Source organism: Candidatus Filomicrobium marinum (assembly GCF_000981545.1).
Taxonomy (GTDB): domain Bacteria; phylum Pseudomonadota; class Alphaproteobacteria; order Rhizobiales; family Hyphomicrobiaceae; genus Filomicrobium; species Filomicrobium insigne.
This window is the reverse complement of the sequence record NZ_LN829119.1, coordinates 3,489,714-3,547,384: the sequence shown is the minus strand read 5'-3', so window position 1 is coordinate 3,547,384 and position 57,671 is coordinate 3,489,714. Positions and strand designations below refer to the sequence as shown.

Here is a 57,671-nt window from a genome sequence, read left to right as displayed (position 1 = left end):
ACGCGACGACTGGGCCGTGAGGCCCGACGACGCGATCTTCAGAGTTGCGGCCAGTGCGTCCACTTGGAATTACCCTCTCGTCGTCGACAAAAGCATGCGATGGAATGACTTCATGACGGTGTTCGCGAGCCGGTGGTCACGAGAAGCTTCACCCGCTTTCAGCAGCTCCCCTTCCAGGCTGACACTGTTGCCGGAGTGAAGCACCATGCTGTCCGTCTTCTTGGTGCCCTCCGTATCGGCCACATTGCCCATGCCGATTTTGACATGGCCCTGCTGCGTCATCGTCTGCTCGAGATTCGCGCGATTTAGCACCGCCTCAAACGGAATCACGTCCTTCGACTTAAACCCCGGCGTGTTGGCGTTCGCGACATTACCAGCAACAAGCGACTGCCTAAGTGAAAGCCATTCACTGCGCTGAGAGATAAGCTCGAATAGATGTACAGGCCCCATAGCCCCCTCGTCCCTATCAACCTCCTTTTCGTCTAACGGATCAAACTTGTCCGAGGCTTGATGGGAGCGTGCTTGAGAAACAAAAGAATATATAAATCAAGTCTATTCGATGCGCCTCAGGCACACTTAGATTACATTTGCAGCGCCTGAAACGCAGAAGTTCAGCTCTTTAAGAAGAGCTCAAAAAAATAAATGCGGCATCAGGAAAAGAAAGGAAGCTCAATAAATGCTAGTTGAATATGCTGCGATGCGCGACAGGCTGCAGCTTCGCAAAGGCCAAAGCTGATCGCAGCTTATCTTCGACCTCTTCGTAAATGCTACTTCCGCCTTTATCATACACATTCATGTAATCAATGCCGAGACCCGCCTTATCGGCCTCCAATATCATATGAAAATAAACCGAGACATCATGATTGTGAAACTCCATTCCGAGCTTCACAATGGGCGGAACTCCCCAATCCAAAACGACATCGGATGTTGAACCCAATCGAATCGTTCCGCGCCGAAAAAACAGTTCTGTCGAGGAATCGACGATGCTCTCTAAATTACCCATATGGCCGTTGCGAATGTAGGCAATGAAATCCGAGACTTCGACGAGACGCAATTCGCTCGCGACCTCCGCAAGGCTTTCACCAAGAATACGCTCGTATTCGCATTTAATGGATATACTTTGCCGAAACATCATGAGCGCCCTTGCACAAACGTCGATGAAGCTGATCAACGCTTCATCAGATGAAGCACGATTTCAGCCACCGCCTTATAGAACGCTGGCGGAATAAGCTGATCTACCTGGACACTATCGTACAGCGCCCTTGCCAGAGCCTTGTCTTCAACCACAGGTATTTCATTTAATTCTGCGACCTCGCGAATTTTCAGCGCAACAAGATCTGCGCCTTTCGCCACCACAAGAGGCGCAGGCCCCTCTTCGCGCACATAGCGCAAAGCAACCGCGTAGTGAGTCGGGTTGGCAATGACGAGCGTCGCCTTCGGGACCGCAGCAATCATGCGACGGCGCGAGCGGTCACGCGCAAGAGACCGCAAGCGCGACCGAACAATCGGATCACCTTCCGACTGTTTCATTTCGTCTTTAACTTCCTGACGGGTCATCTTCAGTTCAGTGTGCCAGAAATGGCGTGACCAGAACAAATCCGCGGCCGCCAGCACCGCCATGGCGAGCATCGCCCCACCAAAAAGCCAAAGTGACGCCGATAGTAAGACAGCAGGCAAACCGCGAGGGTCTGACAGCATCGTCTGCACGACCTGGCTCTGCATCGACAGCAGAAGAAGACTGCCTCCGATACTGATTCCCAAGAGCTTTAGTGTTGCTTTCAGGAACTCCACGCGGCCCTGCGGGCCAAAAATCCGTGTGAAGCCCTTCAAGATAGAGAGACGGGAGGGGTCTGGCTTGATCCGCTTCGGAACAAGTCTTGGCACGCTCTGCACGCAGGATGCCGCCAGCCCGAAACTGACGAGTATCAAGGCTGCGGGAATAAGAAGCCCCGCCACATTAATCCCAATAAATTGAAACAATCGGGTTGCATCCGCCGCATTCTCAAGCCTCCACCCTCCGGGATCATCAATGAAGTTCTTGAGGCCGGCTGTCATGGACGCAGCGCCATCGTTCAGTACGAAGGCCGCCACAACGACCACACCAGTAAGAGAAGCAAGGGTGCCGAACTCTCTCGAGTTCGGAACATTTCCCTCGTCAAGAGCATCCCTGATTTTCTTCGGGGTCGGCTGCTCGGTTTTACTCTCTTTGTCTGGCTTTTCGACCAAATCAGAAACCCAGCTTAGATTCAGTTGGAGACAAGAGCGGCTCACACTCGTGACGTGAGCATCAAGCGAACAACACCCTCGGCAACTAGCTCATACAGCGAGCTGCGCACGCACGAGAAAAATCCCGCCAAGAAAAACTGCGGGCCTCAAAGGCATAAAAATATCGCAACAAATTACTTGGAGACGTCGACAGCATCCCACCCAACAACTTCTGTCAAAGACACCCCAAAACGCGATTCTTTATCATCGATCAAGACCACTTCGCCACGCGCCACAACTCGGTCGTTGACCATTATATCGACCGCCTCGCCGACCTTGCGATCGAGCGGAATGATAGAACCACGCCCCAGCTTGACCAAATTGGATATCGGCATTTTCGTAGAGCCGAGCACGATCCTCACCGATACCGGAATGCGCATAACGACATCGAGATTACGCCCGGCCGTCAAAGGGTTTTCCTGTGCCTTCGCCCCCGCCACGCCCTGAAACGAGCGCGCGATCTCTTCACCGGTTTCAACCAACTCGGTGGCAAATTCCTCGATCGTAGCTTCAGTCTCAGAAGCGGTCTCGTTGGTCATCTCATCCTCTCACTTTGGCCCGGCTGCGAAGGCCACGAATCGCGCAGCACCCGCGCCAACTCCATTAATCCACTAACCTCGATGACGGCTAGGCCGCTTCCGCGGTAACCGTCACACCCGCCGCCATCGTCTCCTGCTCGACTTCATCGATCGTAGGACGATCGCTAGACGAAATAGTTTTACGTCCATGTTCGATAGCCACCTGCGGAATGGCGCCATTCATAAACGCGAGCAAGGTCTGCTTGATAACAACATACAGTCGGAGTTTTTTATCACGCACGGTCTTCATCTGCGTCGCTATCGGAGAAACGATGGCATAAGAGAAGAAGATGCCGGCAAACGTACCAACGAGAGCCGCACCGATCAGGTGACCGAGAACTTCCGTTGACTGGTCCAAGGCTCCCATCGCCTTGATGACCCCCAACACGGCGGCGACGATTCCCAAGGCCGGCAACGCCTCCGACAGCGTAACAAGAGAATAATACGCTTTAAGTTTGTCGGCCCGCAGCGTCTGAATTTCTTCGTCCATCAACGCTTCAATTTCATGCGTCCGCGCATTTCCCATAATGATGAGGCGAAAATAATCGCAAATAAACGTCACGACTTCTGTATTAGCCAGGAGTTTGGGAAACGCTTGGAATATTCTCGACTCGCCAGGATTGTCGATATGTGCCTCGACTTCCGTGCGCGATTTGCTGCGCAGCTCGCGCATAAGCGAGAACAATACACTCAGAACGTCCAGATAATCGCGCTGCTTGGGTGATGCGTTGGCGAAGGCTTCCATGAGGCCCTTACCCGCATCTTTGATCGTTTTCATAGGGTTAGCGACGATGAACGTCCCCAACGCCGAACCGCAGATGATAACATATTCCCATGGCTGCCAGATGACCGCGACATGGCCTCCCATGGCCATGAAGCCACCTAGGATGCACCCTAGCGTAACGATCAAACCAATGACGATTGTCAACGACAGTGTCCCCCTTATGCAGCGCGAGAACTATGAGTAAATGTCGTTGCTTGCGCGAAGCTTTTTGCCGGATTTCCACCTAACGCTGCAAAGTGATTCGTTAATAAATTCCGAATGGACGGGTTTGAGACAAAGGTTTTACTGAAAATCAGTAAGCGTCCCATAATTCTTGCAGAGGGTAATTACCTTGCGGGGCAAGATTTCACTTCTTGGATCAACGCTCATCACGATCCGGTAGCCGCAACGGCATCAGGTCCAGGAAAGCGTGATCTGCCACCTCTAAGACTGATCGGCCTGGAAACGGGGTTAAGGATTTCGTGATGCTGACAACTATGGCGGAATATCAACGTCTGACACAGGACCTCGATAGGACCCTGAAAATGACGGCCTCAGATCCGGTCATAGCTCGTGAAACAGAATATTATCTGTCACGCATTTCCGAGATCTCCACCGTAGACGAATTCGTCGATGACACGCGCGTTTTCAACTATGCCATGAAGGCGTTCGGGCTCGAGGAAATGAGCTACGCCAAGGCTTTCATGCGCAAGGTCCTCACGGAGGGCATCGACAATCCGGACGCCTTCTCAAACAAGCTGGTCGACAAGCGCTATAGAGCCTTTGCCGAGGCCTTCAACTTCCAGAAGCTTGGCGCTGCTGCGACACAAATCGTCGCGCAGGAAACCACAACCGATTACTACACACGCCGGATGTTGGAAGAGGACTCGATGGAGTCCAACTATTATCTCGCCAGTATCCAATCCATCACGACCATCGATGAGTTTATCGGCAATACCCGCGTCTACAGCTACGCCATGAAAGCTTTCGGCCTCGAAGATATGATCGAGGACGCAGATTTCATGCGCACGGTGCTTACCGAGGGTATCCACGACCCGAACGCGTTCGCAAACCAGCTCGCTGACTCGCGTTTCAGAAAGTTCGCCGCAGTTTTCAATTTCGAGAGCAACGGAGAGGCAACCACTTCGTTTTCGGCAACCCAACAGGGCACCGTCGACAAATACATGCTCACGATGGGCAGCAAACAGGAAGCCGATACGGACTACTATTTGTCCACGATTGCCGACATCAAGTCCATCGGCGAGTTCATGGAAAACACCGAGGTCTTCAACTACGCACTGAAAGCCTTCTTCCTCGAAGACTTCGCCGATGACACGGACTTTATCCGTAAGATTCTGGAAGATGGTCTCGACAGTGTTGGAGGTATCATCGAGCAACTTGAAGCCCTCGATCAAAAGAGCTTGGCGACTTTTGCCAATGCCTTCAACTTCAGAGAACGGGGCGAGGACGCCACCACATACTCGCTGACACAGCAAGGCACTGTCGACCGCTACATACGCGAGACGCTAGAGGTCAGCGCCGGGGAAGAAAACCAAGGCGTCCGGCTGGCGCTATACTTCGAACGCAAAGCGCCGTCGATTACCAGCGCCTATACCATTCTCGCGGATAAGGCCCTTACAAAATTCGTACAGGTCGCATTGGGAATTCCGGCCAGCGCATCCTCGCAGGATATCGACAAGCAAGCGGCCATGATCGAAAAGCGGCTCGATCTTGCCGACCTGCAGGATCCTGAAAAGCTCGACAAGCTAGTTCGGCGCTTCACCATGCTTTGGGAACTCGAAAACCCGACACAATCTGCGCCCGTACCAAACGTGCTGATCGGGCAGCCTCTTCAAGCCAGTTTCAGCTCTGATCTGCTCGCTAGTCTGCAAAATCTCAAACTCGGAGGATTCTAACCTATGGAGGCAGGGCTTTACGTAGCGTTGTCCGGCCAGCTCGCCTTGCAACGGCGGCTGGAAACACTTGCTCACAATGTGGCCAACTCTTCGACGCCCGGCTTTCGCGCTGAAGAAATCAAATTTGAAGCGCTGCTTTCAAAGGTCAGTACCGGTACGGACTTTGCCTCAACAGGAGATAACTACATCTCCCGTCGTCCCGGAGCGGTCGAACGCACGGACAACGCTCTGGATGTCGCAATTGACGGTAATGCCTGGATGGCATTCCAAGTACCGGGAGGCATGGCATATACGCGCGATGGTCGCCTCACAATGACCGAAGCCGGCGACCTGCAAACCGTATCAGGCTATCCCATTCTCGATGTAGGTGGCGCGCCCATTCAGCTGGATCCCGCAGGCGGCGCTCCCAAAATCGCACATGATGGAATGATAACGCAGAACGGCGTCCAGCTTGGTGCGATTGGCCTGTTCACGATCCCTCCAGACACCAAGCTCAATCGCTACGACAATAGCGGCGTCACCGTCGAGGGACCTGTTGAACCCGCGCTCGACTTTAATTCCGTTGGCGTTCGACAGGGTTATCTTGAACGCTCCAACGTGAATCCCGTCGTCGAGATTACGCAACTGATCGCCGTCTCCCGCGCCTTCGAGTCATTGCAAAACTCAGTAGATCAAACCGACGCGACCTTCCGGAAAGCCATCGACACCTTAGGCGAGCCAAGCCGATAGTCCGAATAAATGGTCTCAGAAGGCATTCAAACATCACAGACAGCTCCGATTGAAATGACGCACGACACCTCGCCGTCCAGCGCTCAACCGAACGTCCTGCAACGTCTTGCTGACGCACTGTCTGACACCATGGACAGCCAAGCTCCCTATCGGATCGGCGGCATCATCTCCGAAGTGATGCCGACTCATTTTCGCGTCGAAGGGATGTCACGCTTTCTGAAGATCGGCGACTGCGTTGAAATCGATGCGCCATATGGTGAGGAGATCGGCGAGATCGTGCGTGTCGACGCGCGATCAGCAAGCGTAAAATCTCTCCAGCAAAAAATTTCGACCCGAATAGGTGACGCTGCGTGGAAACGCGGGCCATTGACGATACGCCCGGCCCCCTCCTGGAAAGGTCGTGTTGTCGATGCCCTCGGATGTGCCATCGACAACGGTCCCACTCTGGAGCAAGGACCGCGCAGCATCCCATTGGACCGTGCGCCTCCCCGTCCACTCCACCGTCAACGCATTGATTCGCCGTTAAAAACCGGAATCCGTGTGATTGATCTGTTCACACCGCTCTGCGCCGGCCAACGCATCGGAATTTTCTCGGGCTCAGGTGTTGGAAAATCATCTCTTCTGACAATGCTCGCCCGATCTACGGAATTCGACACAGTCGTTGTCGCATTGGTCGGAGAACGTGGCCGCGAAGTGCGCGAATTCTTGGAAACAGCAGTCGCAAAAAACCGGCAGAATACCGTTGCCGTCGTCTCGACTAGCGACGAAAGCTCGATGAAACGGCGCCTAGCTCCCAAAACGGCAATGACTATCGCCGAATACTTTCGGGATGCCGGCGACAACGTACTTTTAATTGTAGATTCAATAACACGTTTCGCCCACGCTGCACGTGACGTCGGCCTGGCGTCAGGTGAACCTCCCATCGCACGCGGCTACACGCCAAGCGTCTTCTCCGAACTTCCCAATCTGCTCGAACGCGCTGGTGCAGGAGAAGAAGGCTCAGGCTCAATCACGGGCGTATTTTCCGTTCTCGTCGATGGGGACGACCACAACGATCCGATCGCAGACTCCATCCGCGGAACCATCGATGGCCACATCGTTCTCGAACGCTCCATCGCCCAGCAAGGGCGCTTTCCCGCCGTCGATGTACTGAGTTCAGTCTCTCGACTGGCCGACAAAGCCTGGACACCCGAACAACGTACGCTCATCCCCAAGCTCCGGGGCCTAATCGCGCGCTTTGAAGAAACGCGCGAAATTCGCGCTATCGCCGGACATCGCAAAGGCGAAGACGCGGAATTGGATCAAGCTGTCGAACTGGTACCCAGGGTGCTTGAAGCACTCCAGCAAACCCCCGATGATCAAGCGAGCTCAGACGCGTTCCAAGAACTGGCAAACGCGTTGACCCCCAAGCGTCCGGAAGCCCCCCCAAAAGCCAGATAAGTTCTCGTTTAGAAAAATCGCCGAAACGTCGGCATTGTGAGCACACTCAGCTCAACTCGATACGATACTCAGTCCTCATCGGCACAGCATAACGGACGCAAACGTCGATCGGGCCTCCATCAGCGTCGAATGAAACTCTCTTGGCCAGAAGTGCGGGTGTACCAATCGGTAGACCCAGCTTAACGGCCATGTCTTCCGGAAGTGCGACGGCGGTAAGCGCTTCTTTAAGCCGCGTTACGACCAATCCATTGTCATTGCGATAAGTGGTGACCCCTTCAGGTCGAACAGCCAGTTCGTCGGCAAGCCCAGGAACAAGCCGCTCCGGGACGACAATATTGTCGTGAATCACCAAAACGCCTTCCGACCTACGCACTGCCGCAATCTCAACGACACTTTCTTCCTCATCGAGAATGAGCAGCTTCGCCTCTTCTGTTGTCGCCCCGCGCGATGATACGCATTGAACCGCGATATCTTGTGGCATCACATGCTCCCCTTCATCAAAGAAAGGATTGAGCCGTTGAGCCGATGCGGCTTCTGGGTTGGTTACAAAAGTTCCCCGACCTTGGCGCCGACAGATCCAACCGATAGCTTCGACTTGTTCGAGCGCTTTGCGCATGGTCCCGACGCTAACGCCGTACTCACGTGCAAGCTCTCCTTCATTGGGAAGGGCTTGTCCCTCGACCCATCCACGCGAACGGATTCGCTCGCGTAAAAGATCGCCGATCTGCAAATAGAGTGGCCCCGCGTACGGTCGCGACGTAGCCGGCAACCGCGGATCGTCACGCCTGATCTTCATTCAGGTTCTCCTCAAAACAAATCGAGCCGAATCGTTCAGCGCCAGCAATAACTGACGTCGGCCTATTGCATCGATTTCAGCGTGTCATTCTACGCTCGGAGTAATCCCAAAGCGCCCCGCACGTCTCGCAGTGGAATGCCCCATACACTAAACTTTTCGTTGCATTCAACCCCATTCTCAGCCGTCCATCCCGCGTCACAAGGACCCGGAAATTCGTTCGGACGAACACTGAGGTTTCGCAAACACATCAAATATCTATTGAAATTCACGCATTCATCACAAGACCCGCTCATCTAATCATATATTTCCCGAAATACAACCATAGATTGCACATTGCACATCAAAGAACCGGTCCGTACACGTACGTATAGAGCGATGCATTCATAAATTTTGATGTATTTCCAATCGGCTGGCGTGCAGCATTCATTAACGATTTAGATACGAGAATAGTCGCAGGACGTGAATGATCGCCGCCAACGGCAACGAAGGGTAACAATCCTTCGCCAAAGTGTGGATGTCGATATGAAACCACCGCCCAGACCGCCGGTGCGCGGACCCGCGAACACGGTCAGGGCCGCAAACCGTTCTGAGCAGTTGTTATGAATCGGTCTCGCTTTGAACAAATGATTGATGCCGGATTGGCGCATCGCGAACCCACGCGATCACGCAACGACACAGATTTGTCGCGCGCATTCCGTCCGGCAACGAAACAAGCCAACAAGTCCGACTTCTTGCAGATGCGTCAGGAAAATGAACCCGGCGGTTCGCTCCATAAACCACACCTGTCGGCCCACGACCTCCGCAAAGCTTACCGCGACTGGCAAATGGTTTTTGCAGATTTTGACGAAGACCTGGAACCTCACGAAGCAGATACAGAGCCGGGCACACCCGAACAACAACAGCAAATTCCGGATCTTCCCGAACTTCTGAACCAGTTGGCGAACCACAAACAAATGACCCGTTCGCAACTGCAGACGTTACGTCGACAGCTCGCGCGCCACATTCATCCCGATATCGTCTCAGAAGACCACCGCCAATCTGCGACGGCCGAAATGGCAAAGCTCAACGCGCTGCTGGACGCCGCCCTACGAGCTCACGGCCGTCAATAATCTGACACACCCACCTGCAGTGAGGCGACTGTCAGCGCCGGAAACTCATGACCAAACAGCAGGGACATTTCCAATCCGTGCCAGGCGGGCGCTCCGGATGCAGAAAGTTTCCGGGCGGCTGAAACGCATGAAAAAGTTCGCATTCTTTTTCGAACGCCTCTTTGGGTGTCCCAAAGCAAAGATGCTTGAAGTATGGCTCAGCACCAATCTTGTTGCGTAGCTGGGCCCGCAGGTCGCTATCGGAGCGCCCCACGTGTTGAACAACAAAACGGCCGAGATGATCGACATGACCTATGGCGAAAGTGCCTGCCGTTTTGGCACCAATCGCAGAGTCGATCTCATCGACAGTAAGCCTAAAGGGTCCCTCTAGCCGAGTTTCCGTCATTTCTCTCCCCCGCGAGGTCTGACCGACTGATTCAAATAGGACGACAAGGTTATGCAGCCGTCACGCAGCAAAAAGACGTCGCTTTGAAAAGCTGGGCCATTCACAGCCCGACACCTCAACCCGCGCTTTGACAACGCACCTGCTCCTTCGAAACGAAATTTAGGCTTTCGACCATGACCTCAACGACAACCTCTTGCGCCACACGCTTGTTAACGTTCTGAGCAATGGTTTTTGTCAAAGCATCGAGGTCCCGTTTCGAGTTGCTCAAAAAGTCGAAATTACTGTTCGCGTAAATCGCTTTGAAGGCCTCATCGACAAATATCACCTTCGCCGGCACCGTCATTTTGGCAAGCAAATTGGCTGGCGACGTGAAGACAAACTGCGCGATTGCGTATCCCTCAATGACACCGGCCTTGATGATAGGCACGCTGATTGAAGCCGGTTTTACATAGTCCAGCCCCCCGAAATACGTCACCTCGGATGTCGTCGGCACAGGCTGTGCAGACCAGGAATGGGCAAAGTAGCTGGCCCCCAACGTGATGGCACAAACCCAGACCCCGGCAAGAAGCAACTTGATCATGTGCGCTCCTTACCGAGCGATCCGGGTGCTATATGTGCCGTCGGACTCGGCCTGCTGCATAGCCGTTGCAATGATTTCCGTTATCTCCTGAACCGACGCAAGATGAATACCGAGCGTTGACCGGTTCTTTTCATAAGAGCGGCGCAATCGCGTGAGTTCGTCATCAAGCCCAATCACGCTTGAAGTGTTTTCATGTGCGGCTAATGCACGGCTGAGATCGAGCAGCGACCGGCTCTTCTGGTCAATAAAATATCCCAGATTGCTGACGTCATTTTTCTCAAGCTGCTGCGTTTCCTCGTCGAGGAGATCAGCCAGCCGGCTTACGACCGCTACGATAGGTGCGGAAGCCCCTTTCAGTTTATCTGCCGCAACAGCAGCAACTGTCGTTTTGGATTGAGTCGCCATGACCATTTAGACTCCGTTCGTTTCAGGTTCAGCACTGTGAGTGCCTTCAACTGGAGACATTATTTCTTGGATTGCCCTCGCCGCAGACCCGCCATGCACGAAAGTGGGAACCACCTCTTCCGCTGTAGCGGCTGAAGCTCGGCCACCGTTCAGCACAGCACCAAGCATCGCCGTTGCCATTTTCGGGTCATCGCGCATCCCGCTTAAACCTAACTGTTCGGTAAGCCCAACGCCGCCGGCCATCGTCAATTCAGCGGCAAGTTTTTCTGCGAGCATCGACCGCCAATAAGAGCCAGCGGTCCCAGAACCGAAAAGCGAATCCGCATCTTTCGGCATCATATTTTCTAGAAGCTGAGTGAGAACAAAGGACTCGAGCTGCTGCCCTGGTGCCAGTTTTTCAGCCATGCGCACACCAGGATGACTGTCTACGACCTGTACCGGCCCTTGAGGCGCCCCCCCACCCGATCGGGCCAGCGTTTCACCCTCGCCAATCGCATCTTTCACAAGCGATGCAAAATTTGCGTCTAGTCTTTCCACGCGCACCGCACGGCCAACCTCAGCCAAACGTTCGGCAGCCTCTCGGACCTTTACTGGATCCGCTTGGCGCATAACATCGACAATCAGGTCGGTAGACGGATTGATACCCATGAGAATCCCTATAATTCCACAGGGTATTCTCGCTCCCCTAACTTATGGGAGCCTTGTCGGACCAATCCCAGGCGACACTTTCGGACATCTCGATTTCATACGTGCGCCTCTTATCGAGCTCTTCGCGCTCACGCGCAGACCGCAACGATGCCTCCGCAGCTTTCCCTCTCACCGCAGCATCGTTGACCATCTCTCGTTGTGTATCAATCTGAAGTTCCAATCGATGGAGTTGCCGATCTATCCAGGACAGGCGGCTAACACCAATTTCCATCAACCGCGAATTCATAAGCTGGGCGCCGTCGATCAGTTCTGCGATCCGCTGTCTATCATGTTGTAACTGGTCCTTATGCCGTATGAGCTTCGCCAGCTTGCCCCGTTCCACACGCAAAAGGTCATCACACAACTGCACAATCTGCCGGGCCTTCTCCGTCCGCTTCGTCATTCCATCACCCCCCTGCCAGCAAACTCGCGTACCCCGCCATGAAGATCCTCAAGAGTTCCGTCACCGTGAAGAACAAAAGCACCAGACCGCCCGCAATAACGAAGGGCATCGAAACGAAATAAACTGGGATCTGCTGCACAAGCCTGTTCGCGATACCGAACATCAGGTTGACCAACAGGGAATAGACAAGGAATGGACTTGCAATCTGCAAACACAAATAGAACGAACGCGAAAGCGCATCGACAACAGGGATCAAACGTCCCTGCATCTCGCCGACGCCCTGCACAGGAATAGCCGAATAAGAATCGAGGAGCGCAGCCAGCAGCTCCCAATGACGATCCGTGAGAAACACGAGCACGGTCGCCGTAGTCGTAATCAATACAGACAACGGCGCGGCCGGCTCCACGTCGTCAATCGGCGCGCCCATCATGCCGCCGACGCCAACAAACGAAGCGATGGCCATCGCAAAAAACTGTAACGCGGCGAAAAATGCACGCGCCATCAGCCCAATCATCAATCCCACAATGGTTTCAAGCACCATTAAAGGAAGCAATATCGCCAAGGACGGGTCAGGCCCTGCCGACTTTACTACGGGCATCAGAACCGGAGACAGCGCCAACGTCACCGCAACAGCGACAAACAGCCGGATCTGCATGGGAATGCGCGGCGTCGCAAAGCCCGGCACGACCATCAAACATCCACCGATGCGGCAGAAGATGACGAGCACCGTCACAATCGCGTCGCTCGCGAGCTCCGTCACGAAATCGTACCAAGCGACTCAACTTGAACGCTGCGCGAAATCTCCACGTGCGATAGAACCGGTAGGTTCGCGAACAAACGTTCTGTAATGAGCCTCACATAAGGGCGGGCATCTGGCGACGTCACAAGAGCGAAGTTCTTGCCCTTATCCATAAACCCGCGAATGACCTTCGAAGCTTCCTTGCTGAATTCCTCAATCATCCGCGGATCGAGGTCGAACTGAACAACTTCTCCATTCGAATCCCGCTTCAAGCTTTCATGGAACGCAAGGTCCCAGCGGCTGCCCAATCGCAACACACTCAGAACACCGTTTTCAGAGAGATCGCCACAAATCTGCTGACCAATACGGACACGGACATGTTCAACAATCTGCTCTGTCCGCCGGGAGTGTGGTGCGATTTCCGCAATCGCTTCCAGGATGAGATGTAGATTTCGGATGGAAACACGTTCCGCCAAAAGCAACTTCAAGACAGCTTGGATTCCCGAATAAGAAATGTGCTGCGGTGCGATTTCATCAAGAAGGCGGCGATACTCCGCCGGCAAGCGGTCCAGCAAAGAACGCATATCCTTGTAGGACAATAACTGAGCCAGATTGTTGCGCAGAATTTCACTTAAGTGCGTCAACAGGACTGAAAGGTTGTCGACGGGTACGAAGCCTTCGTTCTTAACGTCCTTGGCAAGCGTTTGCGGAACCCACATTGCTTTCATGCCGAAAGCTGGCTCGCGTGCCGGTTCGCCAGGAACCTGAGGTGGCTTGCGATCGCCGACAATCACCAGCATATCGCCGAGCCGAAGTTCCTCGTTGGCCATAACCGTACCGTGAATTTTGATCTGATACGCTTTCGACTCGATAAGCAGGTCGTCGGACAGCTTGATTTCGGGAACGACGAAGCCGTACTGCCGCGCAAACTTGCGCCGCATCTTCGCAACACGTTGCGCCAGCTCCGAATGAGATCTTGCCAAGCCCGATGAAAGCTGGCGGCCGAAGCAAAGCTCGATCTCGACAGTATTCAGAGATTCCTTGACCGACTCGCGTGCCTTCTCCTGCGCCGCCATCTCGGTTTTGAGGGCGTCAGCCTCCTGAGCTGCCTTTTCTTCTGCCCACTTTTGCGGGATCGAATACGCGAGGAAAGCCAGGACCGCACCAATGAGTGCGAACGGAACAAAGGGTAGCGCCGGCAACAGCGCAAAGATGAACATCAGCATGGAGGCCATGAACAGCGCTCTGGGATGATTACCGAGCTGTCCAAGAACCGCCTTTTCCGCAGACCCCTTCGTGCCACCTTTAGACACGATCATACCTGCGGCAAGCGCAACGATAAGTGCAGGGATTTGGGTGACCAAGCCATCACCCACCGACAGGCGCGTGAAGACGTCAACAGCCTCGCCCACGGACATCCCGTGCCGGAGCACACCGATGATCATACCGCCAAAAATGTTAACGGCAGTGATGATCAACCCCGCGATCGCGTCACCGCGTACGAACTTCGAGGCACCGTCCATCGAACCGAAGAACGAGCTTTCCTCTTCCAGCTCACGCCGTCGCCGCTGAGCTTCCTTTTCATCGAGCAGGCCAGCCGAAAGATCAGCGTCAATCGCCATCTGCTTACCGGGGATAGCATCCAGCGTGAAGCGCGCGCCAACTTCCGCAATACGCGTTGCACCCTTGGTAATAACGATGAAATTGACCGTCAGCAGGATAACAAAGACGATAATCCCGATAACGAAATCACCGCCCATTACAAAGGTCGAAAATCCTCCGATCACATGCCCCGCGGCATCGGACCCTTTGGAGCCATCCGTCAAGATCAGCCGCGTTGTGGCAATATTCAGCGCGAGCCGCATCATTGTTGCGAGCAACAGCACCGTCGGAAACGAGGAGAATTGTAGGGGCGTCTGAATCCACAACGCCACCATGAGAATGAGAACGGAAAAAGCAATCGACAGCGCCAGCCCGAAATCCACCATGATGGGTGGTAAAGGCAGGAACAGAACCGTCAACATGAAGATGATAGCTACCGCGAAGCCAATGTCGCGGAAGCCTTCACGTGGCACGGTCAGCGCCGAGGACGCCGTGTTTTCCATGATTTGCGTCTCAACCGTTTAGAATCAAATGCGAGCATACACTCGCTCTCGCATGATTCTTGAGGGCGAAACCTTGCGCCAAGCCGCCCTCGGGCGAGCCATCAACATCAAAATCCCGTTTCTATTCGCGCGTATAGTGATGTCGAGAATGACATAATGATGCTGCCCACGAACGGAGCAGAAACAAGCGATATCAGCAGGATTGCGATAATCTTCGGGATGAACGTAAGCGTCATCTCCTGGATCTGCGTCAAAGCCTGTAAAAGCGCGATGGCGATACCGACAACCATCGCGGCAATGACGGCCGGGCTCGAAGCCATGAGCACGGCCCAAATGGCCGATTGCACAATATCTAGTGCATCAGCTTCGTTCATGCTTCGGGCTCAGGTTCCGAATCAGGCGTAGCCCCAGACTCTGACAGCATCATGCCGTTGCTCATAACCACTTCGCGACCATCTTCGAGAATTGCAATCGCACCACCGGTAACGAAGCGAACAGATTCGACAACGCCTGTCACCTCACCATCAGCGGAAGTGATCGTCTTGCCGATGATGCTACCCGCCTGCGAAATCATCGTTGCCGCAAACAGCTCATCGAGCTTGTTGTTGGTCACAATTGTTTGCTCGACGTTAGAGAAGGAAGCGAGCTGTGCCACGTACTCGCTGGAATCCATAGGCTGCAGCGGATCCTGATTTTGCATTTCAGCGATCAGGAGCTGAAGAAACGTATCGTAATCAAGAGACACGTTGCGCGCTGACGAAGATGACGACGACTCATAAGTCTGTCCGTAGTTCCTGATTGCAGATATGGGGTCTGTAGACATCAGGCGATCTCCGCTTCCTGTTCGCGCTCTAACAACCCATCGTCAGGCTGCTGCCGCAAAATTTCGTCCTCTAGAGAGATGAGGCCACGGATCGCCTTGAGCGCATCAAACGAACGTCCACTCTCCACGAGAAGTTCAACTTCGTCCAATCCGTTAAGGATCGCCGCGTCTGTCACGGTTTTACGCAACACAAGCATCGACGATACAAACAGCTTCTGCGCCAACGGCGCTGTCGCCGGATCAATGATCATCGACTGAACTACAAAATACAATTGCCGGGTTGGTGTCGTTGCATCGGCTTCCTGCATAACGTGCGTTTCCAGAAGAAACGTCACGTTATTCAGAAATTCGAGCGAAACCCGGCGATCCACCCGCACCACGGCGCCATTTATATAAATGCGCTCGTTGGGCCGCAGATGGATTTTGAAACTCGAAGTCATTCAAGCCCCTCACGGATGGCAACCGAAACCTCGATTAGTCCATCGAAGCTTGCAACCTCACCCTGGCGGATCTTTTCGGCTTCTCGGAGGATCCATATACCAACTGAAATCACCTGCGCGCGCAGTTCATCAGGCAATCCGTTTTCCGGATTGGAAAGATCTTCAAGCAGCACGGTCCATAAGCGCTGCAAGAAATAGATCGCTTCGGTCGCCTCTTTGGTATTAGGGCCGACCTCTGCAGCCTTCCGCAATAGCTCGATCGAATGATCAAGCGCCTTACCCTCTAACTCGCGCGCGCTGGCTGACGAATCTGAAAGTACATCCGTGTATGAAAATTGATACATGGCGCCGCTCTCTTGCCTTTGTCCCTATGTTCGACCGTCTCTATCGGAGGTAATTCACGAGGCTGAGACTCTGGATACGTACTGTCAGCTCATAGGATGTCTCGATGCGCGTCTTAAGCTCGTTTACGCGCACTTGAGCTTCGTAGCCGTCGACACCTTCCATTTCGCCGACACGCTCGTTCAGTAATGCGATCTGCTTGTCGATCTTGTTATTCGCGTACTCCAAGCGCTCCTGCGAGTTGCCCAACTGGGCCTGAAGCGTAGCGATCCCAGGAATCGCCTCACCGATAAGTCGCGTCGCCTCGTCGATGATCACGCCGTAGGCTTGATCATTCATGTTGTTGAGGCCCAGCTCTGCAATCATCGTGTAAGCCTTCACCAGCTTACGGATAGGCTCAGCATTCGCGGAAACCGAAGTCGGGATCCGCTCCGTAAGCGAAATCTTGTCGTAGCGTACGGCATCCGACGCATCCGACCATTCCGCAGACCAAGCAGGCTCCTCAAACTTCTGCGCAAAATCCGTATCAAGGAACGTCTGCAAGGTTGCAGCATCGATCGTTTCAACCGCAGGGTTATCTTGAGTAAGCCCGCCGAAGGCAGCAGAGAACGCCGCGTCTATCCCAACCTTATTGGTCGCGGTTGGTGAGGCGTAATAGTCAACAATCGGCTTATTCTGCGTGTTTATGCCGGCAAACATATTCGCGCCATCGAGGCCGGTATTGAGGATTTCCATCAGAGCCTGGAGCCGCGTCTTCGCCTGATCCTGCACAACGTCGGACCCAATTGTGCGATCGCGCATCGGAATAAGCTGCGTGAGGAAATCTTCCGCATCCGTAACAATCGCCGTTAATGCGGCCTGCGTTGTGTCCATACGGATCGCGATACTGTCATTCGCCTGCTTAATACTCCCGATCTGAGAGAATTGAGCGCGCAGGGACAACACCTCACTGGTCCGGTTCCCGAGATGCAACCCCATATCGGCAGCACGAAGCGTAAGCGACTCTTTATGCGCGACCAAGTACTTCGACTGAAGCTCAGCAACAGATGCCCGCAAGCTCGTCGAAATGTGTGATGTAGAAACCTGACTGATTTTCATATCGTCATCCTGTGGCTTCGAGCAGCGCGAGGAACATGTTGTCGATAGTCGAAATGAGACGCGACGACGCTTGATACGAGCGCTCAAGGTCGAGCAGCAACGACATCTCTTCATCGACATTGACGCCGGTAGCGTTCGACAACGCCTCAACCGACCGGGTCACCACTGCGCCCCTCAAATCAGCTTCGCTTTTCGCCGCAGAGCGAGCTTCACCGAGCCATCCGCCGGACGCAGACGCATAGTTGATCAACGTTGCGGAATTTCCGGCCTCAGCTGAGAGGTCAAAGCTTCGCACAGCTCCGAATTTCTCCAGAAGACCATGCAGCCGGTCCGAATAAGAGGCCGCTCCATCCACGTTGTAGACATATGCTGGGTTGAGAGGGTCGGAAATCCCACCATCGCGCAACCGCATCAAATCTCCACCAGCATCGGGATCGACGTTGGGATTGATCATGATGGATGCCGCGAGACCATCAACAACGACTCCCGATGCCGGAACACCCGTAAGTCCAGGCGCTGTAAACAAGCCCGGCAGATCCGGCAGCGTCGGCACCGCGCTTTGATCGCTCTCTGCGAAAACTTCGACAAGCCCGCGCGCAATCTCATCAAGCTGGCTTTGATAGGTCGGCGCGATGGTATCGCGCACCTCCATGAGCCCCGCGATACGCCCCGTAACCGATCCTGTCATCGGCACGCCATCGACATAGACCTGGTTGGCGGTCTGTCCAGCAAGCAGCGTTGGTGTCGGCGTGAAGGAAACAGTACGCGGCCCTTTATCGAAGAGCGTAACGCCATTGCTTAGAAAGATCGCCATGTCGTTGTTGGCACGCAAAACCGTGCGAACCTCGACTTCGCCCGAGATGTTGCGCAACAGCTCATCGCGCTTATCGAGCTGATCGGTGACATCGAGTCCAGCTTGCGTACCCTTAATGATCTGCTCATTGACCTTATCGAATTCCTTGAGCAGCTGATTAAGGTTCTCGACACTTCTATTTATGTCGGCGTCCGCACGCTCACGTACAGTTCGCACTTCTTGAGAGGCGTTATTCAGGGACTCGGCGACACGCACTGCTGAATCCAAAGCGGCCCGCGCGGCAATCGCATCGTGTGGCCGCGCCGCATATTCCTGCAGGCTATCCATGAGCTCCTGCATCATAGCGGCAGGAGACGCTCCGAGTTCGGGATCGCCGACTGTAGCATCGAGCGCATCAAGCGCATCGGCGATCGCCAATTGAGCTTCATGACTGGAAGCCGACCTCATGAGGTTTTCCAGCAGGGCCTCATCGGCAAGCCGTTGAACCGTCCCAAGCCGCGCACCTCCGGTAATGGAAGTAATAAGGTGCGCGACCTTACGCGATGCATAAGGGTCATCCGCCCGCGTAACGTTACGCGTCAGAATCGCCGTTTGCTCAGACGTTGTCCTGAGACCCTGCTTGGCGATATCCAAGCCAACAGACAGCGACATTGAATGAGACCCCTACCCTGCTTTGCTAAACTAGTGCGCGTTACCGTTTCAGGTTGACCAGAACTTCGAGGAGTTCCGAACCTGTCTGGAAGACTTTGGAGTTCGCTGTGTAGTTGCGCTGAGACTCGATCATCGTCGTCAACTCGCTCGCGAGATCTACGTTGGAGCTCTCCAGAGCACCGGAAAAGATGGTTCCGAGCGCGCCCTCTCCAGGAAAACCAATCTGCAAATCACCGGACTCGGCGGTAATTGAAAAGACGGTCCCGGATTCCGGCTTCAGTCGGTCAGGGCTCGCAACATTGGCCAGCGGAATACGGTAGATCGCGGAGCGCGCTCCATTCTCGTAGACCGCATAAATAATGCCGTCATCGGCAAACTCGACCGATTCAATTGCAGCCGGTTCGCTACCATTAACTTCCGCATCAAGAACAGTATAGCCCGTGCCCTTCTCAGTTGTTGCCGACAGATCGATAACAAGGCTGGAACCGTTCGGAACTGGAATTGTAATGTCCGTGAAGCTGCCGGCATCAAGCGCGCCCGTGGTGGGATCAAACGTAAGCGTCTGCGTGGACAATGGGCCCGCCGCATAAGGAAACCCGCCTCCAGGAGCAGCGTCATCACGATCAAAGACGGCAACTTCCCATTGGTTCGCGGCCGTCTTCGTATAGTAGACGTCGAGAATGACTTCCCGGCCGACACTGTCATATGCCTTCAACGAAGACGTATGCGTAAACGTCGAACCGGCCACGTTGTCGGACGGCAAACTGCCCGCAGCCACAATGCCTTCGTTGACATCCAGGTTGGTCGTCATGACACCTTCTGTCGAGGGCTCCGACACGAGCGTCACACTACGAATATTGACGGCCTCAAGGCCGGCCGTACCGTTGATCACCGCCCCTGTGTTGCCGTTGGTGATCGGATACCCCATGAGGCGAAAGCCGGCCGTATTCATGAGCGTACCATCTTCCAACGGGACAAAGGCACCCGCACGCGTTAAAGAGACCCTGCCCTCAGCATCGCCGACCATGAAAAAGCCCTGGCCATTGATCGCGAGGTCATAACCCGACGCCGAATACTCAAGCGTGCCTTTCTGGCTAATCGCATAGCGGGTCTTGGACTCCACACCGCCCGAAGCATAGTTGGTGCCGTGATTGTCGAGGACGAGAGCTGCGAACTCAGTTGAAGCGCGCTTGTAACCGGTGGTCCTTGCATTGGCGATGTTGTCAGCAACCGTACCAAGACGGTTGGACTGGGCCCCCATGCCGGACACACCCGTCCGCATCAAATTGTACACGCTCATTAGATCGTCCCTCGCTGGATCAATAAAAGCAGTTGGAGCGATGACATCACGCGGGACTTATGCGGGCCTTACAGCAATGCTCCAATTTCGTACAAAAACTCAAAGGTTAATAATGTGTTAACGCACTTCAGGCAGGACAAACTAACGCTCAATCCGAATGCAGCCGGTAGCCAAGATGACGCTTTGAATCGATTGGATCGTAACCGAGGCGCTGCCGCAAACGCTTGCGCAGTTTGCTGATGTGACTCTCGACGACGTTGTCATCGATTTCGCGATCGAACAGTCCGTAAACGAAGTTGAAAATCTGCGCCTTCGTCACCCGGCGCCCCTGGTTGCGCACGAGATATTCCAGAATGCGCAATTCACGCCGCGGCAATGGAAGCGGCACCCCTCCAACCTCGGGATCTCTTCCCTCGGAGAACACAACGATTGGGCCAGCCTCCAATTCATTATCAGAAGTTTTTGCGCGCCGACCAATTGCGCCAATTCGCGCCATGATTTCACGCACATGGACTGGCTTACCTACGACGTCGTCAACGCCGGCGGCGAATAAATCCAAAGTTTCGTCGAGAGTTTTCTGATCATCCATCGCAATAATGGCAGCGGACGATCTTTTCTTTATAATCCGTGCAAGCGACCTGCGCCCGTCACAGTTTCCAAGTAAAAAAGCTTCAATTGATCCAAGGTCCGGATCCGGCGCAGCCGTAAACCAACTATCGAATTCTGTTGGACAAAACCCTGTAGTCGCCACACCCTCACGATCGAACATTGACGCATAACCGTTGATGACAAGCTCGCGCTCGTCGACGATCACGATCATCTAGATATCCCCCTAAAATCGAATCATTCAATTCGACTTCCCCTATCGCGGGGTAACTTCATGGAGAATCTGCGTCAAGACTTCGGAATTGCTGAATTCGTAAATATAGCGTTTTGAGATATCCGCATCACGCAATTAGTTCACGTCAAGAGTCAAAAATGTTACAGGACGTCCCTGTCTCGGGTACTTGTTACACAGAACATCTGCTCAAGGATTTAAGTGTAGCCACACTCGAGTTTGCGCCATCAGGCCGATTTGATCTCGCAAACCGAATATCAATATGTTGCGGCCAAACTCTGGGGTTCTCACGACTTTAGGGACCTTAAGGTAGCAGCATGGCGCACGTCAGCGGGCGGACAAGTACTAAGGATCGCCAATCCACCAAAGACCGTCGCAGCGATAAACGCGACGATACCGAACAACTTATTGTCGTCCGGACGCCCAAGGGCGACCTCGTCGGCGAACTGCTCGACATCTCTGCCTCTGGGGCCAAGTTGCGTATACGTGACGGCCTATGCCCAGAGACCGGCGAGGCCGTCAGCATCGTGCTTTTGGACAAGACGGAATTGGCCGGAACTGTTTCGAGAATAGATAAAAAATCGATTGGTATAGCCTTCGATATCAAGCTTCTGCAGCCTGCCGATTACCTACACCATGACCATCTGGGGTTTGATTTCTACCGGTCCATCCAGAGCCTTCAGTCCAAGCGGCTCAAGCATAAATAAACGAAACTCTTTCCGCCAAGGCACGCTCTGATTGTCGTCGTCCTGCGCCGGCCTATCGAGGCTTTGACGAATAAATCTACTCACAAAAGGCTCGGCGCCGACGGTGAGCAAGATCGAAATGAAAATGATCGCGATGCGCCTCATTGGCCTCCGGCCCCAGCACGGTCCCAAATATACCGCACGCGCTTTCATGAATCGATTTCAGAAACCGGGCCTTGTTCGACGTTGCAGGCTTGAGGGCCGTCTCTGTCTCGCCGGTATTATTCGTCTGGCTGTTTTCAGCCTCAGGCCTTCGGCTAGGAAGCGGAATACCATCAGACTTCGATAAGCTGGCCTTCTGTGCGGTCTTGGAAGCGGGAATGGGCGGCGCCAACTTCTTAGTTGTATCTTCTTTTTGGGGGCGCCCCGCGCGCGCAGCCTTGATGTCTCGCGCGGTCGCCCCCCAATCCTGAGCGACCGAAATGACTTGTCGATCCGCCGTCTTGAACTTCCCAATGTCTATGGCATTGGCCAACGCGTGCTCACTGAGCTTGTTGACCGATGTGCCATTTCGCATCCGGCAACTGTAGGCAGACACGCTTTCAAAGGCGACAATTTCAGAGCCGAGCAGTTCTTTCGCTCGAGGCTGAAGTTGCGTTTCCACCCAGCGGTGCAGGGCAGCAACCATCGAGCAATTCATCGTTGCGGGCGGCGAGAGCACAACCGGGTTCACCAATCCAATCCGACGCAAACGCACGGGGGCCGCTGCCCCACAAGCTCCATTCTTGATGGGAACCGTGACGTCCACCTCCGCCGCAATAGGCCCGAGCATTTTGATGCAGTCCCGTAAAGCCCGGGCGACCTCCTCTTGAGACCATTCGTCAGGTTCTGGAGGCTCAGGTTCGGCCGCCGCTTTGGGCACCGGTATTGCAACATCCTTCGTGGCTGGCTTCGCAGGAGACTTACCGGGATCCATTGGCCTTTCCGGCAAGGGTATATCCCGGACCTGCCGCGCGCGACGTTCAGGTGCGCGCTTACTTTTTTGCGCTAGCACAATGGGGTGCGTTTGCTGAGATTTCGCTGCGATTGCCGTCGACGTACCAGAGACTTCCGCAAGAACGGCCAAAGTCCCGGCAATAACCGAAACAAGCGCTAGGGCCCTCATAAACGCTGCGCTTCTCTGATCACCGTACCCCTGGTGATCTGTTCCGCATCCGCAAAGCCACACCAGCGCCCCGCCAGATCAGTTTCGCCCATCCGCCGTCACAGCCCTCTATTCAAACTCCCAAACTCTTCCGTTCGCTCCATAATATTTGAACTCAAATTGTGTCGCGATCCGGATCGCGCGGAGAATAGATCGAGCGATTTCCGTCCCAGCCGTTGCAGCTGCGCTACGCTTGTCCAATGACAGGTCGCCATGCACGCGAAAGCGGCACGACAGGCCCCGACTTTTTCCTATACTCGGCCCGAGCCAGTTTCGCGGAAGGGACACGACCATGACAGAACCGAAATCAGGCACCGGCTCCGTCAAGGTCCGGTGGCTCGATTACTTGTTCGGACGCAATACGCTGATCGGCATCGCCTCGCTTATGTTGCTGGCCATCTCAGGTTACGCAACCTGGAGCGGAATGAACGATTTCATCGTTGGTGTCTCAACCTCGCCAGCGAGCCAAGGACGGGAAATTCCCGGCGGCCTCTCTGTCTCCAATGAGTTCCTCGTCATAGCCGTTGTTGTCGCTCTGACATTTCTCATGTGGCTCGCATTGCGCGAAACCTTTGGCGCTGGACGTTCGTTGCGCGATCGCCTCATCACCTTCCCGCTCTACTTATTCCTGGCGGTCTGGTCGATCGGCTTTGGCTACGGCTTCTGGTGGAGCCTCATTGCCGGCGAAGAGGCGACCCGCACCAGCATGTCGGGGCTTCAGGAAGACGCCCGGGCCGCAAGCTCCGTTGTTGCAGCTCGGCTGGACGCAGTACGCATACAATTAGACAACGTTGTCACGTGGTCCGAAAGCCAGATGGCGCGCGAAGAAACGAGTGGAGGGAGTTGCGGCCAGCCCTCAGGCGCCGGACGTGGGCCCCTTTACAATGCGCGCTTAAGCGTCCGGGACGCCGTTGCTTCCTTACGCGAAAGCATCACCACCTCATGGATCGCTCCGGTTCAAACCGACATCGAGGAATTGCGAAAATCAGCCGCAGGCCTGGAAGGCATCACGGTCGAAGAGCGGCAACGCGAATTTGAGGCAAAAGCGCGAGACATCCGGACCCATGCGCGCAACATCGCGTCGCGTAGCAATGAATTGGGCAAATCCGTCGCCACAGAAATGCGCGCGCTGGCGGAAGTGGTTTCCATCCCGCCAGGAAAAGCCGGGTTTTCCTGTTACGATCCGACGTTGGCCCAGCGCCTGCGTCAAGCGGCAGATCAAGCCGATGAACCCGCCAACCTTGATCTGCGGGTCGCCTCCTTCAATGAAGGTCCAGCCGGCGTCGCAAATGCCATCAAGAACCTCTGGTCAAACATCGGTGCCTATTCAAGCAGCCTCTTCAATTACGTAATCTCGGGAGGTGAGCAGGCTTACAGTCAGACGGAAAGTGGCCAGCCCATTACAGGTCGCGACTTGATCGCTTTACTCGCGAGCATCGGCATCGACCTCGGCTTGTTCGTCCTCATGGTCCTCAACCCACCATCAACGCCGCCGAGTCGACCGCGCACGAGCTCCATGGTCATCGCGCAAATTCGCTCGGCCATGGACATGGCGATCGCACGCGCGCCCGGCGCTGATATCGAGTGGGTCCGCCGTCATTTCATCTACCACAATCACGCGTCTTACTTCGTCATTCCAAATCTCTTCAGCACCGATTCGGACAATCAAGACGAATCCGCCAAAGCCCTCGCCATGAATCAGCTCGCTGGCGTCCTTGACGACCTTGACCTCGTGCGTTGGCCAACCCGCGCTGAACTAAAGACACTAAAGAACGAAGAAACGGGCAGCAGCGATACGGATCTAACAGAGATACGCAAAGAACGGCTCCGCGAGCTGGAGCAAAACAAGGGTATCGAACTCGACCAAGCCAAAGCCGAACAGATCCGGACCGCCGAGCCTGTACGCAATCATGGCCTGTTCTCCAAAGCCGAGCGTGTCCTCACCATCGCCGGTTGGAGCGAAAAGGCGCGTCGGGACATCGAAATCTTCAAACTCGTTGACGTAGAAGGTTTGACACCACTGCTTGAGGTGTTGAATGAAACGCCCGCAACCAAAGGGGCTAAACCCGCGGAGTCCACGACGCCGAAACAGATCGCGCCCCCGACAAGCGCATCTAGTTAAATTGAAAAATGCGAGAGGGGGCTCTCCTGGTTCGTTTTGGCGCCGGATGATATGCGTAAAAAATCAACCATGAAGATCAAAAACACGCGCTCTTGTACCGGAGCGCCCCTAGGAAAAACAATATTGGAAGATTGTTTGACCGCGGACGGGCCGAAACGATAACGCGGCACCGCTAGAGTTTTGCGTGGGGAGGGTGGGCAATGGCCGGATGGGTCAGTTCCGCAAGGGCCGTGTGCGTACTAATACTATTTTCATTGATATCTTCATTTACCGCCGCGGCAGAAGAGGTTCGGTTACGCCTCAAAGGCGGAGACTTTGAAATCGTAGGGGACTTGGTTTCCTTCGACGGACGGACATACGTCGTCCTATCCCCTCTCGTCGGTCGCATGAAGGCAGACGCATCACGCTTTGAATGCATCGGCGGAGCCTGCCCGAATCTCACGACGACAACGCAGCCGATACCGGCCAAATTAGCGCCACTACCAGCGTCGGGTAAAATGGCCATAGCCGGCTCCCACACTATCGGTCATGCGCTTATGCCTGCTCTGATTGAGGCTTACGCTGACACTTTGGGACTGTCCGTTTCCACCGCGGTTGGATCTGATCCCAAAAATACGACGGTGAAGCTGACATCATCAGACGGACGTCACGCAGGAACCATCGATCTCCGTCGGCAAGGTTCCGATACTGCGTTCACCGAACTCCGCGCGAAAACCTCCGAACTCACGATGTCATCGCGACCGATCGCCGATCTGGAGGCTACCGGCCTCGCCGCAGCCGGACTCGGCAATATGCATGCACCCACACATGAGCATGTCCTGGCACTGGATGGCTTGGTCGTTCTGGTCTCGCCGGACAATCCAGTCGTAGCAATATCAATTACCGATCTCGCCCGGGTATTTGCTGGCGAAATAACCGACTGGTCCGAACTTGGCGGCAGAGAGGGAGCAATCAACCTCTATGCCCCAGCGGACGGGTCCGGCACGTTGGACACGTTCCAAACGCTCGTGCTTGAACCGAACGGCAAACAAATGGCCGAAAGCGCCAAGCGCACCTCCGATGACGCGGAACGATCAAACTGGATAATTGCAGACCCCTCCGGCATTACATTTGCCAGCATTGCCTACCAGCGAAATGCCAAGGCTCTCAATATCGAATCCTCGTGTGGTCTTATCTCCCGGCCCTCTCGCTTCGCAATGAAGACCGAGGAATACCCGCTCACCCGCCGCCTCTACTTGTACACGCCGGGACGCCCGAAAAATCCGCTCGCAGCTCGCTTCTTGGACTTCACCTTATCTGAGCAAGCGCAGCCTGCCATTGCACGCACCGACTTTATCGATCTGGGCAGCGACTCCCTCACCTTCCGAGACCAGGGGGCTCGGATCGCCTACGCTTTGAACGCGCACGATGAAGATTTCGATCTCGACGCAATGCGCCAACTGATCAGCGAGATTGCTCAAGCCGAACGGCTCACGACGACATTCCGCTTCAAAAGTGGATCAGTCGGGCTCGACAACAAAGGTCGGCAAGACATTGAGCGCCTCGTCACGACAGTGCAATCACCCAAATTCCGCGACCGCCAGCTACTCGTCCTCGGTTTCTCCGATGCTGTTGGCGGCTACGACGAGAACCTAAGACTCTCTGAGGTACGCGCAACGGCAGTCGCAGATCTCCTAAAAAAATCCGGCGTCACCAACGCAATCGCCAAAGGATACGGCGAGTTAGCACCCGTGGCCTGCAACGACACCCCCGCCAGCCGCAACTACAATCGTCGCGTCGAAATCTGGGTGAAATAGCTTCGCTCCGGCAGCGGTGCGCTTTCGCTGCAAGGCAAATCGCCTAAGAACTTGGAGGATAGGATGCTGCGATTGCATCTTCGCCAACTCAGGATAGGCGTAGCCTTCATCCTGGCCGCTTTGCTCTCCACATGCGTAACAGCAGCGGCTCAATGGCAACCAAACAAGCCCGTAACGTTTATTGTAATGGCGGGTCGCGACGGCGGTGCGGACAAGGCCACCCGCTTCATTGTCGATCTCATCGAACGCAATCAACTGACCAAGGCAAAATTCGAGGTCGTGAACATTCCAGGCAACTCCGGCGCAGACGCACTTCAGGAGTTGCAGCGACGCGCTGGCGACGACCATATAATTCTGTTCACGCTCAATAGCTTCTACACAACACCCATTGATAAACCGGAACTCAAGATCGACATCGGCGCCTTCGCACCCATCGCGCGTTTGGCCGAAGATGTGTTTCTGCTCTGGGTGCATACAGACCGCAAAGACATCAACACGATCGAGGACTTCGTACGCGAGGCACGCACCAAGGGTAAGGATTGGGTCATGTCCGGTACGGGGACAGGAGCTGAAGATCATTTACTGACGGAGTTCTTGAATGCCACCTTCGGACTCGACATGTCCTATCGCGCCCTCAAAGGCGGCGGCGCGGTAGCCAAGGAGCTAACCGAGAAGCTGTGCGACTCGACGGTCAACAATCCGTCTGAGCAACGCAAGTACTACGAAGCCGGCATTACCAAGCCAATCGTAGCCATTACCCCGGCAAGGATCACCCAATTCCAATCTACTCCCACTCTTCGGGAAACCGGCATGGACTTCAACTACTTCATGCAGCGCTCTGTCGTCGGGCCACCCTCCATGACCAAAGCAGCTCAAGCCTACTACGCCGATCTATTCAAACGGGTTTTCACATCCGCTGACTGGCAAAACTACAGAAAGAAGAACAGCCTAAGCGGAGAATGGCTATCCGGACCGGACCTCGCGGCATATTGGCTTAAGGAGCGCGAAAAGCACGCGCGCTGGAAGATGACGATCGAAGTCTTGAGGCCCGCGCCCTGACCTCGTTCAGTGGACACGCCCACCCAGCAAACGAACAAAGTCCTCCGGCGTATCGACATCTGCGAACAAACTGGCATCGCTTTGCGGAACTTGAACGACCTGTTCACGCAGCTCATCGAGAAGCTTCTTGCCGCCCTCAGAGCCGAGAGCTTTCAACGCTTCGAAATGCGCTGCCGGCCACAAAACAGGATTGCGCTGTTCGCCGCTCGGTGTCACCGGCACAATGATCTTGCGCCCACCCTCGCTTGCAAAGCACGCGATCAATTGATCTAAAAATTCCGACGTCATGCCCGGCATATCCGCTGGCAGGACGAACGCCCCGGAGACACTTGTGTCCAATGCCGCAACCCCCGCGGCGATCGAAGTTCCCATCCCCAACGCGGCTTTCGGATTTTCAACGATGGAAACCGGAAGTCCGAGGAGCGCCGTAACCACATTCACGGCGGCGGGCTGCGTTACGACGAGGCATACTGCAACGCGGCTCGCGACAACGGCTTCGCAGACCTTGCGTACCAATGCTGTCCCATCGAGTTCCGCGGTAAGCTTGTCGGCAGCGCCAAACCGACGCGAAAAGCCAGCCGCCGGGATGACACAGCCAATTTTCATTTTCTCCGCGGTCCCCGATAAGTCAGGACAATTTCAGCTAGGATTGAAAGCGCAATCTCTTCAGGCGTCCGCGCCCCAATGTCGAGCCCAACCGGCGAGTGCACACGATCGATTTCTTCAGACGCAAGGCCGGCAGCAGCGAGCCGCTCTCGGCGTCTTACGTGATTACGTGTGGACCCCAGCGCTCCGATATAGCGACAGTCACTCTTCACCGCCAACTTGAGCGCTTCATCGTCAATGTGCTCGACATGCGAAAGCGTAACCACGGCCGAATACTCATCAAGGCCAAGTTCCGGTATCGCATCCTGTGGCCAGGCAACAATAACGTTTCGATCTCGAAAACGCGGCAAGGCTGCATACGCCTCACGGGGATCGACGATGACAACATCAAGGTCAACCAACGGTGCCATCGATGCGAGAGCCTGAGCTGTGTGCGTTCCTCCGATAACGATGATACGAGCACGGGGCACCACGGCCTGAAGGAAGACTTTACGTCCATCCACTTGGGCTAGCCCACTATGCCCGGAAGCCAATCGCTCCTTGACTTCAGCTGGCGCGTTATCGCCCGGCTTGAAAAGGTCTCGCTGACCCGTATCAAGCTGACGCAACGCGACGATCGGACGACGACCTTCGCGCGCCGTAATCACTTCATCGATGAAAGCCAAATCATCATCTGGCGTAAGCCGCTCGACAAACACCATAATGCGCCCGCCACACGGCAGCCCGGCCTGCCAAGCCGTCTCATTGGTGATGCCGAATTCCAGCAGCCGCGGCGTACCGGTCTCAATGATCTCGGTCGCCGCCACGATCACCTCGTTTTCGACACAGCCACCCGAAACCGATCCCTGGAAATTTGCACCATCGGCTATCACCATCTGACCGCCGATTGGAACAGGTGACGATCCCCAGGTGTCCGCGACAGTCGCTAGGCCGATCGTCCAGCCTTCGCGAAGCCACGTTTGGCATTGCTTCGCAATATCAAGCGCCGCTTCGGCTGGTTTTCCGCCGGCGTCAGCTTTCGAGGTTATCGTGAGGTTCACATCATCACCTATCGCATTGCACTTCATATCAGTCGGCCCTGCCTCGGAGATCGCCATAACGTCTCACTGAAGGATCTTAGGAGATAGAGCAGGTTATCCCGCGCAACACATAAGCCGCCTTCAAAATATGATGAAGACGGCGCACACTTAAGCTAATGGTCTCGGCCCGACATACCGGATAAGGCCAACGGAGTGCCATTTGCAGCTGTGGCTCACGGGCCACTCGCGTAACCACAGCCCCATTCCCCTTGGTCAAACCAAGCCCACAATAGCCCATAAGCTAACAGTCGGATCTTGACTGCGGGCCCTACAGCGGCTTTCAAAGTTGAGTATGCCATCGGCACAGGGGAGCGAGGGACCAAATTCTGTGAGAAATACCGATCATCTGAGAGACTTGGAGTCGGAAGCGATCCATATCTTTCGCGAAGTCGCAGGTCAATTCGAGCGTCCAGTGATGATGTACTCGATCGGCAAGGATTCCTCCGTCCTGCTGCATCTCGCACTCAAAGCCTTTTATCCCGCGAAACCGCCCTTCCCTTTGCTTCATGTCGATACCGGCTGGAAGTTCCGCGAAATGATCGCCTTTCGCGATAACGTCGCGCACCGGTACGGTCTCGAACTGATCGTCCACATGAATCAGGAAGGCATCGAGCAGGGCATCGGTCCAATAAGCCACGGCAGCGCTCTGCATACGGACGTCATGAAGACGCAAGGTTTGCGTCGGGCACTTGAGAAATATCGCTTCGATGCTGCAATCGGTGGCGCGCGCCGTGACGAGGAAAAGTCGCGCGCTAAAGAGCGGATATTCTCTCACCGCACAGCCGATCACCGTTGGGACCCCAAACAGCAACGCCCGGAACTCTGGCATCTCTACAATGGTCGCTTGGCGCCTGGGGAAAACATGCGCGTGTTCCCCCTATCGAATTGGACCGAACGCGACGTGTGGGACTACATCGCGCAAGAAGAGATTCCGATCGTCCCATTATACCTCGCCGCCCCGCGCCCCATCGTTGAGCGCGACGGTGCACTCATTATGGTGGACGACAACCGTTTGCCGCTGAAACCCGGCGAGATCCCGCAACAACGTATGGTGCGCTTCCGCACGCTCGGCTGCTATCCGCTCACGGGCGCCATCGTATCCGAAGCTACAACCGTCGAAGAAATCATCGCCGAACTCGAAGCGTCACGCACATCTGAACGGCAGGGCCGGGTCATCGACCGCGACCAATCCGGCTCGATGGAGAAGAAGAAGGAGGAGGGGTACTTCTAATGGCAGAGACCGCCGTAAGCCGCTTCACCCCAAATTCTTCGCCAACGATTTCAGCCACTAATGAAGCGGCTGAAGCCAACATGCCGCTCCTGCGCTTCCTGACGTGCGGCAGCGTCGACGACGGTAAGAGCACGCTCATTGGCCGCATGCTTTACGATTGCCAGCTGGTCCATGACGATACTCTGGAAGCACTGGAAAACGAAAGCCGCAGTTACGGCACAACCGGTCGTGAGATTGACCTGGCATTGCTTGTCGACGGCCTGCAAGCCGAGCGCGAACAAGGCATCACAATCGACGTTGCATATCGATACTTCGCAACATCCAAACGCAAGTTCATCGTCGCCGACACTCCGGGTCACGAACAATACACGCGCAATATGGTCACTGGAGCATCGAGCGCCGACCTTGCAATCATACTTGTCGATGCCAGAAAAGGCGTCATCACCCAAACACGACGACACAGCTGCATCGCCCACTTGCTCGGCATCAAACACATCGTCCTGGCCATCAATAAAATGGATCTTGCGGGCTTCGATCAGACGCGATTTGCCGAAATCGAAAGCAACTACAGAACTTTCGCCGCAGAACTTGGCCTCACGAACATCACTGCAATTCCGATCTCGGCACTCGATGGCGACAACATCTCATCCTTGAGCGTACGCACACCTTGGTATCGTGGCCCCGCTCTTCTCCAGCATCTGGAAAGCGTCGTTGTTGACAGCTCGATAGCCTCCGCACCGCTGCGGATGCCGGTTCAATGGGTGTGTCGTCCGGACCTCGATTTCCGCGGCTATGCTGGTACGATCCAAGCAGGATCCGTAAGCGTTGGTGACAGGATCACGGTACTTCCCGCCGGGCGATCGACCCAAGTCGCAAGCATCGTGACTTATGATGGCGATTTGGAACGCGCCACCGTTGGCGACGCGGTGGTTCTAACACTTGCAGACGAAATCGACGTAAGCCGCGGCGATGTGATTTGCGCTGCGGATGTGCGGGCCGAGGTCGCCGACCAATTCGCAGCCGACATCGTCTGGATGAGCGAACGTCCGCTCATGCGTGGACGCCCCTACATTCTCCGTTGTGGTCAGCAATCGACCGTCTGTCAGATCAGCGAGCTCAAACACAAGATCAACGTTGAAACGTTGGAGCACACCGCAGGTCGCGAAATGGAGCTCAACGCAATCGGCCTCTGTAATCTCTCGCTGTCTAAGCCCATTGTCTTCGACACTTACGCTGATAATCGCGAGGCCGGCGGTTTCATCCTTATCGACCGACTTACAAATGAAACAGTCGGCGCCGGTATGATCCGCTTCGCGCTGCGCCGCGCGCACAACATCCATTGGCAAGCCGTTGATATCGACAAACACCAGCGCGCCGCGATGAAAGGCCAGAAGGCCTGCTGCATTTGGTTTACGGGCCTTTCTGGCTCGGGAAAATCCACGGTCGCCAACTTGCTCGAAAAGCGCCTCCACGCCCTCGGCCGTCACACATACATTCTCGATGGCGACAACGTACGCCACGGACTGAACCGCGACCTTGGCTTCACCGAATCGGATCGCGTCGAGAATATCCGCCGTGTTGCAGAAGTCGCGCGTCTCATGGTTGACGCTGGGCTTCTAACCCTCGTCTCGTTCATTTCCCCGTTCCGGGCTGAACGGCGCCTGGCCCGCGAGCGTTTTGAAGACAGCGAGTTTTTTGAGCTGTTCGTCGACACCCCTTTGGAAATCTGCGAAACGCGCGATCCAAAAGGCCTATATCGCAAGGCCCGCGCGGGCGAAATCGCGAACTTCACCGGCATCTCGTCCCCTTACGAAGCGCCGGAAAATCCAGAACTTCGGCTCCAGGGCGGCACCCTCGCCCCAGAAGCCCTGGTTGATGAAATTATTCGAACCCTGGAAATGAAGGGGATTATTGATAAGCATTAGCGGCAAACGGACAGGCTCTCCCCAATCGGGCAATCAGCCGGTTCGCAAACCGCGAGCATAACGAATGAACGATCGGTCCATCTCCGGACTCTTGCCACCTTCACCTTCCGCAATTGAACAGCTGATTGCGATTGTCGGCCACGAGCACGCGTTAACCGACCCGCACGATCAAGCGCCATTCCTGCGCGAATGGCGCGGTCGTTATGTGGGCCGCACGCCGCTCGTGCTGCGCCCGGGATCTACTGCCGAGGTCTCCGCCATCATGGAGATCGCAAATCGCAAACGTTTCGCCATCGTCACACAAGGTGGAAATACGGGGCTTGTCGGCGGACAGATTCCGGCGGAAACCGGCTACGAGATCATTCTGACAACCAATCGCTTGCATCGTATCCGCGACGTCAATGCTGATGCTGGCCACATGACTGCAGAAGCTGGCGTCACGCTCGCGGAAGTCCAGGCCCGAGCGGCTGCAGTCGATCGCCTTTTTCCATTAAGCCTCGCATCTGAGGGAACATGTACAATCGGCGGAAACCTCGCAACAAACGCCGGCGGTGTCGCCGTCCTAGCCTATGGCTCCGCACGTCAGCTCGTCTTGGGCCTTGAAGTTGTACTGGCCGATGGGCGCGTTTGGGATGGCCTGCGCGCCTTGAAGAAGGACAACACGGGCTACGACCTGAAACAGCTCTTCGTCGGCTCCGAAGGCACGCTCGGTATTATCACCGCCGCTGTTTTGAAACTCTTTCCGGCGCCAGCCACGAAATCCACCGCACTCGTCGCTCTTCCCCGCCTGGATGCAGCGCTCCAGTTTTTTCGCGCCGCTGAGCGCGCCGCCGGTCACAACCTGACGGCTTTCGAGTTCATTTCCCGAGAATCTCTGGACGTCGTTTTACGTCATGTCGAAGGCGCCCGCACGCCGTTTAACGACCTGAACCAGCCATGGTACGTATTAATCGAAATCTCGAGCACCGCGCAGATCGGAGAACCCGACGATCTGATGCAGACGGTGCTTGGCGAGGCGCTTGAGAACGGGCTCATCACCGACGCGGTCCTTGCAAGGTCTATCTCGCAATCCGAAGCCCTTTGGAAACTCCGCGAGACGCTGTCCGAAGCCCAACGGTTCGAAGGCGGCAGCATCAAGCACGACATTTCCGTGCCCGTCGGACGCATTCCCGAATTCATCGCGCGTGCAGCCCCCATTGTGGAGAGCATCTGCCCCGGATGCCGCCCGATCGTGTTCGGTCATTTTGGCGACGGCAACATTCACTACAATATTTCACAGCCGTTAGAGATGGATAAGGCCGCCTATCTCAAGCTGTGGGAACCGATGAATGAAGCGGTTCACACCCTCGTCACCGAACTTGGTGGCTCGATTTCGGCAGAACACGGCATTGGCCGAATGAAACGCGAAGCGCTCACACACTTCCGCAGTCAAGTTGAACTGGACCTAATGCGTCAGCTCAAGCAGACTTTCGATCCACAAGGCATTCTCAATCCCGGCAAGCTGATTTAGTCAGCGGAGACCGGCCGCCCAATGCTGTGGTAACGCAAGCCCGCGGCTTGTGCAGCGTCCGCGCTGAAAATATTGCGAAGATCAACGAGCACATCACCGGACATGCGTGCACGTGCAGCCTTCAGGTCCAAAGCACGAAACTCGTTCCATTCCGTCAGCACCACCGCGACATCAGCCCCTAAGATCGCATCGTTGGCATCCGCACACCACGTAACGCCGGGCAACAGAGGCTCAGCTTGCTTTTGGCCTTGCGGGTCATAGACTCGCACGGTGGCTCCACGCTCCTGCAGCATGGGCACAATCACTAAGCTTGGAGCATCGCGCATATCATCCGTGTTGGGTTTGAACGTAACCCCAAGCACCGCGATCGTCTTATCGCGCACCGAACCGTTAGCCGCCTTCACGATACGGCCGGCCATTGCGATCTTGCGCTCGTCATTGACGATTTGCACTTGTTCAATGATCGACAAGGGCGACTTGCTTTCCCGTGCGGTACGGATGATCGCTGACACATCCTTCGGGAAGCACGACCCACCGTAACCGGGCCCAGGGTGCAAAAACTTATCGCCAATACGCCGATCTTTGCCGATAGCAGAGGCGACTTCCTGCACGTTTGCGCCAACCTCTTCACAAAGGTCCGCGATTTCGTTGATGAAGCTGATTTTAAGCGCCAGGAACGCATTGGCCGCGTACTTAGCCAGCTCCGCAGACTCGCGTGACACAAACATAACCGGAGCATTCCGGATAGAGAGAGGCTTATAAAGCTTCTCCATCACTTCTTGTGCTCGCGCATCATCGAGACCAACGAGCACCCGATCCGGATGGGTAAAGTCCTGAATCGCCGACCCCTCCCGCAGGAACTCGGGATTCGAGCAAACGGCGTATTCGGCATCTGGCCTTAAGGCCGCAAGTCGACGCTGGATTTCACGGCTTGTCCCGACAGGTACAGTCGATTTCGTCGTAATGACTGTGAAGCCATCCAGATACGGTGCTAGTTCTTCGACGGCCCCGTAGACGTAAGACAGATCCGCGTGCCCATCACCACGACGCATCGGCGTACCAACGGCGAGAAACACGATATCGGCAGCCTTTACTGCCGGTCCCAGATCCCCTGAGAAGCGTAGACGGCCAGCGGCAATATTGCGCGCCATCAGATCGTCGAGCCCCGGCTCATAAATGGGAGAGCGGCCTTCTTCCATCTGCTTCAGGCGCTCGGGGTTATTGTCGACGCAGGTTACGTCGAAACCAAACTCGGAAAAGCACGCCGCCGACACGAGACCCACGTAACCGGCACCAATCATGCAGATTTTCACGAACCAACCCCCATCGCTCTATGGTAGGACCGTCCAGGCACCTACCCGGTTACTGCGTTCGCTAGCCCGATATGGCTGCAAAAAGCAACCGTTAGTGCGCGTCCACAACGTCGCCGCAGTGATAAACGGTAGTGTGTGACAGTTTGTTGTCAGCTAAGTCGTGAGTAGGCCCCGACAAATTGAAGCAGGCCCCCTGCCGCGACAATCGTACAAAGCAAGGGAATGTCTGATCAATTTCAGCGCCGCGGCTTTGCACGGTGGGTCGCTTCTGCGCGCGCTGGATCATCCGGCCAGACGTGCTTGGGATACCTCCCCTTCATGTCCGCGCGGACGGCCGCCCAGGACCCCGCCCAGAATCCGGGCAGATCGCGCGTGATCTGGATAGGACGGTGGGCAGGCGAAAGAAGGTGCAGCGTCAGAGGGAGACGCCCTTTGGCGATCGCGGGATGTTCCGTCAGCCCAAACAATTCCTGCACCCGGATATGCAGTGCCGGTGCCCCCGCCGTTTCATAGTCGATAGCGTGTCGATTGCCGGTCGGGGCAAGGAAATGCGTCGGCGCTTCCTCATCGAGGTCTCGCCGTTGTTCCCACGACAGCAGCATATCCAAACCCGCCGAAAGATCCCCCGCGTTGAGGTCACTTGCCCGCAGCTTTCCAGCCAGAAACGGCGCCAGCCAAAGCTGAACCGTTTCAGCGAGCGCTGCATCGCCCAAGTCCGGCCAATCAGTCGGCGACTCCGCTCTCAAAAAGGCAACACGAGCCCTGAGTTGAATTTGCGCCTTGCTCCAAGGAAGTGCCGCGATCCCGATCTTTGCCAGCCCCTCCGCAAGCAGCTCTTGCGTCTCTTCGCTCGCCCGGACCTGCATCGGCTTAGCGGACAAAGTAATTGCCCCAAGCTTTTGCACCTCCCGTCCGCGCACACTCGATGACGGTGTATCGAAAGCGAGTTCCACCGACGATGTCATACGCGCGCCAGCAATCGCGACGATGTCATCCTCGCTCGCCTGCACTGCCAACAAAATACGGGTGGCGGCGGCACTACCCTGCAAATCAGCGACAACGAGATAAGGAGAACGCGCCAAAGCATCAGCCGTATCGAGACGCGCACCGCGGCCGTTGACCAATAAGTACTGGCCATCCGAACCACGTGATTTCGCGATGCGATCAGGATAAGCGCGCGCCAGATGACCAGCCAAACCGATGTCGCGTAGAGAGATTGGCTTCCGCAGTGAGACGAGACTGCGCGCCACACGCGCCCACTCCCCTGCTAAACGGCGCATGTCCTTTACCCGGCGTGAGGAATCTCTACGAAACTTAGCAAGCCTGACCGCCAGATCGGTGTCGTTGCCGCCGATCCCCCGCTCGACGATCACCGCCGCAATTTCGGCAGCCTCATCTTCACAGCCATCCTCTACGGCAGCAAATACCATGCGCGCCAATCGCGGAGGTAATGGGAGTGCGCGCAGAGCACGCCCCACGTCCGTGAGGCGGCCTTCAAGATCAAGCGCACCAAGCGCGACCAACTGGCTGCGTGCTGCATCAAGCGCAGCCGAAGGAGGTGCATCGAGCCAAGAGAGAGAAGTCGGATCCACGACGCCCCAATCGGCACAATCGAGCAGAAGCCCCGTGAGATCTGCCGTTCGAATTTCAGGCTCGGGAAACCGAGAAAGCGATGAAGTCTGTGCTTCATCCCACAAACGATAGCAGACGCCGGGCTCCATACGCCCCGCCCGGCCACGTCTCTGGTCCACGGACGAAAGCGGCGCGCGAACCGTAACAAGCCGCGTCACCCCAACATCAGGCTCAAACTGCGGCACCCGCGCCAAGCCGCTGTCGACCACAACGCGAATGCCTTCGATTGTGAGAGAAGTTTCAGCGATCGCGGTCGCAAGCACGACCTTTCGTTTACCCACCGGTGCTGGCGCAATAGCTTGGTCCTGGTCGCGTGGATCCATAGCGCCATAAAGGGGGGCAAGGATGACATCCCCCTTCATCGTCTCTTCTAGAGCTTCCGCGACGCGTATGATTTCCCGTTGGCCTGGTAGAAACGCAAGCACGGATCCAGGCTCCGAACGGACTGCCCGCATAATCGCGTCTTTGACCTGGTCCTCAATACGCCGCTCAACACTGCGCCCGAGATAGCGTGTTTCTACCGGATAGCTCCGCCCCTCACTGACAATGACCGGCGCACCATCCAATAAGCCCGCGACGCGATCAGCCGCCAGCGTCGCCGACATGACCAAAATACGCAGGTCCTGTCGCAGTCCCCGTCGCACATCCAGCGTGAGCGCCAATCCCAGATCGGCATCCAATGATCGCTCGTGAAACTCATCGAAAAGAACAGCCCCAATGCCTTCGAGCATCGGATCATCGAGGATCATGCGTGTGAACACGCCTTCCGTGACAACCTCGACCCGGGTCTTACGCCCCACCCGCGAGTTGAGGCGCGCCCGGAGTCCTACGGTCTCACCGAGTTCCTCTCCCAGGCTCCTGGCCATCCGCTCCGCAGCACCGCGAGCAGCAATGCGTCGAGGCTCCAGAACGATGATTTTGCGGCCATCCAGCCACGGAGCGTCAAGCAGCGCCAAAGGCACACGCGTCGTTTTACCTGCACCCGGCGGAGCCACCAGAACGGCGCTGGTCCCCTGAGACAGGGTATCCGACAGCTGTTCCAACACCTCGTCGACGGGGAGCGGCTCAGCAAACGGATTGGGATTGGAACCGGTCCCCTTCGCGCTTTTGCCACCGGTAGGTCGGCTCAAAATCAGACATCCTTTTCAGAGAACGGACGTCATGCGCGTCCACTCGCTCTCGCGGAATTTAGAAGACCCTGCGACGCCGCTCCACAAGCTGCATGATCATCGGCGTCAGAATGAGCTGCATCGCAAGGTCCATGCGGCCGCCTGGAATGACAATCGAATTCGCCCGCGACATGAAGCTGCCCTGGATCATCGCCAGCAAATACGAAAAGTCGATTCCACGCGGTGTTTTAAACCGGATGACAACCATCGACTCCTCAAGCGTCGGGATCCACCGCGCGATGAACGGATTAGAGGTATCCACCATTGGAACGCGCTGAAAATTGATATCCGTCTCCGAAAACTGCGGACAAATATATTTTACGTAATCCGGCATCCGGCGAAGGATCGTGTCCGTCACCGCCTCTGTTGAATACCCACGGGTCGACTTATCGCGATGGATTTTCTGTATCCATTCGAGGTTGATCACCGGCACCACGCCAATTTTGAGATCCGCATGGCGCGCAATGTTGATGTCCTTGGTGACGAGGGCGCCGTGAAGCCCTTCGTAGAACATGAGATCTGACCCCTCCGGCAGATCCTTCCAGGGAGTGAAACGCCCCACCGGGACACCGAAACGTGCCGCCACCTCGTCATCATGAACGTAATGACGAGTCCGGCCGGTGCCGTTCTCCCCGTAAGTTTTGAACGTACGCTCAAGCTCCTCGACCAAGTTGCCTTCAACACCGAAGTGGCTGATCACACCCTCGCCGTTTTGAGTCGATTTCTCCGTGGCCTTTTGCATCTCGAAGCGGTCGTAACGATGAAAAGCGTCTCCCTCCAGAAACACGGCGTTGACGCGCTCCCGGCGGAAGATCTGCTCGAACGTTTGCCTGACTGCCGTCGTCCCGGCCCCTGAAGACCCTGTGACCGAGATGATCGGATGCTTGGCTGACATGACCTTGGATACCTTTTTTGGAAATACGTTCTAGGGATGGAATGAGGAGCGCTTAACCTAACAATGCGAAGCATGCAGGCGCCGCTATCTTCACACCTTACGTCCCGTCAGAGGCGGAACAAACCGCGGCGCCCAAAGAGTGGGGAGCGCTCGCCGTGCGCCCGCGGATGCGTATAGAGGCGATCAACATAATCGACCTCCGCGCGCGACCCGACGAGAATAGGAACTCGTTGATGCAGGGCCTTGGGAACGATATCGAGAATGCGCTCGCGCCCTGTCGACGCTGCCCCACCCGCCTGCTCGACGAGCAATGCAATCGGATTGGCTTCATAGATGAGACGAAGCCGCCCGTGCTCATAGCCTTCACGTTGATCAGCCGGATAGATATAGATCCCGCCCCGCATAAAAATGCGATAGATTTCGGCAACAAGTGATCCGATCCAACGCATGTTGAAGTCGCAGCCACGCACTCCCTCGACGCCCTGCAAGCAGTCGTCGACGTAAATGCGGATCGCCTCGTCCCAATGTCGATAGTTCGATGCGTTGATTGCATATTCTCTGGCCATCGCCGGAATTTGCACATTGCGTAGCGTCAGGAGAAAACGTCCGCTATCGGGATCGAAAGTGAAGATATGCGTCCCTTCACGGACGGTGAGCGCCATGAGCGTACTTGAGCCATGGACGACAAAGCCCGCAGCGAGCTGACTAGTCCCGGGCTGAAAGAAACAACAGTCTTCGACCCCACCGCACTGCATTGCGTGAAAGCGCGGCAATATTGAAAAGATTGTTCCGATCGCGGCATTGGTATCGATATTTGTTGTGCCATCCAACGGATCGATCGCTGCGACAAGCGGCTGGTCCGTCCGTATCGTTATGGGCCGCGCAGCTTCCTCACTCAGCATGGCGGCGACCGGTGCGTCCCGCAACGCATCCAACAGCAACGCATTGGCTTGGCGATCAAGCCCGGTTTGCTGATCCCCTCCCGCGGGCTTCAGCCCGACAACGTCGTGCCCCCCGGCGAGCTCACCACGATCCACAAGCCCGTGAAGTGCCAAAGCCGCCCGCGCTATAACCTCAACGGCCTGCGCCACCTCCCCACGCTCGGGGTCCTGCGCAGACCATCGCTCAAGAAATTGGACGAGGTCCCCCTCAATCGGCATGCTGTGGCAGACTCCCTAGTTCATGTATCCGGTGCTTCGGCACCTTTGGGCCAGATTCAATCGCGCCCCCACGCACAACGCAAGATATCTCCAAAATTATGTGCAAGCGGCGATCCCGATTAACCGAGTAAACATACTTTGCTCTAGCCAGAGCGCAGCTAATAAGCCAAATCAGCAGCATTGAAGATATGCGGCCTAACGCGCTGCAAATACTTAACGACTTGTGAACCACGAGGCCTTCTTGACGAAGGAGATCGACGAGCTGCCTGTCCGCAAACCGGCCACCTCCATAGCGACGTCGGGCCGGAGGCAGTCGTTGTCAATCGTAATCCCGTTGCTCAATGAGGCTAACGGCCTGCCCCGGCTGCTTGCCCGGCTTCTGCCCGTTCTCGAGCGGACAACATATGACTACGAGATCGTCTTTATAGACGATGGCTCAACAGACGCGACGCTATCGCAGCTACGCCAATTCAACGAAACTGACCCGCGTCTTAAGTCCGTTTCGTTCAGCCGCAACTTCGGCAAAGAAATCGCTGTTGCCGCCGGGCTACGCTACGCTAGAGGGGATGCAGTCATCCTCATGGATGCCGACTTGCAGCATCCTCCCGAAACGTTACCGCAATTCATTTCGCTGTGGGAGCGGGGTTACGACGATGTCTACGGTCAGAGGATGGATCGGGAATCCGACAGCGCCACTTACCGAATGATGGCACGCAGCTTCTACGCAATTTTCAAAGTGCTGTCCGGCACGCAACTACACGAAAACGCGGGCGACTTCCGTCTCTTAAGTCGACGCGCCGTTGACGCCCTCAATCAGCTCGGAGAACGCGCCCGCTTCAACAAAGGCCTCTTTGCCTGGATCGGCTTCCGCTCTATTGGCGTCCCCTATAACGTCGCCCAGCGGCAAGTGGGAGACGCGTCACGTTGGAGCACACGCCGGCTATTACGCTTCGCAATCGACGGCATCGCCTCTTTTACAACGATCCCATTGCGCATTTGGTCCTACATCGGCCTGCTCGTCTCGGCGTTCGCCTTCATCTACGCTGCGATTTTCTTATTAAAGACTCTAATTTTCGGCACTGATGTCGCCGGATTTCCAACCCTGATTATTTCAATCCTTCTGCTCGCGGGCGTTCAATTGATTTCACTGGGAATTATCGGCGAGTATCTAGGCCGCATCTATGATGAGGTGAAAGCGCGCCCACTCTTCCTTGTTGCCGAAGAGATTGGTTTTACCCCCAATCAGCCAGCCAAACCCGGCGAACCTCACCCTGACGTGGCTGAGGGACTGGAGCAGCGGCCTTGACGGACGATCCCAGAGAGGATGCCAACGCTTCTCCAACCAATGGTCGAAAGATGCGCGATGCCCTAGCCCACGGTGGCCGCTTTCTTATATCTGGAACGCTCGCCCTCACCGTCGATGCCGTCATATTGGCGCTGCTCTACCGCATCATCGGGCTCGACCCTTTTGTTTCCCGTATCTTTGCGATTTCCATTGCGATGGTTGTCGGCTGGTTGACCCACAGAACGTTTACGTTCGCTGTAAAACGGCCGCCGACGGTTCGTGAATTCACCGGGTATGCAAGCATCGCCTGGACGACGGCGGCGGCGAACTACGCCATCTATTCTGGGATCCTCATTGCGCAACCGACAACACCCCCGCTTGTCTCACTCTTCATCTCAAGCTTGATCACGATGGTGGTGAGCTACATGGGCATGAGATTTGGTGTTTTCGGTCGCCCAGGATCACATCACGGAACAGGCAATCGCTAAGAATGGGTTGAGTTGAACACGCCCCAAAGATCGATCGGAAATATACCACCTAATCCTCGACAACGATCAAAATTTGGTATACCGTATGCCATCAACAGCGACCTTGTCTCCGCGGCCGAACACTATACTTTCGTTCATCATCCTATATACCAACGCAAATGCGGCCCGGCTGACTGCCAGCAAAACGGAATGGCGCAGATCCGACCGCGTATAGGGGCTTGGGTTTACGCCAGAGGAAGCGTCGATGAACTTGCTTGAGTTTCAAGCAAAACGGCTCCTGGGCCGGTTTGCCATCGCCACCCCGATTGGCCAGGTTGCGGCGAGCGAGTCAGAAGCCTTTGAAGCCGCCCGGCGGCTCGGGTGCGATCGCTACGCGGTCAAGGCACAGGTCCCTCTTCTCGCGCGTATGAAATATAACGGCATCGCCTTCGCCTCGACACCGGAACAAGTACGCGCGCAGGCCCGATCGATGATCGGAAAGGCCTTGCGCATTGGCGAGACCCACTCAATCGGCGACATCGTCCAGCAAGTGCTCGTTGAAGAGCGCATCGAAAGCCTGCGCGAAATGTATGTCGCCATCACGCTGGACAGGTCGGCCGGCAAGTTGGTGATGCTCGCATCTGCAGTAGGCGGCGAAGCGATCGAAGAGCGGGCTGCTGCAGAACCGGGGTTGATTCATCGACTCGAATTGACACTTGAGAACAATAAGGCCGTCGCGGACTTCCACAGCTTGGCGTCCATCATCGCGGACACACCCGAAGTCGTAACCGGATTAGCCAATCTCTACCGCGACCTCGCTGACGCCGCTGTCGCGTACGAAGCGACGCTTATTGAAATTAATCCGCTGGCCCTAACGAAGGACGGTCGCCTCATCGCACTCGATGTAAAAATATCTGCCGACGACAGCGCACTCTACCGCCGCCCCGAGCTCGCCGCCTTGCGTCAGGAGAACGATCGGATCGTCTGCTCTCCAACCGAACTCGAAGCTCAGCGCTTCCAGATCAATTACGTCCCGCTCGACGGAGACGTTGGGGTAGTCGTCAACGGCGCCGGTCTTGCTCTGGCGACGTACGATCTCATCGTCGACGCCGGCGGACAGCCCGCGAATTTCATGGACATCCGCACCACCGCAACCAGCCTTGATATCGCGCATGGTTTCGGAATGCTCCTGACAAACTCACAGGTCAAATCCATTTTGGTCAACGTGCACGGCGGCGGCATGCAACGGTGTGACACCATCGCCGAAGGCATCGGCATCGCGCTGCGCCGTCATCCCCGTCAGATACCTATCGTGATTTGTATGGCAGGAAACAACGCCGATTTCGCGCGCACCATCCTGGAAAACAACGGCACACGTTACGTCGCCGTCAGCGATATGGCGGACGCCGCCCAGCAGGCGGTCGCGCTATCGAGAAGGAAAGCAGCCTGATGGCAGTACTCATTGGTCCAGAAACTAAGGTCCTTTGCCAGGGCATGACAGGCCGCACCGCAACTTTCCACTGTGGCCGGATGCTCTCTTACGGCACTCAGCTTGTCGCAGGTGTCGTGCCAGGTAAAGGTGGCAACCGACATCTGGATCTTCCCGTCTACAATCACGTTCGCGAAGCAATTGACGCAACTGGCGCCAATGCCACGATAGTTTTTGTGCCACCCAACAACGCGGCCGCAGCGATCATTGAAGCAATTGAAGCTGAGTTACCTTTGATCGTTTGCGTCACCGAACGAATACCCATTTTAGATATGGTCCGCGTCCGCCAGGCACTCATCGGCACCCAGACGCGTTTGATTGGTCCAAACTCACAAGGTATTCTGGTTCCGGGCGTAACGCAGTTGGGGGTCATGTCGACGGTCGACGCAAGCCCCGGGCGCATTGGAATCGCCTCTCGGTCAGCTTCATTAACCAGCGAAATAGTCCTACAAACGACACAAGCGGGACTCGGCCAGTCGACAACCATCGGCGTAGGCGGCGATCCGGTTCATGGCGTCGATTTGAAGACCTGCGTTAAACTTTTTCTGGATGATCCTGACACCGATGGCGTCATCGTAATTGGCGAAATCGGTGGAACGGAAGAAGAAGAAGCCGCAGAGCTGATCTCCGAGCTTAAGCCGACAAAGCCGATCGTAGCGCTTGTAGCCGGTCGTCACGCCCCGCCGGAGCGGCGCATGGGGCATGCCGGCGCATTTGCCTCATCGAGTGGCGGCGGAACGGCGCTTAGCAAGATCGCGGCCCTGCAATCAGCCGGCGTTGTCGTCGCACCCAACGCAGCCACAGTCGGCGAAACAATGCGGAAAACACTTGCCGTATAGACAAAGAAAAGAAGAGACGATGGCAGGAATAGACGACGCCGATTTGACCTAAGACTGGTTTTGATAGGAAATTTCAATCGGGATGCGATCCGCTGGTTCGAGAACTGGATCGCTTGAAGCGGGTTTAGGCACGAAAACATGAACGATATGACAATAAAAGGCGGTCACGGCAATGGCGGTGGCGGCGGACGTAAGAAGCCAATTCACCCCGGCGCAGGACGTCGCAACGCACTGTTGCATCCAAAAGGCCGTGTTCTCACGCCCGAGGAACTCGCGACGGTAAAGGGGCTGATTGGCGAAGGACCGTATGAGCGGCCGCTTCTTATCGAATATCTCCACAAAATTCAGGATGCCGAGGGCTGCCTGCCTGCCGGCCTTCTCCAGGGGCTGGCAGAACTCATGCGCGTCCCCATGGCAGAGGTTTATGAGGTTGCAACGTTCTACGCGCATTTTGACGTCGTCCCGGATGATGCTGAGCGTCCCCCGGCCGTAACCGTCCGCGTCTGCGACAGCCTCTCGTGCATGATGGCCGGTGCTGAACAGCTTATCGAAGCGCTTCAGTCCAAGGACGCACCAAATGTGCGCATCCTCCGCGCCCCGTGCGTTGGCTCCTGCCATACGGCACCGGTTGCACACGTCGGCCACCACCACGTCGACCACGCTACGCCCACGAAGGTGATGGAACTCGCGACCGGAGGCCATACGCATCCTGAGGTTCCCGCCTATCAAACACTCGAACAATATGTTTCCGAAGGTGGTTATGAGGTCTTGAAGGCCTGCCTCTCCGGCAAGCACACAGTCGAGGACGTTATCGCAACACTCTCTGATGGTGGGCTGCGCGGCCTCGGCGGCGCGGGCTTCCCAACCGGACGCAAGTGGACGTTGGTTCGGGCTGAGAAGGGTCCGCGGCTCATGGCCGTCAATGGCGATGAAGGCGAACCCGGAACCTTTAAAGATCGGCACTATCTCGAGACGCGTCCGCACCAGTTCCTCGAAGGTATGCTGATCGCGGCTTGGGCAGTAGAGGCCGAGGAAGTCTTCATCTACATGCGCGATGAGTATCAAGCTGTGCTTGAAATTCTGCGGGCTGAACTTCCCAAACTGCAGGCTGCGAACCTGGCTCCGCATACCAAGATCAACCTACGCCGCGGCGCTGGCGCTTATATTTGCGGCGAAGAAAGCGCCATGATCGAATCGATCGAAGGCAAGCGAGGGCTACCTCGTCATCGCCCACCTTACGTTGCTCAGGTCGGCATCTTCAATCGTCCGACGCTCGTCAACAACGTTGAGACGCTCTACTGGATCCCCCAAATCATCGAAAAAGGTGCGGGGTGGTTCGAGAACCAGGGCACCAACGGCGCGAAGGGCTTCCGGTCCTATTCCGTTTCCGGTCACGTCGCGAACCCCGGCGTCATCCTGGCTCCAGCCGGCTCGACAGCCAACGACTTGGTGCGTTTGTGCGGCGGCATGAAAGAAGGTCACACCTTCAAGGGCTACCTGCCGGGCGGCGCATCGGGCGGCATTCTGCCCGTGTCGATGGCGGATATTCCGCTCGACTTCGGCCAGCTCGAAAAGCATGGCTGCTTCGTTGGCTCGCACGCGGTTGTTATCCTGTCGGATAAGGACGATATGAAAGCTGTGGCCTTGAACCTCATGAAATTCTTTGAGGACGAGAGCTGCGGCCAGTGTACGCCGTGTCGTAACGGCACAGAGAAGGCGGTCCAATTGATGAGCCGGCCCAGCTGGGACAAAGAACTTCTCGATGATCTCGCGCAAGTGATGCGCGATGCGTCTATCTGCGGCTTGGGGCAAGCGGCATCGAACCCGCTGACCAGCGTCATTAAATTCTTCCCGGACGACATCGTTTCAGGCAGCCCCGCGGCGCCAGAACGGGACTAACGCAAGGGATAAGCAGCCGTCGCAATACGGCGAAACCAACTCCATTACGTGCTGAGATAGATCATGACCGATAAGATCACCTTTGAGCTCGATGGTAAGACCGTCGAGGCCGCGCCTGGCGAAACGATTTGGCAAGTCGCCAAACGCCACGGCACCTCAATTCCCCACCTTTGCTGGCTGCCGGAGCCAGGCTACCGCGCTGACGGCAACTGCCGCGCCTGCATGGTAGAAGTCGAGGGCGAGCGCGTTCTCACGGCGTCCTGCCAACGCAAAGTCGCCGATGGCATGAAGGTAAAGACCGCTTCCGAACGGGCGAAGAAAAGCCGGGAAATGGTCTTCGAACTGCTCATCGCCGACCAGCCTGCGAAAGAAGAAAGCCACGACCCATCGTCCAAATTCTGGAACTGGGTCGGCCAGATGGACATCGCCACGACGAGCCGCTTCCCAGGCGCAGCCGGCCCTGTCGCGGACAACACGCACTCAGCGATCTCGGTCCATCTCGACGCATGCATCAATTGCGGTCTTTGCGTCCGCGCTTGCCGCGAAGTCCAGATGAACGACGTCATCGGCATGGCCTACCGCGGCCACCACTCGAAGGTCGTTTTCGATTTCGACTCCGGAATGGGTGAATCAACGTGCGTTGCGTGCGGAGAGTGCGTCCAGGCTTGCCCGACCGGCGCTCTGATGGAAGCCAACCTGCTCGATGATGCAGGCAAACGCGTCGCTTACGAAGACCACTCCGTCGATACGCTCTGCCCGTTCTGCGGCGTTGGCTGCCAAACCACCGCACACGTCAAGGACGACAAGATCCTCTACGTGGACGGCCGCAACGGCCCGGCGAACGAAAACCGCCTGTGCGTTAAGGGGCGGTTCGGCTTCGATTACATCAGCCACCCAGACCGTCTGATGAAGCCGCTTATCCGTCGCGAAGGCGTCGCTAAAGACCCCAACATGCAGTTGCGTCCTGAAGACTTCGCAAAGGTCTTCCGCGAAGCAACTTGGGAAGAGGCTCTTGAGAAAGCCGCCCAGGGCCTTGTCAAAATTCGCGAAGAGAAGGGTGGTAACGCCATTGCCGGCTTCGGCTCGGCCAAAGGCTCAAACGAGGAAGCCTATCTCTTCCAGAAGTTTATCCGCCAGGGCTTCGGGACCAATAACGTCGATCACTGCACGCGTCTCTGCCACGCATCATCAGTGGCAGCGCTCATGGAAAGCGTGAGCTCCGGCGCTGTTACGGCTCCGTTCACGGCAGCTGGTGACAGCGACTGCATGATCGTCATCGGCGCCCGTCCCGCCCAAAACCACCCCGTCGCCGCCACCTATTTGAAGAACGCAGCCGCGCGCGGTGCAAAGCTCATCATTATGGACCCTCGCGGTCATAATGGTACGCTCGCACGTCACGCCTCGCACATGCTGCAGTTCAAGGGCGGCTCCGACGTCGCGCTCCTGAACGCTATGCTGAACGTGATCGTCACCGAAGGCTTGGTCGACGTTCAGTACGTTCAGGCACACACGGAAGGTTACCAGGCTCTCGAAAAGAAAATTCAGGAATTCACACCTGAAAAGATGGAGTCCGTTTGCGGAATCCCCGCCGAGACAATTCGCGAAGTTGCCCGCCTTTACGCAACGTCGCAGCGCTCCATCATCTTCTGGGGCATGGGGGTTTCACAACACACCCACGGAACAGACAATGCCCGTTGCCTGATCTCGCTGGCACTTGTGACCGGTCAGATCGGCCGCCCAGGTACCGGCCTTCATCCTCTCCGTGGCCAGAACAACGTCCAAGGTGCTTCCGACGCGGGTCTCATTCCGATGGTCTTCCCGGACTACGTCTCTGTGACTGATCCGGCGACACGCTCGAAATATGAAAAGCTTTGGGGAGCAGAACTCAATCCCAAGCCCGGTCTCACTGTCGTTGAAATCATGCACGCCATCCACGATGGCAAAATCAACGGCATGTATATCATGGGCGAGAACCCCGCCATGTCGGACCCTGACGTCCAGCATGCACGCGAAGCATTGACTGAGCTCGACCATCTCGTAGTTCAGGATATCTTCCTCACTGAAACAGCGTGGCATGCCGATGTCGTACTCCCGGCTTCCGCTCACGCCGAAAAGCTCGGTACGTTCACAAACACCAACCGCCAGGTTCAGCTTGGCCGCCCCGTCGTGCCGCTCCCGGGCGAAGCACGTCAGGACTGGGAACTCCTTCAAGAACTAGCTCAGCGCGTTGGACTGAATTGGGATTACGCCGGCGTCAACGAAGTGTTCGACGAAATGGCATCTGTCATGCCGTCGTTGGACAACATCACGTGGGAACGCGTCGAGCGTGAGGGCTCAGTCACGTATCCTTGTGATTCGCCCGACAAGCCGGGCAACGAGATCATCTTCGCATCATCGTTCCCGACCAAGTCCGGTCGCGCGAAGATTACGCCTGCCGACCTTCTCCCACCCGATGAGGTGCCGGATGACGAATATCCGCTGATCCTTACCACAGGCCGCTTGCTGGAGCATTGGCACACCGGCTCGATGACGCGGCGCGCAGCCACGCTCGATAGCCTGGAGCCGGAAGCTATCGCAAGCCTCAATCCGCGCGAACTCGCACGGCAAGGCCTGCAGCCGGGTGATGAAGTCGAAGTTTCGACACGGCGCGGCACAATCACTCTCAAAGCCCGCATGGATCGCGACGTTCCCGAAGGGATGGTCTTCATTCCATTCTGCTTTGCAGAGGCAGCCGCAAACATGCTGACGAACCCGAAACTTGACCCAATGGGCAAGATTCCGGAGTTCAAATACTGCGCAGCCAAGGTTGAGAAAGTTCGCGCACGCGTTGAGGCTGCGGAATAATCAGCTAAGATTGCGAACAGGCACCGACCTGTTCGCCAATTCAATGCGGCAGCCCGGCTGGGCTGCCGCATTTTTTATTTGAGCGCTTTTTTATTCCTCATCTGGCTACGTCGCGCCCCAACCGATAAGGACACAGCAATGACGGTCGCGTTTCAGGCCAGCTCATCCCCCGCATCTTTCATCCCGGTTGAGGAAGTCGCTCGCGACGCGCTCAGCGCACTACCCGAAGCCACAACACGAGAAGCTCAGGCGAGCCACATCGCCAATGCTATCCTGGCCGTCTTCGACAACTATTACGTCCGCTCGCGTCACATCCCCTATCTTGCCAAGGAAGCGTTCGAGACGCGTAATTGGCCGGAAACGACCAACCTGAGCCGTGAGCGTCTCGACATTTACGGGCGCAATCTCGACGCGTTGATTCCACTGCTAAAGCAATCGTGGCCCCAGTTCGCTGACGAACGCGGTTTTTGGGTTGAGGTTGAAGCGCAATATCTCACTCAAATTCGCGAGCGCTATGAAGCCGATCTTGCCTTTGCCTTCTTACGTTCAACGCGCCGCCTCATGCGGCAAGGTGAATGGGCGCCAGTCTCATATTTTGCCGGCAGGCAGAAAGAGATCGTTCCTCATGACAACGGCCCCACTGCCATACGTACGTTCACCTGTATTTGGCCCGTTAAAAACGAAACGGTAATTGATCTGCTGCAGGTGCCGGGCTTCAACGCGCCTTTCCGTGACATTGTCGATGACGCTCGGCTAATCGCAATGCGCATAAACGAGACACTGGAAGCCGCCACGAACAGCGACATTTCAGGCGCATCAATCACGATCGAAATGATCGATGGCGGCTTTTTCCGAAATCGTGGTGCTTATCTCGTTGGTCGCATAAAGCAACCATCTGGGCCCGACATTCCATTAGCCCTCGCATTGCTCAATGAGAAGGACGGCATATATGTCGATGCCGTCCTGTTCGAGGCTGATCGACTGCATTACGTCTTCTCTTCTGCGCTCGCCAACTTTCACGTTACCGCGGAAGCGTACCATCAGCTTGCGCACTTCCTCCATTCCGTCATGCCGAAGCGGCCCTTGGGCCTCCATTATTCGACGATCGGCTTCAATCACGTCGGCAAGGTCGCCGTCATGCGCGAGCTTCAAGCCGAACACAACACCGCCACCGAACAGCTCGATTTTGCGTTAGGCTTTCGCGGCACCGTGGCCATCGGTTTTTCAACGCCATCCTCGCGGTACGTCTTGAAGGTAATTCGGGATCAGCCCGCCGAGGGCTATAAGTGGGATACCTTTCCCGGCGTCGATGCCATACTTCAGAAATACCGGGCGGTACACGAGACCGATCGTGCGGGCTCCATGCTGGACAACATAATCTACGATAATGTCCGCTTGGACCGCGAATGGTTCACGCCGCAGCTGTTGCAGGAATTCGCCAACGCTGCGCCGGACAGCGTCAAGATTCTCCACCGCTATGTGCTATTCCGTCATTTGATCGTTCAAATGAAACTTACGCCCGTTCCCGAGTTTCTGAAAAAGGCATCTCCCACGGAAGCCAAAGCCGCCATACGCGAACTCGGCACTTGTATCGCGAATAATGCTGCGGCCAACATCTTCAACAAGGATCTCGACGCCCGCAATTATGGCGTCAGCCGAATTGGCCGCGTTTATCTATTCGACTACGATGCGGTGGAACCCCTCACAGGCATCAAAGTCCGCACAAACCTCGATCGTATCGAAGGCGAAGAGGACATCCCCGATTGGTTTTTCGAAAAAGGTACCATCTTCCTACCTGAGGAGATGCTGGTTGGACTTCGCGTCGACGACCCTGATCTGCGTCGCGCTTTTCGCGAAATCAATGGGGAACTAATGACAACAGCCTATTGGGAGGGGATGCAGCGCGCGCTCAACGCCGGTCTCGTACCAAAAGTGCGCGCTTATCCGACGCACATGCGCTTGCGCGCTTCTCGACACTAATCGCTCACCCAGAAGGCTGTGTCAGAGAACAATCACGGGGGCATCGTCTCTCGTCAGGCGTAAATTTTCCCCGCCCCCAAATCATCGCTCGACGGCGTATAAGCTGTAGCGGAGCCAGCAAAAATCATATCAACCGGCACTGGGCGCCCCAGCAGGTAGCCCTGCACCTTACTGCAGCCGATGCTCCTCAGGAGCGTGAACTGCTCTTCCGTCTCGACCCCTTCCGCCGTAACGTCCATACCGATAGCGTGCGCTAGTTCGACAATCGCTTTGACGATTGCAAGGCCACGGCCATTGTCAGTGACGCCGCTGGTAAAGCTCTTATCGATCTTCACCGTATCAAACGGATATTCCTTCAGATAACTCAGGGATGAGTAACCCATACCGAAGTCGTCGACAGCGATCCGCACACCGGCATGCCGTAACGCCAAAAGATTATGCTGCGTAATCGCATCATCCCTGAGCACAACAGCTTCCGTAATCTCAATCTGAGCGCGATCAGGCTCCAGTCCGCCTTCCTGCAAAAGCTTCAGAATGCGCTCGACAAAATCGTTATGGCGCAACTGCACCGGCGAGATGTTAATCGAAAGAAATGCATTCTCCGGGGCGCGCCGCATAGCCTGACAGGCTTGCCGGAATAATTGTCGTCCGATTGGACCAATAAGCCCCGTCTCCTCCGCAGCATCAATGAACTCGCCAGGCATCACCAGTCCTTTCGACGGATGATGCCACCGCGCCAATGCTTCGTACCCCACGGCGCGGCCATCATGTGTGTTAACAATCGGCTGGAAATAGGGCTCAAACTGATTCTCGATGGCCGCCGTCCGTAGTTCTGTTTCCAAAAGGCGCCGCTGCTTGACTTGCAGCATCATCTGCTGCGCGAAGATCCGATAAGCGTTACGTCCTTCCGCCTTCGCGCGATAAAGCGCAACGTCCGCGTCCTGCATAAGTACTTCCGGCGCGAGATCCGTGGAATGTGCAAGCGCAATACCGATACTGACCCCAATAACCAGTTCATGGCTGGCGACAAGATAGGGCTGAGACACTTCTTGTATAAGCCGGGCCGCAAGTTTGCTCGCGTCCTTAACGGCCTGGAGATCTTTGGCGATAACAGCAAATTCATCGCCACCGAGACGCGCAACAACATCTCCCTCGCGGCAGGTTCGCTTGATACGCTCCGCAACCTCGATCAAGAGCTTATCGCCGACCGGATGCCCGAGACTATCGTTGACTGATTTGAAATGGTCGAGGTCCAGCAACAGCAGCGCGAAGTTCCGATCCTCAGACGCAACCATCGATTCCAATTCGCGGAGCAAGCGCGCACGATTGGCCAGAGACGTCAACGAATCTGAAAGTGCCAACAGTTCGATCTGCCGGTCCTTCTTACGCTTCTCAGTGATGTCATCATGCGTAAATACCCAGCCACCGGTATTCATACGCTGACGCGTCACCAAAATGGATCGGCCATCCACAAGGTCATACACGCAACGGTTTGAAGGCTCCTCATCGAGACGCCCCCAATAGGTTGGCTCGGAAACACCGCCTTCGTCCCCATTCCGCACCGCCCAGAATCCGTTATCGACGCAAAGTATCACAACTTCTTTGAAACTTGCCTCCCGATCGCGAAGCTCAAACGGGAGATCGTACATTTTCAAGAAGTTGTCATTACAGACGACAAGATTTCCGCTACCATCGAACATACAAAGACCAATGCTCAGGTGTTCTGACATAGCCTGGAATCGATCATTGTTCACGGCGAGCGTAGAGTTTATGAGCCGATTGTTTTGCTCGACCAATACAAGAGATTGAAAGGCCGCATTGGAACGCAATTGAAGCATTGCGATCAGAATCGCCGCCAATGAAAGTAGTCCCGTCGCAATCGCGCCAATGCTGATTAAGCGCCGCTCTTCAAGACGATAAGAGGCAAGGTAGTCGTTCTTGCTGAGGCCAACCACCACTCGCAAGGGATATCCCATCACTGGTGCCACATCGATCATCTTCTCGGATGACATGAGAGTACGATGCACCGTGGGTCTGTCAGGTGGCGATGCTAGCAATCTCCTCCAGACCGGCGAATCCAACTTCCGGCCTATCGCCTTGCCGTCTTCGCCCACCTTTGCTCGGACGATGCCGTCCGTGCCGACAAGCATAATAACCGCATCATCACCCAGCCTCACGGAACCATACATTTCCGATAAAATCGCGGGATCAACCGCTGCAGTCGCGATCCCTCCTAAGAACCCGCTAGGCCCATTGATCCGGCGAGTCAGGAACAAAGACCACCGATATGTGAGCTTCGAAATCACCGGAACGCCGATGTGCAATCCGGATGCTGGATTGTCTAAATGGACTCGAATATGCGGCCGGCCACTCAAATCAATGAGAGGCGTATCCGTTCCTAAAAGTGAGGTCGCAACAAGCTGCCCTCTTGGATTCACAAGGGAGAGTCGCTCAACAGGTCGAGATTGTGGTCCCAGGCCGTACTTTGATCTCTCAATCCTGAGACTATCGATACCTGATGCAAGATCCGCTTCTACGTCATTTTTTAAAGAACGGAGCATCGTGTCTGCTTGACCGAACGTGCTCGCGGCGTGTTCGGCAAAGATCATCGCCACGTTATGCAAGTGGCGGGCTTCCGCAGCAATTTGCGACTCTCTGGTATTCTTCAGAATAAGCGCAATACCAATCCAGCACAGGCCGACAAGCGCAATGCAGAGCAATGACGGTACGTACCACGCCACAGAAAGTTTATTTTCTTCTCTTACGCGCACCATTTTGTCACTCTGCAGAAACGACCAGCAGCATAAGCTACATAGAGTGATGAAAATTTCTCTTAAGTTAGGAGGCGGGCAGATTATATTTGCGCCATTTCGACGAAAGCCAGCAACCTGAGCTGCCCAATTTACATCGAACACACGATGCCTGGATTGCCCTGGGCACACGGCAAATTAAATAAAAAGCCAATGCCAGAATTAAGAATTAGGTATTTTTTGAAGTTTGCGACAGCGAGCAAGCGATGAACAAACGTCATCATATAATCGTCAAAGCAGACCGCCGTACGGGTGAATGGATCGAAGGAACGATCGAGTACACTGGCCTCGTAGACTTGCATGAGCACATGCGGAGAACGGATTCTTCCGGCTCATTTCACACAATGCATTATTTAACAAAAGACATTGCGGGAAAAATATTCACCGACACAGGAGTGGATTTAAATAATGAAATAGACGTCGCCGTAACGATACGGCGCGCCGACAAAAATTAGGTCGCAGGAAGATGGTTCGTATACAGAAATAAATTGGCCTGATTACTTTTTAGCCATACACCTGAAATCTCAAGAGCTTCTTGGTTACCAGCCTTTAACCATATCTATGTATACACGCATAATTTATAGTATATAGCTATCCTCAAAATCGGAGATATATTGATTGACCGTACGCTTTTCCAATCCCCTGCCGCTGCTTGTGTCGGGAGCGATATTTTTAGCTATTTTATGGGCGTCTCTCCTTTTGTCTCCGGGCTGGCTTCCGGTGAGTGTGAACGCCTTGACGTTTGGATTGTTATCGCCAGCGATCTGGGAGGTATCCAACAGCGTTGGTCAGACACAGACGATCCGCTATGTCGAAAGCCCGAACTCTCTTGTTTTTATCCTGAGCCTGTTCACACTTAGCGGCGCGGGACTTTACTTCGCTACAAAGCGCTACTTGGGCAACGCAGAGGAGGGAAGCCGTCAGGAGCTCTCGGCAAGCCAGCGTGAACTCGCAAAAGACATTCGCGCCGAGGGCCTGCGTCTGGATGAAGAACTCGTCCAGAATATAAAGTGGATCCAGACATTCTTGCGCGCGAACGAAGAATTCTCAAGGTCGCTGAAAGACGCGCGCACCAAGCTCGAACGCTCCAAATCTGCCAACAAGACCGACGTCGTAATCACTTTTCTGCTCGCCAAGAATTCTCTGATGCAGAAAGAGTCTGCCGACCTCAAGCAACGCCTCACCACCTCCCAGCAACAGATCGAAGAACTCCGCGCGAAGCTCGCGCATGCTTTGGATCAGGGCATGCGTGACCCCTTGACCGAGCTTGGAAATCGCCGACGCTTCGATATCACTTTGGCCCAGGAAGCTGCACAAGCGCAGGCCAAGGGCTCAAAACTTTCTCTCGTGATCTGCGATCTGGATCATTTCAAGCATATCAACGATAAATTCGGCCATCAGGTCGGAGACAGCGTGCTTCAACTATTCGCTTCGCTGCTCGTTAAAAATATTAAGGGCCGCGATACGGCAATTCGCTATGGCGGCGAAGAGTTTGCTTTAATCCTCCCCGAGACGGGTATTGAGGGGGCTAAACACGTGACCGAAAATATTCGTTCCGATTTGGAGGCAAGCAGCTGGCGGGTAACAACCACCCGGCAACCCATCGGCAAAATCACGGCATCATTCGGTCTCGCCGAACTGAAAACCGATGAAGACATCCAACAGCTCATCAAACGCGCCGACCGACATCTCTACATCGCAAAAGAAAGCGGGAGAAATCGGGTCGAGCACAACGGCGCCTGAACAAAGCATGTTTCGTAAAGGAAAAACCGGCTTCAAGAAAATCGTTAAAGCCGGTCACAATTGATAGAGCTCGGAGGAAGAGGCGCTGCTGCGCCCCTCCCCGGCTTTGGGTTAGCTCAGGTTCTCGATATGGCCCTGATTATTGAGGCGGATGGCTTCCGCTGAGGGCACGCTCGGCAGGCCGGGCATGCGCATGATGTCACCCGCGACCGCGACGATGAATTCCGCACCCGCCGCCAGGATCACTTCACGCACGGGCACTTCGTGGCCCGTTGGCGCACCGCGCAGGTTGGGATCGGTCGAGAACGAGTACTGGGTCTTGGCCACGCAGATCGGCAGATGGCCGTAACCGGCGTCCTGCAGATCCTTGAACTGCGCCTTGACCGACGCCGAGGCGGTAATGCCCGAAGCCCGGTAAATTTCCGTGGCGATGGTGTTCATCTTGTCCCACAGCGGCATGTCGTCGGGGTACAGCGGCTTGAAGTCCGCCTGGCCCGAATCCGCCAGCTCCGCGACGTAGCGGGCCAGGTCCTCGATACCGGCGCCGCCGTTTGCCCAGTGCGAGCACAGGAACGCCTTGGCGCCGACCGATTCAGCCGCTTCCCGGACCGCATCGATTTCCGCATCCGTGTCCGTGATGAACTGGTTGATGGCAACCACCGGCGGCAGACCGAACTTGCGCATGTTTTCGATGTGACGCTTGAGGTTCTCGCAACCCTTGGCCACCGCCGCGACGTTCTCGCCCTTGAGATCGTTCTTGGCGACGCCGCCATGCATCTTCATGGCGCGCACCGTCGTCACGATGACGGCGGCATCCGGCTTCAGACCGGCCATGCGGCACTTGATGTCGAGGAACTTCTCAGCGCCGAGGTCCGCGCCGAAGCCGGCTTCGGTCACGACATAGTCGGCGAGCTTCAAGGCCGTCTTGGTGGCCAGCACCGAGTTGCAGCCGTGCGCGATGTTGGCGAACGGACCGCCGTGGATGAACACGGGGTTGTTCTCTAAGGTCTGCACCAGGTTCGGCATCAGCGCGTCCTTGAGCAGCACGGTCATAGCGCCGTCCGCCTTCAGATCCCGCGCCAGCACCGCCTTCTTGTCGCGCGTATAGCCGACGACGATGTTGCCGAGGCGGCGCTGCAGATCTTTGAGGTCGCTGGCAAGGCACAGGATCGCCATCACTTCCGAGGCCACCGTGATGTCGAAGCCGTCCTGACGCGGGAAGCCGTTGGAAACGCCACCGAGCGAGTTGACGATCGAGCGCAGCGCCCGGTCGTTCATGTCGATGACGCGGCGCCAGGTGATGCGGCGCTCGTCAAGGCCGAGCTTGTTGCCCCAGTAGATGTGGTTGTCGATCATCGCGGCGAGCAGGTTGTTCGCCGACGTGATGGCGTGGAAGTCGCCGGTGAAGTGCAGGTTGATGTCTTCCATCGGCACGACCTGGGCATAACCGCCGCCGGCCGCGCCACCCTTCACGCCGAAGCAGGGCCCGAGTGAGGGTTCGCGCAGGCAGCTCATCGCCTTCTTGCCGATGCGGTTCAGACCATCGCCCAGACCGACCGTCGTCGTCGTCTTGCCTTCGCCAGCCGGCGTTGGCGAAATCGCAGTCACCAGAATGAGTTTGCCATCGGGGCGATCTTTGACGCTGTTGATGAACTCGGCCGAGATCTTCGCCTTGTAAGGTCCGTAGTTGAGCAGCGCGTCACCCGGCACCGCGATCTTCTC

51 protein-coding genes (2 of these 51 cut by a window edge) are annotated in these 57,671 nt (G+C 55.9%); 20 read left to right on the top strand and 31 right to left on the bottom strand.

All coding sequences use genetic code 11. The features are described 5' to 3' along the window. The 6 genes from flgC to motA form a co-directional block, all read right to left on the bottom strand. Nucleotides 1-63 carry the start of a flagellar basal body rod protein FlgC gene (gene flgC / locus YBN1229_RS16540; RefSeq protein ID WP_046479316.1) on the bottom strand. Its footprint begins 354 nt before the window's first position, so only the first 63 of its 417 coding nucleotides appear in the window; it begins with the start codon at nt 61-63; its stop codon lies beyond the left edge, outside the window. A gap of 6 nt (nt 64-69) precedes the next feature. Beyond that, nucleotides 70-450, bottom strand: a complete 381-nt coding sequence (locus YBN1229_RS16535) for a flagellar basal body protein (protein ID WP_046479315.1) — start codon at nt 448-450, stop codon at nt 70-72. 229 nt (nt 451-679) lie between these two features. Continuing rightward, entirely contained in the window at nt 680-1,135 is a 456-nt protein-coding gene (locus tag YBN1229_RS16530) for a hypothetical protein (RefSeq protein WP_152025029.1), read from the bottom strand. Between the two features lie 32 nt (nt 1,136-1,167). Continuing rightward, the gene (locus YBN1229_RS16525; RefSeq protein WP_046480722.1) at nt 1,168-2,226 is read right to left on the bottom strand and encodes an EscU/YscU/HrcU family type III secretion system export apparatus switch protein; all 1,059 of its coding nucleotides are present in this window, start codon (nt 2,224-2,226) and stop codon (nt 1,168-1,170) included. 173 nt (nt 2,227-2,399) lie between these two features. Then, nucleotides 2,400-2,804 (bottom strand): flagellar motor switch protein FliN, encoded by a 405-nt coding sequence (gene fliN, locus YBN1229_RS16520; protein WP_082101185.1) that lies wholly within the window; start codon nt 2,802-2,804, stop codon nt 2,400-2,402. Between the two features lie 88 nt (nt 2,805-2,892). Then, nucleotides 2,893-3,771, bottom strand: a complete 879-nt coding sequence (motA, locus tag YBN1229_RS16515; RefSeq protein WP_046479314.1) for a flagellar motor stator protein MotA — start codon at nt 3,769-3,771, stop codon at nt 2,893-2,895. Nucleotides 3,772-4,091: 320 nt separating this feature from the next. On the opposite strand from motA, the gene YBN1229_RS16510 reads away from it, so the two are divergent. The 3 genes from YBN1229_RS16510 to fliI are packed head-to-tail and all read left to right on the top strand — an operon-like array spanning nt 4,092 to nt 7,691. After that, nucleotides 4,092-5,522 (top strand): DUF1217 domain-containing protein, encoded by a 1,431-nt coding sequence (locus tag YBN1229_RS16510; protein ID WP_046479313.1) that lies wholly within the window; start codon nt 4,092-4,094, stop codon nt 5,520-5,522. 3 nt (nt 5,523-5,525) lie between these two features. Then, entirely contained in the window at nt 5,526-6,251 is a 726-nt protein-coding gene (gene flgF, locus YBN1229_RS16505; protein WP_046479312.1) for a flagellar basal-body rod protein FlgF, read from the top strand. Between the two features lie 54 nt (nt 6,252-6,305). Continuing rightward, nucleotides 6,306-7,691, top strand: coding sequence for a flagellar protein export ATPase FliI (gene fliI, locus YBN1229_RS16500; protein ID WP_046480720.1), 1,386 nt, complete (start codon nt 6,306-6,308; stop codon nt 7,689-7,691). A 46-nt stretch (nt 7,692-7,737) separates the two neighbouring features. Here the strand turns inward: fliI and YBN1229_RS16495 are convergent, their stop codons facing one another. Further along, a complete protein-coding gene (locus tag YBN1229_RS16495; protein ID WP_052744027.1) occupies nt 7,738-8,487 on the bottom strand; it encodes a GntR family transcriptional regulator in 750 nt (249 codons plus the stop codon). 599 nt (nt 8,488-9,086) lie between these two features. Here YBN1229_RS16495 and YBN1229_RS16490 point away from each other — a divergent pair. After that, nucleotides 9,087-9,596, top strand: coding sequence for a hypothetical protein (locus YBN1229_RS16490; protein ID WP_046479311.1), 510 nt, complete (start codon nt 9,087-9,089; stop codon nt 9,594-9,596). A 31-nt stretch (nt 9,597-9,627) separates the two neighbouring features. Here YBN1229_RS16490 and YBN1229_RS16485 read toward each other — a convergent pair whose 3' ends face one another. The 15 genes from YBN1229_RS16485 to YBN1229_RS16415 all read right to left on the bottom strand — a co-directional run bounded on the left by YBN1229_RS16485 (nt 9,628) and on the right by YBN1229_RS16415 (nt 21,188). Further along, nucleotides 9,628-9,981, bottom strand: coding sequence for a hypothetical protein (locus YBN1229_RS16485; RefSeq protein ID WP_046479310.1), 354 nt, complete (start codon nt 9,979-9,981; stop codon nt 9,628-9,630). A gap of 115 nt (nt 9,982-10,096) precedes the next feature. Further along, nucleotides 10,097-10,561: a hypothetical protein gene (locus YBN1229_RS16480; RefSeq protein WP_046479309.1), complete on the bottom strand. Its 465-nt coding sequence runs from the start codon at nt 10,559-10,561 to the stop codon at nt 10,097-10,099. Nucleotides 10,562-10,570: 9 nt separating this feature from the next. Next, nucleotides 10,571-10,966, bottom strand: a complete 396-nt coding sequence (locus YBN1229_RS16475; protein WP_139165327.1) for a hypothetical protein — start codon at nt 10,964-10,966, stop codon at nt 10,571-10,573. A 6-nt stretch (nt 10,967-10,972) separates the two neighbouring features. Beyond that, nucleotides 10,973-11,614: a rod-binding protein gene (locus tag YBN1229_RS16470; RefSeq protein WP_046479308.1), complete on the bottom strand. Its 642-nt coding sequence runs from the start codon at nt 11,612-11,614 to the stop codon at nt 10,973-10,975. 37 nt (nt 11,615-11,651) lie between these two features. Continuing rightward, complete coding sequence (locus YBN1229_RS16465; protein WP_046479307.1) at nt 11,652-12,056, bottom strand: hypothetical protein; 405 nt, start codon at nt 12,054-12,056, stop codon at nt 11,652-11,654. 4 nt (nt 12,057-12,060) lie between these two features. After that, complete coding sequence (locus YBN1229_RS16460) at nt 12,061-12,816, bottom strand: flagellar biosynthetic protein FliR (protein ID WP_046479306.1); 756 nt, start codon at nt 12,814-12,816, stop codon at nt 12,061-12,063. Continuing rightward, nucleotides 12,813-14,900 carry a flagellar biosynthesis protein FlhA gene (flhA, locus tag YBN1229_RS16455; RefSeq protein WP_046479305.1) on the bottom strand — a complete coding sequence of 696 codons (2,088 nt, stop codon included), beginning with the start codon at nt 14,898-14,900 and terminating at the stop codon, nt 12,813-12,815. Before flhA ends, YBN1229_RS16460 begins: the two co-directional genes overlap by 4 nt. Nucleotides 14,901-15,007: 107 nt before the next feature. Continuing rightward, the gene (fliQ, locus tag YBN1229_RS16450; RefSeq protein ID WP_046479304.1) at nt 15,008-15,274 is read right to left on the bottom strand and encodes a flagellar biosynthesis protein FliQ; all 267 of its coding nucleotides are present in this window, start codon (nt 15,272-15,274) and stop codon (nt 15,008-15,010) included. Beyond that, nucleotides 15,271-15,723 (bottom strand): flagellar hook assembly protein FlgD, encoded by a 453-nt coding sequence (flgD, locus tag YBN1229_RS16445; protein ID WP_046479303.1) that lies wholly within the window; start codon nt 15,721-15,723, stop codon nt 15,271-15,273. The genes fliQ and flgD overlap by 4 nt, the downstream gene beginning before the upstream one ends. Further along, nucleotides 15,723-16,163: a flagellar biosynthesis repressor FlbT gene (flbT, locus tag YBN1229_RS16440; protein ID WP_046479302.1), complete on the bottom strand. Its 441-nt coding sequence runs from the start codon at nt 16,161-16,163 to the stop codon at nt 15,723-15,725. The genes flgD and flbT overlap by 1 nt, the downstream gene beginning before the upstream one ends. Then, the gene (flaF, locus tag YBN1229_RS16435; protein WP_046479301.1) at nt 16,160-16,507 is read right to left on the bottom strand and encodes a flagellar biosynthesis regulator FlaF; all 348 of its coding nucleotides are present in this window, start codon (nt 16,505-16,507) and stop codon (nt 16,160-16,162) included. The genes flbT and flaF overlap by 4 nt, the downstream gene beginning before the upstream one ends. 40 nt (nt 16,508-16,547) lie before the next feature. After that, nucleotides 16,548-17,603: a flagellar hook-associated family protein gene (locus YBN1229_RS16430; protein WP_046479300.1), complete on the bottom strand. Its 1,056-nt coding sequence runs from the start codon at nt 17,601-17,603 to the stop codon at nt 16,548-16,550. A 4-nt stretch (nt 17,604-17,607) separates the two neighbouring features. Further along, complete coding sequence (flgK, locus tag YBN1229_RS16425; RefSeq protein ID WP_046479299.1) at nt 17,608-19,068, bottom strand: flagellar hook-associated protein FlgK; 1,461 nt, start codon at nt 19,066-19,068, stop codon at nt 17,608-17,610. A 40-nt stretch (nt 19,069-19,108) separates the two neighbouring features. Then, entirely contained in the window at nt 19,109-20,368 is a 1,260-nt protein-coding gene (locus tag YBN1229_RS16420; protein WP_046479298.1) for a flagellar hook protein FlgE, read from the bottom strand. Between the two features lie 148 nt (nt 20,369-20,516). After that, nucleotides 20,517-21,188: a response regulator transcription factor gene (locus YBN1229_RS16415; RefSeq protein WP_046479297.1), complete on the bottom strand. Its 672-nt coding sequence runs from the start codon at nt 21,186-21,188 to the stop codon at nt 20,517-20,519. Nucleotides 21,189-21,523: 335 nt separating this feature from the next. On the opposite strand from YBN1229_RS16415, the gene YBN1229_RS16410 reads away from it, so the two are divergent. After that, nucleotides 21,524-21,913 carry a PilZ domain-containing protein gene (locus YBN1229_RS16410; RefSeq protein ID WP_046479296.1) on the top strand — a complete coding sequence of 130 codons (390 nt, stop codon included), beginning with the start codon at nt 21,524-21,526 and terminating at the stop codon, nt 21,911-21,913. Between the two features lie 76 nt (nt 21,914-21,989). Here the strand turns inward: YBN1229_RS16410 and YBN1229_RS16405 are convergent, their stop codons facing one another. Then, the gene (locus tag YBN1229_RS16405; RefSeq protein ID WP_046479295.1) at nt 21,990-23,057 is read right to left on the bottom strand and encodes an extensin family protein; all 1,068 of its coding nucleotides are present in this window, start codon (nt 23,055-23,057) and stop codon (nt 21,990-21,992) included. Between the two features lie 331 nt (nt 23,058-23,388). Between YBN1229_RS16405 and YBN1229_RS16400 the strand changes: the two genes are divergently transcribed. The 3 genes from YBN1229_RS16400 (at nt 23,389) to YBN1229_RS16390 (ending at nt 28,073) form a co-directional block, all read left to right on the top strand. Continuing rightward, on the top strand, nt 23,389-25,218 hold the full coding sequence (locus YBN1229_RS16400) for a hypothetical protein (RefSeq protein ID WP_076605349.1): 1,830 nt from the start codon (nt 23,389-23,391) through the stop codon (nt 25,216-25,218). Between the two features lie 200 nt (nt 25,219-25,418). Beyond that, nucleotides 25,419-27,014 carry a phosphate ABC transporter substrate-binding/OmpA family protein gene (locus tag YBN1229_RS16395; RefSeq protein WP_082101183.1) on the top strand — a complete coding sequence of 532 codons (1,596 nt, stop codon included), beginning with the start codon at nt 25,419-25,421 and terminating at the stop codon, nt 27,012-27,014. Between the two features lie 63 nt (nt 27,015-27,077). After that, nucleotides 27,078-28,073, top strand: a complete 996-nt coding sequence (locus tag YBN1229_RS16390) for a Bug family tripartite tricarboxylate transporter substrate binding protein (protein WP_046479293.1) — start codon at nt 27,078-27,080, stop codon at nt 28,071-28,073. 6 nt (nt 28,074-28,079) lie between these two features. Here the strand turns inward: YBN1229_RS16390 and YBN1229_RS16385 are convergent, their stop codons facing one another. Together YBN1229_RS16385 and YBN1229_RS16380 are read right to left on the bottom strand one after the other, a co-directional pair. Beyond that, nucleotides 28,080-28,679: a nucleotidyltransferase family protein gene (locus YBN1229_RS16385; protein ID WP_046479292.1), complete on the bottom strand. Its 600-nt coding sequence runs from the start codon at nt 28,677-28,679 to the stop codon at nt 28,080-28,082. After that, complete coding sequence (locus tag YBN1229_RS16380) at nt 28,676-29,776, bottom strand: XdhC family protein (protein ID WP_152025028.1); 1,101 nt, start codon at nt 29,774-29,776, stop codon at nt 28,676-28,678. Before YBN1229_RS16380 ends, YBN1229_RS16385 begins: the two co-directional genes overlap by 4 nt. Before the next feature lie 274 nt (nt 29,777-30,050). Between YBN1229_RS16380 and cysD the strand changes: the two genes are divergently transcribed. The 3 genes from cysD (at nt 30,051) to YBN1229_RS16365 (ending at nt 34,424) form a co-directional block, all read left to right on the top strand. Beyond that, on the top strand, nt 30,051-30,989 hold the full coding sequence (gene cysD, locus YBN1229_RS16375) for a sulfate adenylyltransferase subunit CysD (protein ID WP_046479291.1): 939 nt from the start codon (nt 30,051-30,053) through the stop codon (nt 30,987-30,989). After that, nucleotides 30,989-32,914 (top strand): sulfate adenylyltransferase subunit CysN, encoded by a 1,926-nt coding sequence (gene cysN, locus YBN1229_RS16370; RefSeq protein ID WP_082101182.1) that lies wholly within the window; start codon nt 30,989-30,991, stop codon nt 32,912-32,914. The genes cysD and cysN overlap by 1 nt, the downstream gene beginning before the upstream one ends. A 64-nt stretch (nt 32,915-32,978) precedes the next feature. Further along, a complete protein-coding gene (locus YBN1229_RS16365; RefSeq protein ID WP_046479290.1) occupies nt 32,979-34,424 on the top strand; it encodes an FAD-binding oxidoreductase in 1,446 nt (481 codons plus the stop codon). Here YBN1229_RS16365 and YBN1229_RS16360 read toward each other — a convergent pair. The 4 genes from YBN1229_RS16360 to YBN1229_RS16345 all read right to left on the bottom strand — a co-directional run bounded on the left by YBN1229_RS16360 (nt 34,421) and on the right by YBN1229_RS16345 (nt 40,593). Continuing rightward, nucleotides 34,421-35,737: a UDP-glucose dehydrogenase family protein gene (locus YBN1229_RS16360; protein WP_046479289.1), complete on the bottom strand. Its 1,317-nt coding sequence runs from the start codon at nt 35,735-35,737 to the stop codon at nt 34,421-34,423. The genes YBN1229_RS16365 and YBN1229_RS16360 overlap by 4 nt on opposite strands. 236 nt (nt 35,738-35,973) lie before the next feature. Next, complete coding sequence (hrpB, locus tag YBN1229_RS16355; RefSeq protein WP_046479288.1) at nt 35,974-38,499, bottom strand: ATP-dependent helicase HrpB; 2,526 nt, start codon at nt 38,497-38,499, stop codon at nt 35,974-35,976. Between the two features lie 58 nt (nt 38,500-38,557). After that, the gene (locus YBN1229_RS16350; protein WP_046479287.1) at nt 38,558-39,433 is read right to left on the bottom strand and encodes a phosphoribulokinase; all 876 of its coding nucleotides are present in this window, start codon (nt 39,431-39,433) and stop codon (nt 38,558-38,560) included. A gap of 107 nt (nt 39,434-39,540) precedes the next feature. After that, a complete protein-coding gene (locus tag YBN1229_RS16345; protein WP_052744025.1) occupies nt 39,541-40,593 on the bottom strand; it encodes a class 1 fructose-bisphosphatase in 1,053 nt (350 codons plus the stop codon). Nucleotides 40,594-40,834: 241 nt separating this feature from the next. Between YBN1229_RS16345 and YBN1229_RS16340 the strand changes: the two genes are divergently transcribed. The 7 genes from YBN1229_RS16340 (at nt 40,835) to YBN1229_RS16310 (ending at nt 51,396) form a co-directional block, all read left to right on the top strand. Next, complete coding sequence (locus tag YBN1229_RS16340) at nt 40,835-41,899, top strand: glycosyltransferase family 2 protein (protein ID WP_244464951.1); 1,065 nt, start codon at nt 40,835-40,837, stop codon at nt 41,897-41,899. Next, complete coding sequence (locus YBN1229_RS16335) at nt 41,896-42,366, top strand: GtrA family protein (protein ID WP_090228452.1); 471 nt, start codon at nt 41,896-41,898, stop codon at nt 42,364-42,366. Before YBN1229_RS16340 ends, YBN1229_RS16335 begins: the two co-directional genes overlap by 4 nt. Nucleotides 42,367-42,610: 244 nt before the next feature. Then, entirely contained in the window at nt 42,611-43,795 is a 1,185-nt protein-coding gene (locus tag YBN1229_RS16330; RefSeq protein WP_046479285.1) for a succinate--CoA ligase subunit beta, read from the top strand. Further along, the gene (gene sucD / locus YBN1229_RS16325; RefSeq protein ID WP_046479284.1) at nt 43,795-44,673 is read left to right on the top strand and encodes a succinate--CoA ligase subunit alpha; all 879 of its coding nucleotides are present in this window, start codon (nt 43,795-43,797) and stop codon (nt 44,671-44,673) included. Before YBN1229_RS16330 ends, sucD begins: the two co-directional genes overlap by 1 nt. A 147-nt stretch (nt 44,674-44,820) precedes the next feature. After that, a complete protein-coding gene (locus YBN1229_RS16320; protein ID WP_046480712.1) occupies nt 44,821-46,572 on the top strand; it encodes an NAD(P)H-dependent oxidoreductase subunit E in 1,752 nt (583 codons plus the stop codon). 63 nt (nt 46,573-46,635) lie between these two features. Next, a complete protein-coding gene (gene fdhF, locus YBN1229_RS16315; RefSeq protein ID WP_046479283.1) occupies nt 46,636-49,416 on the top strand; it encodes a formate dehydrogenase subunit alpha in 2,781 nt (926 codons plus the stop codon). Between the two features lie 138 nt (nt 49,417-49,554). Beyond that, the gene (locus YBN1229_RS16310) at nt 49,555-51,396 is read left to right on the top strand and encodes an isocitrate dehydrogenase kinase/phosphatase AceK regulatory subunit (RefSeq protein WP_052744024.1); all 1,842 of its coding nucleotides are present in this window, start codon (nt 49,555-49,557) and stop codon (nt 51,394-51,396) included. Between the two features lie 53 nt (nt 51,397-51,449). Here YBN1229_RS16310 and YBN1229_RS16305 read toward each other — a convergent pair whose 3' ends face one another. Beyond that, nucleotides 51,450-53,573 (bottom strand): EAL domain-containing protein, encoded by a 2,124-nt coding sequence (locus YBN1229_RS16305; protein ID WP_160298729.1) that lies wholly within the window; start codon nt 53,571-53,573, stop codon nt 51,450-51,452. A gap of 393 nt (nt 53,574-53,966) precedes the next feature. Between YBN1229_RS16305 and YBN1229_RS18935 the strand changes: the two genes are divergently transcribed. Together YBN1229_RS18935 and YBN1229_RS16295 are read left to right on the top strand one after the other, a co-directional pair. After that, the gene (locus YBN1229_RS18935) at nt 53,967-54,119 is read left to right on the top strand and encodes a hypothetical protein (RefSeq protein ID WP_160298728.1); all 153 of its coding nucleotides are present in this window, start codon (nt 53,967-53,969) and stop codon (nt 54,117-54,119) included. 705 nt (nt 54,120-54,824) lie between these two features. After that, the gene (locus YBN1229_RS16295) at nt 54,825-55,949 is read left to right on the top strand and encodes a GGDEF domain-containing protein (RefSeq protein ID WP_052744023.1); all 1,125 of its coding nucleotides are present in this window, start codon (nt 54,825-54,827) and stop codon (nt 55,947-55,949) included. Nucleotides 55,950-56,060: 111 nt separating this feature from the next. On the opposite strand, the gene YBN1229_RS16290 is transcribed toward YBN1229_RS16295, so the two are convergent. Then, nucleotides 56,061-57,671, bottom strand: partial view of a formate--tetrahydrofolate ligase gene (locus YBN1229_RS16290; RefSeq protein WP_046500948.1) — the 3' portion only. The gene runs 66 nt beyond the window's last position; the window shows 1,611 of its 1,677 coding nt (coding positions 67-1,677); its start codon lies beyond the right edge, outside the window; it ends in the stop codon at nt 56,061-56,063.

Excerpts from the sequence above, each read along its gene's own strand:
- YBN1229_RS16535 (WP_046479315.1), bottom strand. The coding sequence starts at position 450 with ATGGGGCCTGTACATCTATTCGAGCTTATCTCTCAGCGCAGTGAATGG.
- YBN1229_RS16530 (WP_152025029.1), bottom strand. The coding sequence starts at position 1,135 with ATGATGTTTCGGCAAAGTATATCCATTAAATGCGAATACGAGCGTATT.
- fliN (WP_082101185.1), bottom strand. The coding sequence starts at position 2,804 with ATGACCAACGAGACCGCTTCTGAGACTGAAGCTACGATCGAGGAATTT.
- YBN1229_RS16510 (WP_046479313.1), top strand. The coding sequence starts at position 4,092 with ATGCTGACAACTATGGCGGAATATCAACGTCTGACACAGGACCTCGAT.
- flgF (WP_046479312.1), top strand. The coding sequence starts at position 5,526 with ATGGAGGCAGGGCTTTACGTAGCGTTGTCCGGCCAGCTCGCCTTGCAA.
- fliI (WP_046480720.1), top strand. The coding sequence starts at position 6,306 with ATGACGCACGACACCTCGCCGTCCAGCGCTCAACCGAACGTCCTGCAA.
- YBN1229_RS16495 (WP_052744027.1), bottom strand. The coding sequence starts at position 8,487 with ATGAAGATCAGGCGTGACGATCCGCGGTTGCCGGCTACGTCGCGACCG.
- YBN1229_RS16490 (WP_046479311.1), top strand. The coding sequence starts at position 9,087 with ATGAATCGGTCTCGCTTTGAACAAATGATTGATGCCGGATTGGCGCAT.
- YBN1229_RS16485 (WP_046479310.1), bottom strand. The coding sequence starts at position 9,981 with ATGACGGAAACTCGGCTAGAGGGACCCTTTAGGCTTACTGTCGATGAG.
- YBN1229_RS16480 (WP_046479309.1), bottom strand. The coding sequence starts at position 10,561 with ATGATCAAGTTGCTTCTTGCCGGGGTCTGGGTTTGTGCCATCACGTTG.
- YBN1229_RS16475 (WP_139165327.1), bottom strand. The coding sequence starts at position 10,966 with ATGGCGACTCAATCCAAAACGACAGTTGCTGCTGTTGCGGCAGATAAA.
- YBN1229_RS16470 (WP_046479308.1), bottom strand. The coding sequence starts at position 11,614 with ATGGGTATCAATCCGTCTACCGACCTGATTGTCGATGTTATGCGCCAA.
- YBN1229_RS16465 (WP_046479307.1), bottom strand. The coding sequence starts at position 12,056 with ATGACGAAGCGGACGGAGAAGGCCCGGCAGATTGTGCAGTTGTGTGAT.
- flhA (WP_046479305.1), bottom strand. The coding sequence starts at position 14,900 with ATGGAAAACACGGCGTCCTCGGCGCTGACCGTGCCACGTGAAGGCTTC.
- fliQ (WP_046479304.1), bottom strand. The coding sequence starts at position 15,274 with ATGAACGAAGCTGATGCACTAGATATTGTGCAATCGGCCATTTGGGCC.
- flgD (WP_046479303.1), bottom strand. The coding sequence starts at position 15,723 with ATGTCTACAGACCCCATATCTGCAATCAGGAACTACGGACAGACTTAT.
- flbT (WP_046479302.1), bottom strand. The coding sequence starts at position 16,163 with ATGACTTCGAGTTTCAAAATCCATCTGCGGCCCAACGAGCGCATTTAT.
- flaF (WP_046479301.1), bottom strand. The coding sequence starts at position 16,507 with ATGTATCAATTTTCATACACGGATGTACTTTCAGATTCGTCAGCCAGC.
- YBN1229_RS16430 (WP_046479300.1), bottom strand. The coding sequence starts at position 17,603 with ATGAAAATCAGTCAGGTTTCTACATCACACATTTCGACGAGCTTGCGG.
- flgK (WP_046479299.1), bottom strand. The coding sequence starts at position 19,068 with ATGTCGCTGTCTGTTGGCTTGGATATCGCCAAGCAGGGTCTCAGGACA.
- YBN1229_RS16420 (WP_046479298.1), bottom strand. The coding sequence starts at position 20,368 with ATGAGCGTGTACAATTTGATGCGGACGGGTGTGTCCGGCATGGGGGCC.
- YBN1229_RS16415 (WP_046479297.1), bottom strand. The coding sequence starts at position 21,188 with ATGATCGTGATCGTCGACGAGCGCGAGCTTGTCATCAACGGTTATGCG.
- YBN1229_RS16410 (WP_046479296.1), top strand. The coding sequence starts at position 21,524 with ATGGCGCACGTCAGCGGGCGGACAAGTACTAAGGATCGCCAATCCACC.
- YBN1229_RS16405 (WP_046479295.1), bottom strand. The coding sequence starts at position 23,057 with ATGAGGGCCCTAGCGCTTGTTTCGGTTATTGCCGGGACTTTGGCCGTT.
- YBN1229_RS16400 (WP_076605349.1), top strand. The coding sequence starts at position 23,389 with ATGACAGAACCGAAATCAGGCACCGGCTCCGTCAAGGTCCGGTGGCTC.
- YBN1229_RS16395 (WP_082101183.1), top strand. The coding sequence starts at position 25,419 with ATGGCCGGATGGGTCAGTTCCGCAAGGGCCGTGTGCGTACTAATACTA.
- YBN1229_RS16390 (WP_046479293.1), top strand. The coding sequence starts at position 27,078 with ATGCTGCGATTGCATCTTCGCCAACTCAGGATAGGCGTAGCCTTCATC.
- YBN1229_RS16385 (WP_046479292.1), bottom strand. The coding sequence starts at position 28,679 with ATGAAAATTGGCTGTGTCATCCCGGCGGCTGGCTTTTCGCGTCGGTTT.
- YBN1229_RS16380 (WP_152025028.1), bottom strand. The coding sequence starts at position 29,776 with ATGGCGATCTCCGAGGCAGGGCCGACTGATATGAAGTGCAATGCGATA.
- cysD (WP_046479291.1), top strand. The coding sequence starts at position 30,051 with ATGCCATCGGCACAGGGGAGCGAGGGACCAAATTCTGTGAGAAATACC.
- cysN (WP_082101182.1), top strand. The coding sequence starts at position 30,989 with ATGGCAGAGACCGCCGTAAGCCGCTTCACCCCAAATTCTTCGCCAACG.
- YBN1229_RS16365 (WP_046479290.1), top strand. The coding sequence starts at position 32,979 with ATGAACGATCGGTCCATCTCCGGACTCTTGCCACCTTCACCTTCCGCA.
- YBN1229_RS16350 (WP_046479287.1), bottom strand. The coding sequence starts at position 39,433 with ATGTCAGCCAAGCATCCGATCATCTCGGTCACAGGGTCTTCAGGGGCC.
- YBN1229_RS16345 (WP_052744025.1), bottom strand. The coding sequence starts at position 40,593 with ATGCCGATTGAGGGGGACCTCGTCCAATTTCTTGAGCGATGGTCTGCG.
- YBN1229_RS16330 (WP_046479285.1), top strand. The coding sequence starts at position 42,611 with ATGAACTTGCTTGAGTTTCAAGCAAAACGGCTCCTGGGCCGGTTTGCC.
- sucD (WP_046479284.1), top strand. The coding sequence starts at position 43,795 with ATGGCAGTACTCATTGGTCCAGAAACTAAGGTCCTTTGCCAGGGCATG.
- YBN1229_RS16320 (WP_046480712.1), top strand. The coding sequence starts at position 44,821 with ATGACAATAAAAGGCGGTCACGGCAATGGCGGTGGCGGCGGACGTAAG.
- fdhF (WP_046479283.1), top strand. The coding sequence starts at position 46,636 with ATGACCGATAAGATCACCTTTGAGCTCGATGGTAAGACCGTCGAGGCC.
- YBN1229_RS16310 (WP_052744024.1), top strand. The coding sequence starts at position 49,555 with ATGACGGTCGCGTTTCAGGCCAGCTCATCCCCCGCATCTTTCATCCCG.